A 57,415-nucleotide genomic window follows, 5' to 3' on the forward strand; every position below is an offset into this window, starting at 1 on the left:
CCCGCTCGTCGTCGGTCATGCCCGCCGGGTTTCCAGGACATCGCACGTCATGTGGTCCGGCGGGCAGCCGGGAAAACCGGGCCCACCGTGAGCGGCGCGGTGCCGGTCAGACGTCACCTCGGACAGCTACGGCCTGTCCGACGGGGCCGTCCGACGGGCGGTCCGGGGGGCGTGCCAGCGGGTTCGGCAGGGGCAGGTAGCGGGCAGCGGCGCCGTCGGCGCCGGTCCAGCGCAGCAGCAGATTGGTCTTGCCGGGCAGGGTCGGTGCGGTGAGCAGGGCGGTGGCCTCGGGGATGGGGTGGCGGGCGAGTTCCCGGCGTACGGCGGGCCAGGGGTCGAGGTGGGGGTGGCGTTCGGTGAGGGCGGCGGCGATCTCGGCGAGGTGGTTGACGAACAGGCAGTACTGGAGGCGTTCCCAGCCGGCCGCGCGGGAGACGTCGGGGAGCAGTTTGACGCCTTCGGCGTCGCGGAACAGGGCCTGCACGGGGGTGCCGCCGGCGTCGACGGCGATCAGGGTGTTCTGGAGGTGGGCCTCCACGACGACGCCGTGGTCGGCGAACGCCGTCAGCGCCGGGGGCACGACCTGGCGCAGGTAGGCGGCCCACCAGGCCTCCGGGTCGGCGGTGCGGTCGAGAGGGCTGTCGGTGAAGCCCTCCGCCAGAGCGGCGGCGAGCAGCGGGGTCGCGCCGGGCAGGAGGTGCTCGCGCAGCCCGTCCCGGACGACCACGGCGAGTTCCTCGTAGGCGAAGGCCGCGGTGCGGTACCCGCGGTCGCTCAGCCAGGCGGCGGGGCCGGGCGAGGCGGCCAGGGCGGTGGCCGCGGCGGCGTCGGTACGGCGCAGTCGCCGCAGGTCGTGGCGCCACAGCCGGCGGATGTCGTTGGTGATGCGCACGTCGAGGCTGAACTTCAGGAACAGGTCGCGTTCGGGCGCGTACACGGTGCGGACGGCGGCGGTGGGCCAGGCCGGGAAGCCGGTGGTGCCCAGCCGGATCAGCCGGCCGTCGGCGAAGGCGGGCGCGAGGGCGGCGTCCGCGAGGTCGAGCTGCCAGGGGTGGGCGGGCAGCGGCCGGTAACCGGGCGGGGCGGTGCCGAGGGTGTCGAGGGCGGAGGTGTCGCCGTCGTCCACGACGCAGTCCGCGCGCACCCCGAGCAGCACCAGCGGGAAGCGGGCGTGCGCCTCGGGGGCGTACGGCAGCCAGAGCGCCGCCGGGGCACCGCCACGCGCCTTCGGGGCCGGGTGGTGCGGGTGGCCGGTGACGAGGGACTGCTCGGAGCGCAGATACGGGTCGTCGGGCGGGGTGGTCTCGGCCCGGGCGGCCAGCAGCGCGGCGAGGGCGTCCCGGCTGTCGATCATCTCGGCGGGCAGTTCGTGGTTGCTGACGCCGGTGTGCCTACGCAGTTCGTCGGCGACGAGTTTCACCAGCTCGGAGTGGCCGAGACGGTGCCACCGCCCCGCCCCGTACACCTCGGGGCCGTCGGGCCGGTGCCCGGCACGCACCCGCAGCAGCCGGCCGGTGCCGGGCAGCCGGTACACCGGACGCCCGCCGGGCACCGGCACGCGCCGGGCGACCTCGCGCAGCAGGCAGTTCAGCAGGGGTGTGGTGGCGCAGGCGTCCGCGCGGCCCGCGACCTCGGCACGAAGCGCGGCCCCGCCGGGACGGAGCCCAGCGATGCCGGGGTGCGGTTCACCTCCGCCGGGAGGGAACGCGGCCGCCTCGGGATGAGGACCGGTGGTGCCGGGATGCGGTTCAGCCCCCTGGGGACGGAACTCGGCCCTCTCGGGACGGAGCCCAGCGATGCCGGGATGCGGTTCGGCCCCGCCGGGACGGAGCCCAGCGATGCCAGCGATGCCGGGATGCGGTTCGCCTCCGTCGGGAGGGAACGCGGCCGCCTCGGGACGGGGCGCGGTGGTGTCGGGATGCGGTCCGGTCCCGTGGGGGCGGGGGGCGGTCCCGTCGGGGCGGAGTCCGGGCTGGTCGGCGCGGTGCGGGGTGCCGTCGCCGGTGGCTTCGGCGGCGGACGGGGGCATGAGGTCCACGCGTTCCACTGTTCCCTACGGTCGGTTGGAGGGCGAAGAAGATCAGTATGTCTGGCATCGTCCCGCTGTGCCGCCCCGCACGACCTACCCGTACCCGAGGAGTCCGCCCGTGCACCGTCCCTCCCCCGTCGAGGCCGAGGTCGGCCGTGAACTGGCCGAAGTGCGTCCCGGCCTGGTCCCCCGGTACACGGCCGCCCTGCCGGGGGCCCGCGCGGCCGTGCTCACCCGGTTGTGGCGGGCCCTCGCCCACGAGCCGCTGCCCTGGATCGCGGCACGTGAGCCGGCCCGCGAGGCCCTCGTGCTGCGGCTCACCGACGGGCGGCGTCTGGAGGGCCCGGCCGCCGACCCGTTCGCGACGTCCGCGTACGTCACCGCCGTCCACCTCGACGGCACGCCGTACGACGATCCTGCCGCGCTGATGGGGGAGCTGGCCGTGCCGCACTCGGCCGGGTTCGCCGCCGAACTCGGCCACAGCGTCGCCTCACTGGCACTGTCACGGGCCGGGCAGAACGGCCCCGCACACGAGCGGCCGGGGACGGACCGCCACGTGGACGCCCCGCCGCGGGCGGACCGTGGCCCCGTGGACCCGGCGCAAGAGCCGCGGTGGGCATCGTGGCCGGGGACGGACTGGGAGTGGGAACAGCGGGTGGTGGACGGGCACCCCTTCCATCCCGGCTGCCGTTCCCGGCCCGGCTTCTCGGTGGCCGAGCAGCTCGCGCTGGCGCCCGAGCACCGGCCGGTCGTGAGCCTGGTCCTGGTGCCGGTGCGGGAGGCCGAGGGCCTGGTGACGGGGGTGTGGCCGGAGTCGATGCGGGACGGGGGGCGGGTGCTGATCCCGGTGCATCCGTGGCAGGCGGCGCACGTGCTGAAAGGGCCCTGCGAACAGCCCACGGCCGACCGGTCGCGGGCCGGGGGGCTGCTGACCGTGCAGCGGCCGGCCGACGACCCGTCGGCCGTACGGCGACTGGACGCGCACCCGCTGATGGCGCTGCGCACGCTCGCCCTGCCGGGCGGGCCGCACGTCAAGACGGCGCTGAGCGCGCGGCTGACGTCGTCGGTGCGGGACATCTCGGTGGCGTCGGTGGCCGCGTCCGCCGTCGTGTCGGACTTCGCGGAGGCGCTGGCATCGCGCACGGACGGCCTGCTGCACGTCACCCGCACCCTGGGCGCGGCCACCGCCCACTCCCCGGATCTGGCCGCCGTACTGCGCGAGTCGCCGAGCCGGTACGCCGGGCCGGGCGAGCGCGTGGTCCCCGTGGCCGCCCTGCCGACGACCGGGCTGCCCGACTCCCCGGCCTGGCTCGCGGCCTTCGCCCGGCTCGCCCTCACGGTCGGTCTGCGGCTGCTGGAACTGGGCGTGGCCCTGGAGGCGCACGGCCAGAACCTGCTGGTCGTGCTGTCGCCGACGGGCGATCCGGTGCGGCTGGTCTACCGCGACCTGGCCGACATCCGCGTCAGCCCGGCCCGCCTCGCCCGGCACGGTGCGGCGGTGCCCGCTCTGCCGGAGCTGCCCGCGCGGATGGTGACGGACGATCCGGTGGCGCTGCGCCGCAAGGTGTTCGGTTCGCTGGTCGCGGGCGCCCTGGCCGGCACGGCGGGCTCGGGTCCGGTCCTGCGTGCCGCGCTGGAGGCGGCCGTAGGGGATCTGCCGCGCACCCCGGACCTCGCCGCGCTGCTCGGCGAGCCGCTGCCCACGAAGGCGCTGACGCTGATGCGGCTGTCCCCGGGGACGCCCGGCGATCAGTGGGCGGAGCTGCCCAACCCCCTGGGCTTTGCCACCCCTTGACGCACTGTTTTGGATCGCGACCCCGGCGGTCAATAGGATCCGCCGATGATCAGACGAACACGGCTGGCGGCAGGGATGTGCGCCCTGCTCGCCGCACTGGCGGCCGGGACGGCGTTCCCGGCCGGGGCCGCCGCCGGTGAGCCCACCGGCGAGGACGCACCCAAGGTCGATCTCGTGCTGGACGTCAGCGGATCCATGCGGACCCGCGACATCGACGGCGGCACACGGATGGCCGCGGCGAAGCAGGCCTTCAACGAGGTGCTCGACGCGACCCCCGAGGAGGTTCAGCTGGGCATCCGCACCCTCGGCGCGGACTACGCGGGCGACAACCGCAGGACCGGCTGCAAGGACACCGCGCAGCTCTACCCGGTCGGCCCGCTGGACCGCACGGAGGCGAAGACGGCGGTGGCGACCCTCGCCCCGACCGGCTGGACGCCGATCGGCCCGGCCCTGCTGAAGGCGGGGGACGACCTCGACGGCGGCAACGGCTCCAAGCGCATCGTGCTGATCAGCGACGGCGAGGACACCTGCGCCCCGCTCGACCCGTGCGAGGTGGCCCGCGAGATCGCCGCCAAGGGCATCGGGCTGACCATCGACACGCTGGGCCTGGTTCCGAACACCGAGATGCGCCGGCAGCTCAGCTGCATCGCGGAGGCGACCGGCGGCACGTACACGTCGGTGGAGCACACCGACGAACTCACCGACAAGGTCAACCAGTTGGTAGACCGGGCGGCCGATCCGGTGGTGACGCCGGTCGCCACCGAGGGCGCGGACACCTGCCCGAAGGCACCGGTGCTGAAGTCCGGTCTGTACACGGACCGCGAGGAGTTCGGGCAGCAGCGCTGGTACCGCGTGGACGTGCTGCCGGGTCAGGAGCTGCGCGCCTCGGTGAGCGTCGCCGCCGACCGTGCCGTACGCCCCGATTACGGCCTGCTGCTGCGGGCGGTCACCGTGAAGGGCCGGGAGATCGTGCGCGGCGAGGCCACGGGCAACGGCCGCACCGACGTGCTCTCCACGGGCCTGCGCCACCCGAAGCCCGAGACCGAGGACTCCGACAGCGACGAGCCGGCCGCCGAGACGGTGTGCCTGGTGGTCACGAACTCCTTCTCGGCGGCGTCGGGCGTGCGGGCCGCGCCGGGCCTGCCGGTGGAGCTGACGGTCGACGTCGTGGACGGTCCTGGCGACGCGGACGACGTGGCGTCGTTCGGCCTCGGCCGCGGCTGGTGGCTGCTCGGCGCTCTCGTCCTGGCCGGGTTCCTGGCGGGCCTGGTCTGGGGCTGGCTGTCCCGTTGGCGGATCGCGGTCTGGAGGACCAACTGATGCGCATCACAAGGCACTCGGGCACGAGATACTCCGGCGCCCCGGGCGCGAGGTGTGCGGGCGCCGCCCTGCTGCTCCTCGGCCTGGCCGCGGCCCCGGCGGCGGCCGACTCCTCCCCCTCACCGGGCGCGTCCTCGGACGACGCGGCACCGTCCTCCGCGGGCACGTCGTTCCGTACCGCGACGGAGATCGAGCAGGGGCAGCGGGCCACCGCGGACGGCGCGGCCGGCGACTACCTGTACTGGTCGTTCCCGGCGGACGCCGGACAGCGCCCCACCGTCCGCGCCACGGTCCGCCTGCCGGACGAACACGCGGCGCAGACCTGGCAGATCGACGTGTACGACGGACTGCGGCGCCGCCAGGCCTGCCAGTACGGGGCGCAGAAGCGCACCGCGGGGGCGGGCACGGCGTCGGTGGAGCTGGCGTGCGTGCTGCGCACGGTGCGCGCCTGGTCGGAGCCGTGGGCCAACGACCCGCTGCCGGGCACGTACTACATCCGGCTCACGACGGTCGGCCTGTCGACGTCCGACCTGGGGTTGCCGGTCGACGCCGAGGTGCGGGTCGACTCCAAGGACGTGGGCGGTTCGGCGGCCGTGGACGGCCGGCTGGCGAAGCCTCTGGTGCCGGGCGTGGCGCTCCGGGCGGAGGAGTCCGGCGACGAGGACGCGGCCGTTCTCGCCGGACTGGAGCCCGAGGACGGCTGGACGTCGGGCTGGTGGTCGGACCGCTGGGTGTGGACGGGCATCGGCGGCCTGCTGGCCGCGCTCGCGGGCATCGGCGGCTACACGCTGACCCGCGGCCCGGGCCGCCCGCCCCGGGTACCGCCGGGCGCCTGAACCAGCGGGGCAAGCAGGCAGGGGAAGGGTCCGTCCTCAGGGCGGGCCCTTCCCCCGTTCCGGGGCGGCCGGGGCGCTGATCTGCGGGTCGATGCCGCCCGGCGAGGTGTTCCCCCGTTCCGGGGCAGCACCTTTCCCCCGGTCCCGGACGCATGTCGTCGCCGACGACGCCGTCGCCCTCGCCGTCGCAGAGCCGTCACCCCTCCCGCAACGCCTTCGCCAGCGCGCCCTCCCCCGTCACCTCGATACGCCCGTCGCGCACCGCGTCCACGACGCTCGACTCACCGCGCGCGACAGCCGTACACGTCCCGGTGTCCATCACGAGCCGGGCGTCGGGCTCACGCGGGGCGGCCCCGTCGCCGTACACGGCGCTGTCCCCGTCGACGGCGCCGGCCGCGTACGCCGCGTCGTCCCCGGCGCCCACGTCCAGGTGGAAGACCCCTTCGTCCAGCCGCACTTCGACCAGGCCCCGGCCCTCCCCCCGCAGTTGTCCCAGCCCCTCCAGCTGCCGCAGCAGGGGCAGCGCGAACCAGTGGGCGCGTACGGCGTCGGTCGGCCGCCGCTCCCCGAGGCCGGTCTGTCCCCACTGCCCCAGCGCCTGGAGGACCGGCAGCAAGGCACGCCCCCGTCCGGTCAGTTCGTACACGGAGGCCACGCCGGGCGGCGGCAGCCTGCGCCGGGTGGTCAGCCCGTCCCGCTCCATGTCCTTCAGCCGGGAGGCGAGCACGTCGGTGCTGACGCCGGGCAGGTCGGCGTGCAGGTCGGTGTAGCGCCGCGGGCCGGCGAGGAGTTCGCGGACGATCAGCAGGGTCCAGCGGTCGCCGACGGCGTCGAGGGCGCGGGCGGCGGAGCAGTACTGGTCGTAGCTTCTGCGGGGTGGCATGCGACGCAGTCTAGACATGTCGTTGGACTTTCCAAGCCGACACTTGGTAAAACCAAGCAACCACAGTTGGCGGAGAGGCGGCGGCGCATGGAGTTCCGGCAGTCGAGCAAGCTCAGCGAGGTCTGTTACGAGATCCGCGGCCCGGTGATCGAGCACGCCAACGCACTGGAGGAGGCGGGCCACAGCGTGCTGCGCCTCAACACGGGAAACCCGGCCCTGTTCGGTTTCGAGGCCCCGGACGAGATCCTCCAGGACATGATCCGCATGCTGCCGCGGGCACACGGCTACACGGACTCGCGCGGTGTCCTCTCGGCCCGCCGGGCGGTGGCCCAGCGCTGCCAGACGTTCGGCCTGGAGGTGGACGTGGACGACGTCTTCCTCGGCAACGGCGTCTCCGAGCTGGTCTCCATGGCCGTACAGGCATTGCTGGAGGACGGCGACGAGATCCTCATCCCGGCCCCGGACTTCCCGCTGTGGACGGCGGTCACGACACTCGCGGGCGGCAAGGCCGTCCACTACCTCTGCGACGAACAGGCCGACTGGTACCCGGACCTGGACGACATGGCGTCGAAGATCACGGACCGGACGAAGGCCGTCGTGATCATCAACCCGAACAACCCGACGGGCGCGGTGTACCCGAAGGAGGTCCTGGAGGGCATCCTCGACCTCGCCCGCCGCCACGGCCTGATGGTCTTCGCCGACGAGATCTACGACCAGATCCTCTACGACGACGCCGTGCACCAGTCGACGGCGGCGCTCGCGCCCGACCTGGTCGTCCTCACCTTCTGCGGCTTGTCCAAGACCTACCGGGTGGCCGGGTTCCGGTCCGGCTGGCTGACGGTCACCGGCCCGAAGCAGCACGCGAAGGACTACCTGGAGGGCCTGACCATGCTGGCCTCCATGCGGCTGTGCGCCAACGCGCCCGCCCAGTACGCCATCCAGGCCGCGCTCGGCGGACGCCAGTCGATCCGCGAGCTGACCGCGCCCGGCGGCAGGCTGCGCGAGCAGCGGGACGTGGCCTGGGAGAGGCTCAACGACATCCCCGGCGTGTCGTGTGTCAAGCCGAAGGGCGCGCTGTACGCGTTCCCGCGCATCGACCCCGCGGTGCACCCGATCCACGACGACGAGAAGTTCGTCCTCGACCTGCTGCTCCAGGAGAAGATCCAGGTGGTGCAGGGCACCGGCTTCAACTGGCCCTCCCCCGACCACTTCCGCATCCTCACGCTCCCCCACGCGGACGACCTGGAGACGGCGATCGGACGGATCGGGCGCTTCCTGAGCGGGTACCGGCAGTAGCCGGGCGGGACCGCCGGTCCGGAGCGCCCACGGGGGCGTTGTCGTACCCCCGTCGTACGCTGGCGAGGCAGGCGAAGGAGCAGGAGCCGTGCCGGGAAGGAGGCCGCCGTGGTGCGACCGCCCACCGCCGCCCAGCGGCGCGTGATCGAGGGCGCCGATCCGGTCACCGGGCGGCTGAAAGGGAGCGAAGCGCAGCTTGCCGCGCTGGTGAAGCGAGGGCTGGCCTTCCGTCACGCCCGGCCTCCCCACAACCACTTCCTGACGCCGGCCGGGCACCGGGTGCGGGACGCCGGCGTACAGGCCGGCATAGAGCAGGACGCGCCTCCGTCCGGAACACCTGGGGCTCCTGGGGCTCCTGGGGCTCCCGGAGTCCCCGAAATACCCGGGCCGGCCGGCAGCGGCCCTTTCGTGGCCCGGGCCGGCGGGGAGGAGGGCACCCCGACGGGAGGGGCCGCACGGCGGCGCGAGGTGCGGAGTGCCTGGCAGGGGCTGCTGGAGCTGCGGCGGATGACCAACACCGACGGGGCCACCGAGCGGCCCTGCGGATGGGAGCGGGCGAACCTGGTGCGGGCCGCGGCGCTCGCGCTGGAGGCGGCGGGGCACCGGCCCGCCGGACCGGACGGCGACGGCTACCGGGTACGGGCGACCCCGCAGCCCGACTCCGTGGCGGTGCACGGGCCCGACGGCACGACACTCCGGGACTGCGCCGCGACCCTGGAGCGGGCCGGGTGGCAGGCCGGGGAGTACACCGAGCCGCGCAGCCGGGTGCGCTATCTGCTGGCCTCTCCGCGACGGGTGTGAGGCGGTGCGAGGATCGGCCGTGCCGAACGCCTCATGACGCGTCCCGTGGGGTACGACAGGCCGGGGACCGCCTGAGGGCGGCCACGACGAGACGCGGCGAAGGGAAGGGGAAACCGTGAGCGAGCCGCTCTCCGTTCCGGTGACCGTCCGCGGGTGCGAGTCGGACACCCGGGGCACCTCGGCCACGGTGGTGGACTCCATAACCACCGTGCCCCACAAAGAAACTGAGATCTACTCAGCTTTCACTTTCTGAAAGTTGTCGCCGCGCGATCCCCAATTCTCCTGGCCATCTCCCCCCTCAGTGGTCTGGACCACGAGAGAGGTCTGGAGACTCTTTACACACCGGGGCCCGCGTGCGTAACTGATGACGCGCGCACGTCAAGCAGCATCATCTGCCCTGGTGGCAGCGATCGACGTCACCTCCTTCCCCTCTCCCCACCGTGCCAGGAGGAAGCCATGTTCCCGCTCAGCCGTACTCCCTTCCGCAGACGGACGGCCACGGCGGTCGCCGTGCTGGGTGCAGCCCTCGCCCTGACGGCCACCACCGCGGTCGGAGCCGACGCCGCGCCCAAGCCCGGCAAGGACCGCGTCAACATCCAGCCGGGCGACGCCTACATGGGCGTGGGACAGCGCATCCACGAGGGCAAGCCGGCCGACGACCCGTCGATGGGCATCATGGCCCCGACCGACGGCGTCCAGGGCATCGACGTCTCGAACTGGCAGGGCGCCATCAACTGGGGCTCGGTGCGCAACGCCGGCATCCAGTTCGCCTGGATCAAGGCGACCGAGGGCACATCCTTCAAGGACGCCCAGTTCAACACGAACTATGTGAACGCCTACAACGCGGGCGTCATCCGCGGCGCGTACCACTTCGCGCGCCCCGACATCTCCAGCGGTGCCACCCAGGCGAACTACTTCGCCTCCAGCGGAGGCGCCTGGTCGCGCGACAACCTGACACTGCCGGGCGCGCTGGACATCGAGCACAACCCCTACGGGGCGATGTGCTACGGCCTGTCCACGACGTCCATGCGGAACTGGATCGCCGACTTCTACAACACGTACAAAGCGCGCACCTCGCGCGACGCGGTCATCTACACGACGGCGAGCTGGTGGAACACCTGCACCGGCAACTGGTCCGGCATGGGCAGCCTGAGCCCGCTGTGGGCCGCGCACTGGGGCGTCTCCTCCCCGACGATCCCGGCCGGCTTCCCCACCTGGACGGTGTGGCAGTACACCAGCACCGGCTCGGTCCCCGGCGTCTCGGGCAACACCGACCGGAACCAGTTCAACGGTTCCCGCGACCGGCTCCTGGCCCTCGCCAACAACACCTGACACACCGGCGCGTGACCCCCGCGCCCCCTCCCCAGCATGCGATCACGCGGTGGAGCCGGCGGCTGCCGGCTCCACCGCCCCCCTCCACCCTCCCCGCCTCCCCACCTCCCCCGAGGAGTGATCGTGAACGCCGAGAACGCATTACGTCGCCGGCTTCTGCTGGCCGCGACGGCCGGACTGGTCGCCGGCGCCGCTCTGCCGGGCACCGCCCACGCCGCGTCGGCCGGGAGCTCGGTCGTCGAGCCGGACATCGACTCCACCGCGACCTGGGGCGCCCGCGCGGCCTCGGGCACCATCAGCACCCTCCAGTACCGGCCGAGCAAGATCATCGTCCACCACACGGTGAGCCCCAACACCACCGACTACTCCCGGGCCCAGGCGCACTCCCACGCCCACTGGGTGCAGAACCTGCACATGGACAAGAACGGGTGGGTGGACACCGGCTACAACTTCCTGGTCAGCCGGGGCGGCTGGATCACCGAGGGACGGCACGGCAGCCTGCGCACCCTCACCGGCGGCACCACCTTCATCCTGGGCGCCCACACGTCGGGGCAGAACACCTCGGGCATCGGGATCGCCAACGAGGGTTCCTACCACGACGGCGCCACACCGCCCGCCGCCCAGTGGGACGTCCTGGTGACGCTCTGCGCGTACGCGTGCACCAAGTACGGCATCCCCGCCTCGCAGATCTACGGCCACATGGACTTCGGCGACACCCTGTGCCCCGGGGTGATCCACGAGATGCTGCCGCAGCTGCGCAGCCAGGTCGCGGCCCGCATGTGACGGTGGGCCCGCCGTCCGGCGGTACGCCCGACCCGTCGTCCGAGAGGCACGATGCCCGGCCCGGCGGATTCCGCCGGGCCGGGCATCGTCGCGCCGTGCGGTGAGGATGACGGTGACGGTTGACCGACCGTGCCGGGGCGCGCGTGTTGGCGCGCCCCGGCATCGGCCGCCGTGGGCCCCGTGGGGTCCACGGCCACCGGCCGGGAGCCGTCCCTCCCGGCCGGAGTCGTAGGACCGCTCAGCCCCGCGCGGCGATCCGCGCCAGCCGCTGGGCCGCGGCGCGGGTGTCGCGGGCGACGGCGTCCTCGTCGGCGGTCAGCAGCCGGCCGTTGTCGACGATCTGACGGCCGTCCACGAAGGAGGCGGTCACGGGGGCGGCGGCGCCGAAGACGAGCGCGGTCACCGGGTCGGCGATGGAGGCGTGGGCGAGCGTGTCCAGCTTCCACAGCACGAGGTCGGCGAGCTTGCCGGGCTCCAGGGAGCCGGTCTCGCCGGCCCGGCCGAGGACCTGCGCGCCGCCGTACGTGCCGAGCCGCAGTGCCTGACGGGCGTTCAGCGCGGCCTCGCGGTGGGCGCCGAGACGGTTGATCAGCAGGGCGTTGCGCAGTTCGGTGTGGAGTTCGCCGGACTCGTTCGAGGCGGTGCCGTCGACGCCGAGACCGACCGGGACGCCGGCCGCGAGCATGTCCGGGACCCGGGCGATGCCCGCGGCGAGCCGGGCGTTGGAGGACGGGCAGTGCGCGACGCCGGTCCTCGTACGGGCGAACGCGTCGATGTCGGAGTCGTTCATGTGGACGCAGTGCGCCATCCACACGTCCTCGCCGAGCCAGCCGGTGGACTCGAAGTAGTCGGTCGGGCCCATCCCGAACAGTTCGTGGCAGAACTTCTCCTCCTCCACGGTCTCCGAGCCGTGGGTGTGCAGCCGGACACCGAGGCGGCGCCCCAGTTCGGCGCCCTGCCGCAGCAGTTCGGTGGAGACGGAGAAGGGGGAGCAGGGGGCGACGGCGACCCGGGTCATCGCGTCGAAGGAGGAGTCGTGGTGCCGGCGGACGGTCTCCTCGGTGGCGGCGAGCGCGTCGTCGAGGGTCTCGACGGCGAAGTCCGGGGGCAGACCGCCGTCCTTCTCGCTGCGGTCCATGGAGCCGCGGGCGAGGGTGAAGCGGACGCCCGTGTCGCGGGCGGCACGGATGATCGTGCCGGACAGGTCGCCGGAGCCGTGCGGGAAGACGTAGTGGTGGTCCATGGCGGTGGTGACGCCGCCGCGGGCCATCATCGCGAGCGAGCCCCGGGCCGCCGCGTCGACCATCTCCTCGTCGATGCGGGCCCACACCGGGTACAGGGCGACGAGCCAGTCGAAGAGGTTGTGGTCGGTGGCCAGGCCGCGGGTGATCCACTGGTAGAAGTGGTGGTGGGTGTTGACCAGGCCGGGCGTCACGAGATGGCCGGAGGCGTCGATGCGGCGCACGACACCGTCCAGGCCGTCGGGCGCCGGGCCCGCGCCGAGCGACTCGATGCGGTTGCCGGCCAGCACGATGTGCCCGGAGGCGTACTCGGTGTCGTCGGCGTCGACCGTCGCGATCGCGCAGTTCTCGATGACGATGCGCTGGGCTGCTGCCATGGGTCGTCCTCCCGGGGGTCAGAGGTTGGTGAGGTCCGTGGGGATGCGGGCCTCGCAGCCGTCGCGCAGCACGGTCGCCTCGATCAGGCCGTAGGGCCGGTCGGCGGCGAAGTACACCGCTCCGTCGGGGGTGTCGTTCTCCAGCCCGAACGGCTCGAGGTCCACGAGGAAGTGGTGCTTGTTCGGCAGGGAGAAACGGACCTCGTCGATCTCGTCGCGGTGGTCGATGATGCGGGAACCCATCTCGTACAGCGTCTGCTGCAGCGACAGGGAGTAGGTCTCGGCGAAGGCCTGGAGCATGTGCCGCCTGGTCTGCTCGTACGACTCCTCCCAGTCGGGCATCTCCTGCTCGTCGCCGGTCCAGTCGAACCGCCAGCGGGCGGAGACCTGCGTGGCCAGGATGCGGTCGTACGCCTCCTTGAGCGTCGTGTACCTGTCCTTGACGAAGCCCCAGAACTCGGAGTTGGTCGAGTTCATGACGACGAGGTCCTTCAGACCGGAGACGACCTCCCAGCTCTCTCCGTCGTAGGTGATCTGCGTCAGCCGGGTCTCCTGGCCCTTGCGCACGAAGGAGTGCCCGGCCCCGTCGCCGCCCCCGGGCCCCGCGTGGGCGCCGGAGGTCGCGATGCGCTCCCAGGTGTACTCCTCGATACGGATCCGGGTGCGGTGGATCGGCTCCTGCGAGGTGACGAAGTGCCGGGCGAGGTGGATGCCGAACTGCTCGGCGGACTCGATGCCGTACTCCTTGGCGAACGCGTACACCGTGTTCTTGGTGGTGTCGGTCGGCAGGACGTTGGCGTTGGAGCCGGACGTGTGGACCTCTTCCATGTCGCCGGACAGCGCGACGGAGACGTTCAGGTCCTTGATGTGGTGGGTGGCGCCGTCGCGCGTGATCCTGACGACCCGGTTCTCGGCCTTGCCGTACTGGTTCTGCCCCAGCATCACGGGGCGGCCGGGGGTGCCGGAGGGGTCGGGGCGGCCGGGGCGGGTATTGACGGTCATCTAGCTAGCTCCCTCGGTAAACGGAGTAGCCGAACGGGTTGAGCAGCAGCGGTACGTGGTAGTGCTCGCCCGGCACGACGGCGAACGTGATCGCCACCTCCGGGAAGAACGCTCCGGTGCCGCTGTCCCGACTCGCGGGGGCGTTCTGCTGCGCATCGGCTTGATGGGTCGCGGGGTCCTGCTGGTCCGCCGGCCGGTGCCGCTGGTTCGCCGGCGTTTCGAAGTACGCCTCGACGGCGAAGTCGAGCCGTACGTGGGTGGTCCCCTCCGGCGGGGCCGGGAGGTCCTTGCACCGGCCGTCCGCGTCGGTCGCCGATCCGCCGAGCGTCCGCCAGTCCGCGTCGCGCCCGGCGCGGGCGGACAGCCGTACGGCGACGCCCTCGGCGGGGCGGCCCACGCTGGTGTCCAGGATGTGCGTGGACACGGAGGCCGTGGTGCTGGTGCTCATGCTCGGGCTTCCCCTTCGACGAGTCGGGCCAGGCGGATGCGGTTGATCTTTCCCAGTTCGACGCGGACGATGTCCCGCTCCCGCTCGGGCGGGTTGCCGATCCGCTCCCTGAGCGCGTCGCGCATCTGCTCGCCGGTCCGGCCGGTGGCGCAGATCAGGAAGACGTGACCGAACGTGTCCTGGTAGGCGAGGTTGAGTTCGAGCATCTCCGCCTTGAGGGCGTCGGAGGCGCCCGCCATGCCGCGCTGCTCCCGGGCCGAGGTGGGGTCACCCGGCCTGGGGCGTCCGATCGGCGGGTGCCCGGCCATCGCCTCGGCCAGGCCGTCCGCGCCGAGGGCGGCCGTGGCGGCGTCACTCGCGGCGTAGAGGTCCTGGGCGGTGGCGTAGGGGCGGGCGGCGAGGAGCCGGTCGGCCCATGCCGTCGCGGCACACACCTCTCGGAGCGCGGAGCGGGCCGCGTGCTCTTCGAGGGTGTTGAACCGGGCCAGGCCCGGCGGCGTCGAACTGGTCGTCACGGGAGCCTCCGTCGCCATGTGCTGAGCGGGCGTGCCGACAGCTAACGCCCTCCGGAACCCGGCGTCAACACTTTGTTGAAAAATTGGCCCGCACCCGCCTCCCGGACGGGGGCCGCCCCGTCCGGCCGACGGAAGCGGGCCGCCGCCCGGACGCCGGGCGACGGCCCGGCAGGGTCGCGGCACCGCGCCCGGCCAGGCCCCTCACCCACGGCCGTCCGGGCTTCACCCTCGCGGCCGGTCAGGCAACTTCTCGCGGCCGGCCGGGTGTCTTTCACATGTCTTCCACCCGGCCGGTCGGGCGCCTCTCTCGCGGCCAGTAAGGCCTGGTCCACGCGCCAGGTCGGGCGCCTCTCTCGCGGCCGGTGGGGCCTCGTCCACGCGGCCGGTCGGGCGTCTCTCTCGCAGCCGGTGGGGCCTCTTCCTCGCGGCCGGTCAGGCGTCCTTCTCGCGGTTGAGGTAGTTGTAGACGGTGAAGCGGCTCACCCCGAGCGCGTTCGCGACGGTCTCCACGCCGTGGCGCACGGTGAACGCGCCGCGCGCCTCCAGGGTCCGTACGACCTCCTGCTTGGCCTTGCGGTCCAGGTCGGCGAGCGGCCTGCCCTTGCGGCGTTCCAGGGCGGCCAGGATGTGGTCGAGGGAATCGGCGAGCTGCGGCAGGCGTACGGCCACCACCTGCGCGCCCTCCCAGGACAGCACGACGTCGTCGGGACCTGCCTCGTCGGGCGGGATCAGCACACCGCCCATGGCGTCGACCAGCGGTTTCACGGCCGCGATGAAGGGCGCGTCGCCGGCGGCGGTCACCGGTCGCCCTCCACGGCCACGTCGGCCTCCTCGATCACGCTGACCTGGAGCGAGATCCGGGTGGCACCGGCCGCCAGGGTCCTGCGGAGCAGTTCGCCGACGGCGTCCAGCACGGGTTCCGAGCCGCCCTCGGCCGTGTTGCCGAACGGGCCCACGTCCACGGCGTCCAGTTCCGCCGCCGCCACGACCTCGCGGGCCACCAGCGCGTGCGCGGGCGCCTCGTCCAGGTCGAAGGGCTCGGTCGTGAACTCGACTTTCAGTCGCACTGCGCCCCCATGGGTTCTCCTCCGGCCGGCGTGCCGCCGGGTGCGCGGCCGGGCCCCGGCGTCGGCCGCCCCGGCCGCCTGGAGAGACCTTAACGGACCCCTCCGGCGCGGCGCCCTTGCCCACAGGGCCTTGACAGCCCTCCCCCTCCCCGGGCAGCCTTCCGTTAAGCAGAAACATATTTCCACCATACGGAATTAACGCCGCGGCGTCACCGTCCCCGGAACCGTCTCCAGAAAGGAGCGCGGCACCTCATGTCAGGCTTTGCGTGGGCCACGGCCGCAGATCATCGCTTCACCGTCAACCTGTCGATCCTCTTCACGGAACTCCCGCTGCCCGAGCGCCCGGCGGCAGCCGCCGCGGCCGGTTTCTCCGCGGTCGAGCTGTGGTGGCCCTGGCCCGGCTCCCCCACCCCTCCGCGTTCCGAACTGGACGCGCTGAGGAAGGCGATCGAGGACGCCCCGGTCCGCCTCACGGGGCTGAACTTCTACGCCGGCCGGCTGCCCGGCCCGGACCGGGGCGCCCTGTCGGTCCCGGGTGAGGAGTCGGAGCGGTTCCGCGCCAACATCGACGTGGCCGCCGGCTTCGCGCAGTCATTGGGGTGCGCCGCGCTCAACGCGCTGTACGGCAACCGCGTCGAGGGAGTGGACCCCGCCGAGCAGGACGCGCTGGCGCTGGAGAACCTGATGCTCGCGGCGCGGGCAGCCGACCGGATCGGCGCGACCCTGCTGATCGAGGCGCTGAACCGGACGGAGTCGCCCCACTACCCGCTGGTGTCGGCGCCGTCCGCCGTCGGCGTGGCCGACAGTGTCAACGAGGCCACGGGGCTGGGCAACGCCAGGTTCCTGATGGACCTGTACCACCTGTCGGTGAACGGCGAGGACCTGCCCCAGGTGATCGAGCGGTACGCGGCGAGGACGGGCCACGTCCAGATCGCCGACGACCCCGGCCGCGGCGCCCCCGGCACGGGCGCGCTGCCGCTCGCGGACCTCCTCGGCCGCCTCCGCGACGCCGGTTACGACGGCCCGGTCGGCCTGGAGTACAAGCCCGGTGACCGCCCCAGCGCCGAGTCCTTCGACTGGCTGCCCCGCGAGGCCCGCGCCGCCCACTGACCACTTCGCACGAGAGGCACTCCCTCATGAGCACGCTCCCCGACATCGCCTGGATCGGCCTCGGCATCATGGGCTCACCCATGTCCGAGAACCTGATCAGAGCGGGTTACGACGTCACCGGCCACACCCTGGAGAAGGAGAAGCTGGACCGGCTGGCCGCCGCGGGCGGCAGGGCCGCCGCCTCGATCGCCGAGGCCGTACGGGACGCCGACATGATCATCACGATGGTGCCCGCCTCCCCGCAGGTCGAGGCCGTGGCGTACGGCCCCGACGGCATCCTGGAGAACGCCCGGCCCGGCGCGCTGCTGGTCGACATGTCGTCGATCACGCCGCAGACCTCGGTCGACCTGGCGAGGAACGCCGGAAAGAAGGGCATCCGCGTACTGGACGCCCCGGTCTCCGGCGGTGAGGCCGGTGCGGTCGAGGCCGCGCTGTCCATCATGGTCGGCGGCGAGGCGGCCGACTTCGAGCGGGCGATGCCCGTCTTCGAGGCCCTCGGCCGGACGATCGTGCTGTGCGGTCCGCACGGCTCCGGCCAGACGGTGAAGGCCGCCAACCAGCTGGTCGTCGCCGTGAACATCCAGGCGTGCGCCGAGGCCGTGGTCTTCCTGGAGAAGTCCGGCGTGGACCTGGCGGCCGCGCTCGACGTCCTGGGCGGCGGCCTCGCCGGCTCCACCGTGCTGACGCGGAAGAGGGACACCTTCCTCCACCGCGACTTCCGGCCGGGATTCCGTGTCGACCTGCACCACAAGGACATGGGCATCGTCACGGACGCCGCCCGCGACGTCGGCGCGGCCCTGCCCGTCGGCGCCGTGGTCGCCCAGCTGGTCGCGTCGCTGCGCGCGCAGGGCGACGGCGGCCTGGACCACTCGGCCCTGCTGCGGGCCGTGGAACGCCTCTCCGGCACCCGGGTCTGACCCCTCCCGGCCCTGTCTTCCCCCTCTCCTCCCCAGACTCCGGGCGGCGTCGCCGTCGACACCTGTCCCGTCGCGCCCAAGCGGCGGCGCCGCCCGGACCGGCCGGTGCCCGAGCAGAAACGGAAGCCACTGCTCGCGCACGTCACCGGCCCCGAGGACCGCGTGAGGTGCCCGGCCTCCGAAGCCGGGCACCTCACGCGTGGACCCGCCGTGCCCGCGACCCGGATGAGGGTGGCCGACCGGCACGGCGGGCAGGGCGCGGACCGCGGCGGTGTGCGAGCCAGTGCGGTGGTGGAGGTCCGGGGGGCTGCTTCCCGACCTGAGGGAAGCAGCCCCCCGGACCGTCGCACCCGCCGCGGTCCCGCCCCGGCCGGCCACGATCCCGGCCGATCCCGACGCCGGTCTCCCCCCTCCTCGCCCTCTCCCCCGTGACTCGTCCGACGGCACGAAAAGGCGGCCCCCTCCCTTCCGGGACGGGGCCGCCCCCAGTGGCACACAGGGCACCCGGGACGCGCGGCGGGGCCGGTCAGACCTGCAACGCCCTGATCGCGGTCGGGGCGTGCCCCGGCTCCGTGGCGAGCTCCTCGAACTCCACGACGTCGCCGATGTCGTTGGTGGCCGACATGGAGATGTTGGTGACGCGCTCAAGGATCGCCTCCACGACGACCGGGACGCGGTACTGGGCGGCGAGCTTCTTGGCCCGCTCGAGGGCGGCGCCGAGTTCGGCCGGGTCGGTCACGCGGATCGCCCTGCATCCCAGCCCTTCGGCGACCATGACGTGGTCGACGCCGTACACGCCCAGCTCGGGAGTGTTGATGTTCTCGAACTCCAGGCTGACCTGGAAGTCGATCGCGAAGGCCCGCTGCGCCTGGCGGATCAGGCCGAGGTAGGCGTTGTTGACCAGGACGTGCACGTACGGGATGCGGTGCTGGGCACCGACCGCGAGTTCCTCGATCATGAACTGGAAGTCGTAGTCGCCGGACAGGGCCACGACCTGGGCCTCGGGGTCGGCCTTGGCCACCCCCAGCGCCGCCGGGACGGTCCAGCCGAGCGGGCCCGCCTGGCCGCAGTTGATCCAGTGGCGCGGCCGGTGGACGTGCAGCAGTTGCGCCCCGGCGATCTGGGAGAGGCCGATGGTGGAGACGTACCGGGTTTCGGGGCCGAAGGCCTTGTTCATCTCCTCGTACACGCGCTGCGGCTTGATCGGGATGTCGTCGAAGTGCGTACGGCGCTGCAGCCCGGCCCTCTTCCGCTGCGCGGCGGCGGCCCAGTCGGAGCGGTCGGGCAGCCGGCCCGCCGCCTTCAGTTCCCGGGCCACTGCCACGAACAGCTCCAGGGCGGCCCCGGCGTCGGAGGCGATGCCGTAGTCGGGAGGGAAGATCCTGCCGATCTGGGTGGGCTCGATGTCGACGTGGACGAAGGTCCGGCCGGCGGTATAGACGTCCAGCCTGCCGGTGTGGCGGTTGGCCCAGCGGTTGCCGATGCCGAGGACGAAGTCGGACTCCAGGAAGGTCGCGTTGCCGTAGCGGTGCGAGGTCTGGAGCCCGACCATGCCGGCGTTCAGTTCGTGGTCGTCGGGCAGGACGCCCCAGCCCATGAGGGTGGGGACGACGGGCGTCCCGGTCAATTCGGCGAATTCGACGAGGAGTTCCGCGGCGTCGGCGTTGATGATGCCGCCGCCCGCCACGATCAGCGGGCGCTCGGAGGCGTTCAGCATCCCGAGCGCCTTCTCGATCTGGGCGCGGGTGGCGGCCGGCTTGTAGACGGGCAGCGGCTCGTACGTGTCGGGGTCGAACTCGATCTCGGTGAGCTGCACGTCGATCGGCAGGTCGACGAGGACCGGGCCGGGCCGGCCGGAGCGCATCAGGTGGAAGGCCTGCTGGAAGACGCCCGGGACCTGCGCGGCCTCCAGGACGGTGACGGCCGACTTGGTCACCGGCCTGGCGATGGAGGCGATGTCGACGGCCTGGAAGTCCTCCTTGTGGATCACGGAGGTCGGGGCCTGGCCCGTGATGCACAGAATCGGGACGGAGTCGCCGGTCGCGGAGTACAGGCCGGTGATCATGTCGGTGCCGGCCGGTCCCGAGGTGCCGACGCAGACGCCGATGTTGCCGGGGCGGGTGCGGGTGTAGCCCTCGGCCATGTGGGAGGCGCCCTCGACGTGCCGGGCGAGGGTGTGCGTGATGCCCCCCGCGGCCTTGAGCGCCGCGTAGAAGGGGTTGATCGCCGCGCCCGGGACACCGAACGCGTCGGTGATCCCCTCGCGCTTGAGGATCTCAACTGCCGCGCGGGCAGCGGTCATACGAGCCATCGGGTACTCCTGCTTCGGCTGTCGGATACGCACTCCCGTCGCGCCCCGCGATGAGCACTTCCGCCTAGCGGAAAACATTTTCTACTATCTGAAAGAAAGGTAAGCGGGCATGCGAAAGCCGTCAAGGGACGCGCCCGGAGGCACGCCCTCGACGGCTCTCACCCGAGCGGCTCGGCGGTCAGCCCGCGTACCGCTCCCGCAGCTCCACCTTGCGCACCTTCCCGGACACGGTCATCGGGAAGGCGTCGAGGAGGTGCAGACGACTCGGGATCTTGTAGTGGGCGAGCTGTCCGTCGCAGTGGGCCCGCAGCTCGTCCAGACTCGGCGGGTCGGCCGGGTCCCGCGGGATGACGCAGGCCAGGACCTCCTCGCCGTACCGCTCGTGCGGCACGCCCACCACCTGGACGTCCTGGATCTTCGGGTGTCCGTAGAGGAACTCCTCGATCTCGCGCGGGTAGATGTTCTCCCCGCCCCGGATGATCATGTCCTTGATGCGGCCGACGATCTCGACGTAACCGTCCTCGCGCATCACGGCCAGGTCACCCGTGTGCATCCAGCGGCCGGGGTCGATCGACTCGGCGGTCTTCCCCGGCTCGTTCCAGTAGCCGAGCATCACGCTGTAGCCCCGGGTGCACAGCTCGCCCGCCGTGCCGCGCGGCAGGGTCGCGCCCGTCGCCGGGTCGACGACCTTGACCTCGATGTGCGGCAGGACCCGGCCGACCGTGCCGGTGCGGTGCTCGAGGTCGTCGTCCATGCGGGTCTGGAGCGACACCGGCGAGGTCTCCGTCATGCCGTAGCAGATGGAGACCTCCTCCATGTGCATCTCGGCGACCACCCGCTTCATCACCTCCACCGGGCAGGGCGAGCCCGCCATGATGCCGGTGCGCAGCGAGGTGAGGTCGTAGCTCGCGAAGTCGGGGAGGGTGAGCTCGGCGATGAACATGGTGGGGACGCCGTAGAGGGAGGTGCAGCGTTCCCGTTCCACGGCCTCCAGGGTGGCCCTCGGTTCGAAGGACGGTGCCGGGATGACGATGCAGGCGCCGTGCGAGGTGGCCGCCAGGTTGCCCATGACCATGCCGAAGCAGTGGTAGAAGGGCACGGGTACGCACACCCGGTCCTGCTCGGAGTAGCCGATGGTGCGGCCCACCCAGTAGCCGTTGTTGAGGATGTTGTGGTGGGAGAGCGTGGCGCCTTTCGGGAAGCCGGTGGTGCCCGAGGTGTACTGGATGTTGATCGGGTCGTCGCAGCTCAACCCGGCCTGCGCCGCGACGAGTCGCTCCTGCGGTACGCGGGCGGCGGCCGCCGTCAGCGCGTCCCAGGTGCGGTCGCCGATGTAGACGACCGTGCGCAGGTCGGGGCAGGCGCCGCGCACCTGTTCGATCAGGGCCCGGTAGTCGCTGCTCTTGTGGGACTGCGACGCGATCAGCAGGGAGATCCCGGACTGCCCGAGGACGTACTGCAGCTCGTGCGCCCGGTAGGCCGGGTTGATGTTGACCAGGATCGCGCCGATGCGGGCGGTGGCGTACTGCACGAGCACCCACTCGGGGCAGTTGACCGCCCAGATGCCCACCCGGTCGCCCTTGGCGATGCCCTCGGCGAGCAGCCCGCGCGCCACCTCGTCCACGGCCGCGCCGAACGCGGAGTACGTCCAGCGCCGCCCCGACACCACGTCCACTAGGGCCTCGCGGCCGGGGAACGCGGCGACGGCACGGTCCAGGCCGGCGCCGATGGTGTCGCCGAGGAGCGGCACCTCGCTCGTGCCGTGGGTGTAGGACAGGTCGTCGGTCACCGGAAGTCCTCCTCGCGGTACTCGTTGTCGGAGCCGGCGGCCGTGGCCTCGCGCAGCTCGATGCGGCGGATCTTCCCCGACACCGTCTTGGGCAGCTCGCCGAACTCCAGCCGGCGGACGCGCTTGTAGGGCGCGAGGGCCCGGCGGGAGTGCTCGAACAGCACCTTCGCGGTGTCCGGTCCGGGCTGCCAGCCCTCCGCGAGTACGACGTACGCCTTCGGGACGGCGAGCCGCAGCGCGTCCGGGGCCGGTACGACGGCGGCCTCGGCGACCGCCTCGTGCTCGAGCAGGGCGCTCTCCAGCTCGAACGGGGAGATCTTGTAGTCGGACGCCTTGAACACGTCGTCGGCGCGGCCCACGTACGTGAGGTGGCCGTCGGCGTCGCGGGAGCCGATGTCGCCGGTGCGGTAGTAGCCGCCCGCCATGGCCTCGGCGGTCTTCCCGGGGTCGCCGTGGTAGCCGGCCATCAGGCCGACCGGCCGCTCGGAGAGGTCGAGGGCGATCTCCCCCTCGGTGGCGCCGGGCTCGCCGGTGGCCGGGTCGAGGAGTTCGACGCGGTAGCCGGGGCTGGGGCGGCCCATGGAGCCGGTCTTGAGGGCCTGCCCCGGGCTGTTGGCGACCTGCACGGCGGTCTCGGTCTGCCCGAAGCCGTCCCGGACGGTGACGCCCCAGGCCCGCCGGACCCGTTCGATGACCTCCGGGTTGAGGGGTTCACCGGCGGCCACGGCCTCGCGGGGCCTGTTCCGCAGCTGGCCGAGGTCGGCCTGGATGAGCATGCGCCACACCGTCGGCGGGGCGCAGAAGGTGGTGACGCCGGCGCGGTCCATCTCCGACATCAGCCGGGCCGCGTCGAACCGCGTGTAGTTGTGGATGAAGACGGTCGCCTCCGCGTTCCACGGCGCGAACAGGTTCGACCATGCGTGCTTGGCCCAGCCGGGCGAGGAGATGTTCAGGTGCACGTCACCGGGCTTGAGGCCGATCCAGTACATGGTGGCCAGATGGCCGATCGGGTACGAGGTGTGGGTGTGCTCGACCAGCTTGGGGCGGGCGGTGGTGCCGGAGGTGAAGTACAGCATCAGCGGGTCGTCGGCCGCGGTGGGCCCGTCCGGGGTGAACCCGCCGGGTGCGGCACGGGCGTCCTCGTACGCCAGCCAGCCGGGTGCGGCGGCCGCTCCGACGGCGATACGGGTGTAGTCGCCGGGCACGTCGTCGAACTTGGCGGTGTCGGCGTCCCGGACGACGACATGGGCGATCCGGCCGCGGTCCACGCGGTCGCGCAGGTCGGCGGGGCCGAGCAGCGGGGTCGCCGGGATGACGACGGCGCGCAGCTTCATCGCGGCGAGGGCCGTCTCCCACAGTTCGAGCTGGTTGCCGAGCATCACCAGCACCCGGTCCCCGGCGCGCACGCCGTGCCCGCGCAGCCAGTTCGCGACGCGGTCGGAGCGGGCGGACAACTCGGCGAAGGACAGCTTCGCCTCGGCGCCGTCCTCCTCGACGATGTGCAGGGCGGTCCGGTCGTTGCCGGCGGCGATGACGTCGAACCAGTCCAGCGCCCAGTTGAAGTGCGCGGGCCGGGGCCAGGTGAAGCCGTCGTGGGCCGCGGCCCAGTCCTCGCGGTGCTCCAGCAGGAAGTCCCGTGCCCCGCGGAAGGCGTCCGTCGCCGTCGTCATGTGTCATCCTCTCTGGCCGGCCCGGCCCCGGCGCCGGCCCTGCGGCTCGTTCACGCGCGCGGTGCCGGACCTTGCCGGGCGGCTCTCTGCCATCGTGTAATCCGTGATGCAGGTCTCACTACCCCCGAACGGGGGTGTCCGGACGGCGACCCGCCGGGAGCGGGGTCCGGGCGCTCGCGCCGCACACCGGCACAGGAAGGGCGAGGACGTGGCAGCGGACCCCATGGCAGTGACCGCGGTGGAGATCCGCGGCGCGCTGACACGGCTGCGGCGCACGACCGGGCTGCCGGTCGCGTTCGGCGGCCTGCTGGACACCGGGCAGCGGCAGGTGCGGATCAGTGAGCTGAGCGGCACCGCCACGCAGGCGCTGCGCGCGCTCGCGGTGACCTCGGGCAACGGCCTGGGCGGGAAGGCGGTGGCGCTGTCCCGGCCGTGCGCGGTGACGGACTACGCCGGCTCCCGGCAGATCAGCCACGAGTACGACGCGCCCGTCGCCGCGGAGGGCCTGCGCTCGGTGCTGGCGGTGCCCGTGGTGGTACGGCGCCGGGTGCGCGGCGTGCTCTACGGGGCGCTGCGCACCGCCGAGCCGCTGGGCGACCGGGCGCTGAGCGCGGCCCTGGCCGCGGCGCGGGACGTGGAACAGGCGCTGGTCGTGCGGGAGCAGGCGCTCACCGTGCGGGACGAGGCGGCGGCGCTGCTGGCCTCGGCCCACGCCGAGACCGGCCCCGGCCCGCGGCAGGCGGCCGGCGGGGCGGCCTGGGAGCGGGTGCGGGAGGCGCACGCGGCGCTGCGCGCGCTGGCCCCGCGGATCACCGATCCGGCGTTGCGCGAGGAGCTGCTCGGCGCGTGCGGGCTGCTGGCGGCGGGCCCCGCAGAGCCGGGCCGCCGGGTCCCGCTCGCGCCGCGTGAGGTGGACGTGCTGGCCTGCGTCGCCTCCGGCGTCACCAACGCGGTGGCCGCCGAGCGGCTGGGCCTGAGCCCCGAGACGGTCAAGGGCTATCTGCGGTCGGCGATGCGCAGGCTCGGCACGCGCACGCGGGGCGAGGCCGTCGTGGCGGCCCGCCGGGCGGGCTGGCTCCCCTAGCGGGTGTCCGGCACCTGTTCGTGGCGGCCCGGCGCTGGGCACGCACGCTCGCCGCGTCGCCGACCCGCTCGGGTGACTCCGCCACGAGGGCGCTCCGGCGCCTCGCGGTCGCACGCGCCGGACACCGCTCCCTCACCCGCGCCCGGGTGCCGGACGCCCCCCGGGCCGGGCAGCGGCCAAGGCGTGCCGGGAGGGCGGCCGCGCGGATCGTCCCGGCGCCGCAACGCCGAACGACAGGACCTGGTGCAATTCACTGTGCGGCGTCCCGAAATTCCCGTACCTTGCCCGCTGTTATTTCCCTCACGACCTCGGGAGACCGAAAGGGAAAGAGCTGTTGCCTAATATTGGCCAGGACGCGCCACAGGGAGGGGAGCGGTGACCGTGCGACGGGACTTCAAGGAGCCTGCCAGAAACCGCTCCGAGCAGGTCATCGGCCAGGAGGAGATCCTCGCCGCGGCCCGTGAGCAGCTCGGCCGGGGTGGCAGCGTCCTCCTGCACGGCCCGGCGGGAATAGGCAAGTCGACCGCATTGCGGACACTGGCCGGGGAATATGCCGCCACCGCCCACACCGTGTTGCGCTGCTCGGCGACCGAGTCCGAATCCCATCTGCCGTTCCTGGCGCTGGCCGACCTGTTCGGGCTGGTCCTCGACCGGGTCGCGGGCAGCCTGCCCGCCGCCCAGCGCACCGCCCTGGAGTCCGCCCTGACCGGCCGGGGCGAGTCCACCCTCCAGCGGGACGGCCTCGCGCTGCGCCTCGCTGTGCTGTCCGCGCTGCGCGCGCTGGCCGCCGACGGGCCCGTCCTTGTCGTCGCCGACGACCTCCAGTGGCTGGATCCGGCCAGTGCGGAACTCCTCGGCTTCGCCGCCCGCCGCCTCGGCGACACCCCCGTACAGCTGCTGTACGCGGTGCGCACCGACGGCGAGGAGTACGACCGTCATCTGCGGGCCACCCCGCCCGACACGCTCGCGCTGCGGCTCGGCCCGCTCTCCCGCGGTCAGGTGTCGTCGCTGCTCGACCACCGCGGCTACCGCGGTTTGCCCCGTTCCACGGTGCGGGACATCCACCGCACCAGCGGCGGCAACCCGCTGTTCGCGCTCGAACTGGGCCGGGCCCTCGCCGAGAACCCCACCTCCCCTCGGCCGGGCGAGCCGCTGCCCGTGCCGACGTCGCTGCGCGCCCTGGTGCTCAGCCGGCTGCGGATGCTGTCCGCGGAGGCCCGCCGCACGCTGCTGGTGGCCAGCGCGGGCGCCCGGCCCACGCTGGCGCTGCTGCACGCGGCCGGCCGGGACGGCGCCGAGGCCGAGACCGCGCAGGCCGCCGAGCTGGGCCTGCTCGCCACCGAGCCGGAGGGCCCCGCCGTACGGTTCGCGCATCCGCTGATCTCCGCCGCGCTGTACGCGGACGCGCCCGCGCAGGAGCGGCGGGCCGTGCACGCCGCGCTGTCCACGGCCGCCTCCGACCCCATCGAACGGGCCCGGCACCTGGCGCTCGCCACCACCGGCACCGATCCGGACGTGGCCGCCCGGCTCGGTGAGGCCGCCGCGCTGGCCCGGGACCGCGGTGCCCCGTCGGTGGCCGCCTCGCTGGGCCTGCTCGCCGCCCGGCACACGCCCGCCGACGGTGCGCCCGCGCCCGACGAGCGGCGGCTGCAGGCCGCGGAGGACGCCATCACCGCCGGTGAGGTCGACCTCGCCCGGCACATCGCCCGCGACGTGCTGACCCGGGCCACCGTGCCCGCCGACCGGGTGCGGGCCTGGATGGTGGTCGTGGAGGCCGCCGGGCAGGCCCTCGGCGACGTCGACGCGGTGTTCCCGCAGGCGCTCGCCGACGCCGGCGACGACCCGCGGCTGCTCGCCCAGGTCCACTACCAGCTGGCCTGGCGAGGCCTCGTCGTGGAGGGCGACTTCGAGGAGGGCCGGCGGGAGGCCGCGCACGCCGCGGAGCTCGCCGCGCGGGCCGGCGACCGGCGCACCGAGCTGATGGCGCTGTCCTTCCAGTCGCAGACCGAGACCCTGATGGGTCATCCGGACGCGCCCGTCACCATCAAACGCGCCCTGATGGAACCGCAGGACCCGCAGGTGGCGTGCCATCACAACGGCGCCGGCTCGGCGCGCTTCCGCTGGCTCATCATGAGCGACCAGCTGACCGAGGCCCGCACCACCGTGACCGCCCTGCTGCGCGAGGCGCGGCGGCGCGGCATGGTCGAGAGCGAGGTGCACTACGTGCGCATGCTCGCCGAGACCGAGTTGCGCGCCGGCCACTGCGGCCGGGCCCTCGACCTGGCCCGCGAAAGTCTGCGGCTGGCCCGGGACTGCGGCATCGGCGAGGTGCCCTCCGCGCTGCTCACCTCCCTGTCGGAGGCCTCCGGCGGCGACGTGGACCGTGCCATGGCGCTGGCCCGGGAGGCGGTCGAGCAGGCCGAGGGGGACGGCGACCAGATGTACGTCTCGCGCGCCCTGGCCGCCCTCGGGTACGCGCAGCTGGTGGCCGGGGACACGGCGGGCACGGTCCGTTCGCTGCGCCGGGTGCGGGAGCTGGAGCACGGCCTCGGCATCACCGACCCGGCCCGCGGCCGCTGGCAGGCCGACCTCGCCGAGGCGCTGGTGCGCGTCGGCGAACCCGACGAGGCGCAGGAACTCGTCGACGTCACCCGCGAGCAGGCGGTGCGGCTGTCCCGCGACAGTGTGGTGGCCACCCTGGACCGCGCCGAGGCCCTGATCCGGGCGGCACGCGGCGACCACGACGCGGCCGTCGCCCAGTTGACCGCGGCGCGGGACTGGCTGGCCCGGCTGGGTTCCGGCCTCGAGGAGGCGCGGGCCGCGTTCTCGCTGGCGGCGCTGCGCGCCCCCGTGCCCGGCGGCCCCGCGTCCTACGACGAGGCGGCCCGGCTCATGCGCCGCTGCCGCGCCCTGCCCTGGCTGAGACAGGTCGACGCGGCGGCAGCGGTGAGCCCCGCCGCGCCGCAGCCCGCGCCGGCCGTCGGGGCGGACGGCCTGGAGGGCCTCGCCTCGATGGAGCGTCAGGTCGCCTCCCTGGTCATGGAGGGCGCGACCAACCGGGAGATCGCCGCGCGCCTGTTCATCAGCGTCAAAACCGTCGAAGCCACCCTGACCCGGGTCTACCGCAAGCTGGGGATCCGGTCGCGGGTGGACATCGTCCGACTGGCGGCGGGCCGCCGCTCCGGCTGAGGTGCCGCACGGCGCGGCGCTCTGCCGCTCCGCCGAGGATGCCACGCGCCCACCCGCGGACGACCGAGGGTTTTCCCTGCCCCAACTCCCTTAGGGGCTTCCCTCATTGGGGTCCCGCGGCCCTGCTCCTAGCGTGAAGTCGTGCCGCTCGCCCGGGCATAACGGGAGTCGTACCCGAGGCTCCTGTGCAACCCCCCACACCCGTGCGACCCCCCACCGGCCTCACCTGAGGAGACCTCATGTTCGGGCTCAACCGCGCAAGACGTGCCGCCGCCGCCATAGCCGCGACCGCCGCCGCGACCTTCGCCACCGCCCTGCTCGTCGCCCCCGGCGCCTCGGCCGCCCCGCAGCCCATCGTGGGCGGGACGACGACCACGACGTCGTCGTACCCCTTCATGATGCAGATCACGGACTCCGGCCAGAACCAGTTCTGCGGCGGCACCCTGGTCTCCCCCACCAAGGTCGTCACGGCCGCGCACTGCATGGTCGGCGAGACCACCAGCAGCGTCCGCGTGGTCGGCGGCCGCACGTACCTGAACGGCACCAACGGCACCGTCGCCCGCGTCAGCAGGATCTGGATCAACCCGGGCTACACCGACGCCACCAACGGCGACGACGTGGCCGTCCTGACGCTGTCGACGTCGATGCCGTACGCCACGGCCGGGTACGTCTCCTCCGGCCAGACCTCGGTGTACGCGGCCGGCACCACGGCCCGCATCCTCGGCTGGGGCACCACCTCTTCCGGCGGCAGCTCCTCCAACCAGCTGCGCACCGCGACCGTGCCGATCACGTCGGACTCCACCTGCGCCGGTGCCTACGGCAGCGACTTCGTCCAGAGCGACATGGTGTGCGCCGGATACTCCTCCGGCGGCGTGGACACCTGCCAGGGCGACAGCGGCGGGCCCCTGCTCGTCGGGGGCGTCCTGGCCGGGATCACCTCCTGGGGCGAGGGCTGCGCCGAGGCCGGTTTCCCGGGCGTGTACACCCGGCTGACGACCTTCTCCAACCTGGTGACGCAGCAGGTCAACTCGTAGGCGTCCCAGAGTCTCCTGAGTAATCCTCAGGTCAGACCAGGGGGCGTTGCGGGCCTCCACGAGCGGCCCGCAACGCCCCCTATCCATGTGATCGGCCCGGTGACGGGCACCCCGTGGGGCCGGTCGTCGTGCGGCGGCCCGCACCCGCTTCGCCCGCTCCGGCCGCGCGTGTCGCCGATCAACCGCGCGGGCCGCCGCACGACGACCGGCCCGGGCGGGTCGGCACGGTGACCGGCCGCGGGAAGTGAGCGCGGCGCCTGCCGGACACGGGGCTCACGGAGTCCTTGCGCGCCGGGGACGCCCCCGTTCCCTACGATCGTCCCGTGGTCACCTTCCTCGTCGAACGCACCGCTCCCCTTCCACCCGCCGAGGCCTGGCGGCGGATCACCGAGTGGCCCCGGCACGGGGACGTGGTCCCGCTGACGCGGGTCACCGTGCTCACGCCGCCGCCCACCGCCGTGGGCACGGTCTTCGTGGCCCGTACGGGCGTCGGGCCGCTGGCGTTCGCCGACCCCATGGAGGTCACGGTCTGGCGCCCGCCGCACGGCGGCGAGCCGGGCCTGTGCCGGCTGGAGAAGCGGGGCCGGCTGGTCAGGGGCTGGGCGGAGCTGGAGGTGCGTCCCGCACCCGGCGGCACGGCCCGGGTGCTCTGGCGGGAGGAACTCGGCGTCCGCTTCCTGCCGCCCCTGTTCGACGGCGTCCTGCACGCCTCGGCCCGCAGGGTCTTCGGCCGCGCGGCGCACCGCCTCCTCACCATGCCGTGAACGTGCCGTGAGCCCCGCGCCGGGCAGGTGCCCCCGAGGCCCCGTCAGGCCACCGGACCGACACGCCCCGCCGGACCCGCCGGACCCGGCGCACCGTCGTGGTGGATGGGCGTGTGTGCCCCCGTCAGGGACACCCCGCTGCCCCCGCGGCGGCTCGCGACGATCTCCGCAGCGATCGACAGCGCCGTCTCCTCGGGGGTGCGGGCGCCGAGGTCCAGGCCGATGGGCGACCTCAGGCGGGCCAGCTCCCCGTCCGTGAGGCCCACCTCGCGCAGCCGCCGGTCGCGGTCCAGGTGGGTGCGGCGGGACCCCATCGCGCCGACGTAGGCGACCGGCATCCGCAGCGCGAGCTTCAGCAGCGGTACGTCGAACTTGGCGTCGTGGGTCAGCACGCACAGCACGGTGCGCGCGTCGACCCGCGTGCGCTGGAGGTACTCGTGCGGCCACTCGACGACGATCTCGTCGGCCTCCGGGAAACGCGCCCGCGTCGCGAACACCGGCCGCGCGTCGCACACCGTGACGTGATGGCCGAGGAACTTCCCGACGCGGACCAGCGCCGACGCGAAGTCGATCGCGCCGAAGACGATCATCCGGGGCGGCGGTACGGACGACTCCACCAGCACCGTGACCGGCCGCCCGCACCGCGACCCCTCCTCACCGATCTCCAGGGTGCCGGTGCGGCCCGAGTCCAGGAAGGCGCCCGCCTCCGCGGCCGCCGTGCGGTCCAGCTCCGGCTCGCCGCCGAAGCCGCCCTCGCGGGAGCCGTCGGGACGTACCAGGAGCGCCCGGCCCATCAGTGGCGCGGGGCCCGACACGATCCGGGCCAGGGCCGCCGTCCCCCCTCCGGCGGCGGTCGCGAGGGCGGCCGCCACCGCCGGCCGGGCGGGGTCGTCCGCCCGGACCGGGGTGACCAGGACGTCGATGACGCCGCCGCAGGTCAGTCCGACGGCGAAGGCGTCGTCGTCGCTGTAGCCGAAGCTCTCCAGGACGCTCTCTCCGTCGTCCAGGGCCTGCCGGCACAGCTCGTACACCGCGCCTTCCACGCACCCGCCGGAGACCGACCCGATCGCCGTGCCGTCGGCGTCCACCGCGAGCGCGGCACCGGGCCGGCGGGGCGCGCTGCCGCCGACGGCCACCACGGTGGCGACGGCGAAGTCACGGCCCTGCTCGACCCACCGGTTCAGCTCCTCGGCGATGTCCAGCATCTGTCGGTCTCCTTCAGCGGTTGCGGGGCGGGCTCCCGGCAGGACGCCACTGTGCCGTCACGGCCTAGTGGACGCCCAGCCAGGCCTCGATCGGACGGAGGGCGAAGTACACCAGGAACACGGCCGTCAGGACCCACAGGAAGGGGCCCGTCTCGCGCACCTTGCCCTGGGCGGTCTTGATGGCGACGTAGGAGATCACTCCGGCGGCGACACCGGTGGTGATGGTGTACGTGAACGGCATGAGCACGACCGTCAGGAACACCGGAATGGCGGTGGCCCGGTCGGCCCAGTCGACGTGCCGGGCGTTCATCAGCATCATCGCGCCGATGACGACGAGCGCGGCGGACGCGACCTCCTGCGGGACGAGCGCCGTCAGCGGTGTGAAGAACAGGCAGGCCGCGAAGAACAGGCCGGTGACGACCGAGGCGAGCCCGGTGCGCGCGCCCTCGCCGACACCGGTCGCCGACTCGATGAACACGGTCTGTCCCGAGCCGCCGGACACGCCGCCGATCGCGCCGCCCGCCCCGTCGATGAACAGCGCCCTGGACAGGCCCGGCATGCGGCCCCTGCCGTCGGCGAGTTCCGCCTCGGTGCCGACGCCGATGATGGTGGCCATCGCGTCGAAGAACCCGGCGAGCACGAGCGTGAACACGATCATGCCGACGGTCATCGCGCCGACCTCGCCCCAGCCTCCGAACTCCACGTCGCCGAACAGCGAGAAGTCGGGCACGGACAGCGCGCCGCCGTGCAGCTCGGGCGGGCCGGCCGCCCACTGCTCGGGATGCACGACCCCGGCGGCGTTCAGCACGGCCGCGACGACCGTGCCGGCGACGAGGCCGACGAGGATGGCGCCGGGGACGTTCCGCGCCTGGAGCACGAAGATCAGCAGCAGGGTGCCGGCGAACAGCAGGACCGGCCAGCCGGCCAGCTCACCGGCGGGGCCGAGGGTGACCGGGGTGGCCTCGCCCTGGTGGACGAAGCCGGACTTGTAGAAGCCGATGAGGGCGATGAACAGGCCGATGCCCATGGTGATGGCGTGCTTCAGCGCAAGCGGGATCGCGTTCATGATCATCTCGCGCAGGCCGGTGACGACCAGCAGCATGATGACGACGCCGTACATCACGCACATGCCCATGGCCTGTGGCCAGGTCATCGCGGGCGCGACCTGCGAGGCGAGCACTCCGGAGACGGAGAGACCGGCGGCGAGGGCGAGCGGCACCCTGCCGACGAACCCCATCAGCAGCGTGCTGAGGGCCGCCGCGAACGCGGTGGCGGTGATCAGGGCCCGCTGTCCGAGCGTGTTCCCGGCGGCGTCCTCGCCGGACAGGATCACGGGGTTCAGCAGGAGGATGTACGCCATCGCCATGAAGGTGGTGACGCCGCCGCGCACCTCGCGCGCGACCGTGGAGCCGCGCCGGGTGATGTGGAAGTACCGGTCGAGCCGGGACCGGCCGGCCGGGACGCGGCTGCCGTCACCCGCGTCGTCGGCGACAGCCTTCGGTTCCAGGGACTGCTGGGGCATGTGGGTCATGTGGGCCTGCTCCCAAGGTTCACAGGGACACCCGCTCCTCGCGCTCACGCGGTCACGGGATTTGGGAAGGTGTTCCGGCCGCACGACCCGGGGGACGGCCCGAGACGAACGAACTTTCCGTACAGCGGTTTTTCCGTACTCCGGGCGGCGCGGAAGCGTGTGACGTTCCGTGCGCCGCCCGGAGGGTCCCTCAGGCGGTTCCGGTCAGATGCTCCGGCCGGACCGGGGTCCTGTTCAGCTCCAGGCCCGTCGCCTCGCGGATCGCCGCGAGGACCGCCGGGGTGGACGACAGGGTGGGCGCCTCCCCGACGCCGCGCAGCCCGTACGGCGCGTGGTCGTCGGCGAGTTCGAGCACGTCGACGGGGATGGTCGGCGTGTCGAGGATGGTGGGGATGAGGTAGTCCGTGAAGGAGGGGTTCTTGACCTTCGCGGTCTTCGGGTCGACGACGATCTCCTCCATGACCGCCACGCCCAGACCCTGGGTCGTGCCGCCCTGGATCTGCCCGATGACGGACAGCGGGTTGAGGGCCTTGCCGACGTCCTGCGCGCAGGCCAGCTCGATGACCTTGACCAGTCCGAGCTCGGTGTCGACCTCCACGACGGCGCGGTGCGCGGCGAAGGAGTACTGGACGTGCCCGTTGCCCTGCCCGGTGCGCAGGTCGAACGCCTCGGTCGGCCGGTGCCGCCACTCCTCCTCGACCTCGACGGCCTCGCTCTCCAGGACGTCGACGAGGTGGGCGAGGACCTCACCGCCGTCGGTGACGACCTTGCCGCCCTCCAGCAGCAGTTCGGCCGTCGCCCAGGCGGGGTGGTGGGAGCCGAACTTGCGGCGCCCGATCTCCAGCACCTTCTCCCGCACCAGCTCGCACGCGTGCTTGATGGCTCCGCCGGTGACGTACGTCTGACGGGACGCGGAGGTCGAACCGGCCGAGCCCACCTGGGTGTCCGCCGGATGGATGGTGACCTGCGTGACGCCCAGCTCGGTGCGGGCGATCTGCGCGTGGACGGTGACGCCGCCCTGCCCGACCTCCGCCATCGCGGTGTGCACGGTCGCGACGGGTTCCCCGCCGACGACCTCCATGCGCACCCGGGCGGTGGAGTAGTCGTCGAAGCCCTCGGAGAAGCCGACGTTCTTGATGCCGACCGCGTAGCCGACCCCGCGGACGACGCCCTCGCCGTGCGTGGTGTTGGACAGGCCGCCGGGCAGCTGCCGTACGTCGGCGCCCTCGCTGGACTCCCACTGGCGCTCGGGCGGCATCGGCATCGCCTTGACGCGGCGCAGCAGTTCGGCGACCGGGGCGGGCGAGTCGACGCGCTGCCCGGTCGGCATGACCGTGCCCTGCTCCATGGCGTTGAGCCGCCGGAACTCCACCGGGTCCATGCCGAGCTTCTTCGCCAGTTTGTCCATCTGCGCCTCGTAGGCGAAGCACGCCTGGACCGCGCCGAAGCCGCGCATGGCGCCGCAGGGCGGGTTGTTGGTGTAAAGGGCGATGGTCTCGATGTCGACGTCGTCCACGGCGTACGGGCCGACGGACAGGGAGGCGGCGTTGCCGACGACGGCCGGGGAGGCGGAGGCGTACGCGCCGCCGTCCAGCACGATCCGGCACTTCAGGTGGGTGAGCCTGCCGTCCTTGGTCGCGCCGTGCTCGTAGTACAGCTTGGCGGGGTGGCGGTGGACGTGCCCGAAGAAGGACTCGAACCGGTTGTAGACGATCTTGACGGGTTTGCCGGTCCGCAGGGCGAGCAGGCAGGCGTGGATCTGCATGGACAGGTCCTCGCGCCCGCCGAAGGCGCCGCCGACGCCGGACAGCGTCATCCGGACCTTGTCCTCGGGCAGGCCGAGCACGGGCGCCATCTGGCGCAGGTCGGAGTGCAGCCACTGGGTGGCGATGTAGAGGTGGACGCCGCCGTCCTCCTCGGGCACGGCGAGGCCGGACTCGGGGCCGAGGAAGGCCTGGTCCTGCATGCCGAACGTGTACTCGCCCTCCACGATGACGTCCGCCCGCCCGCGGGCCTCGGTGACGTCGCCGCGCACGATGGGCTGGCGGTGGACGATGTTGGGGTGCGGGACGTGCCCGATGTGGTGGTCGTCGCGGTCCTCGTGGACGAGGATCGCGTCCGGCGCGGTCGCGGAGGCCTCGTCGGTGACGAGGGGCAGCTCGCGGTACTCCACCTTGATCTTGGCGGCGGCGCGGCGGGCCGTCTCCGGGTGGTCGGCGGCGACGATGGCGACGGGCTCGCCGTGGTGGCGGACCTTGCCGTGCGCGAGGACCGGGGTGTCGCGGATCTCCAGGCCGTAGTGCTTCACGTCGGCCGGCAGGTCGTCGTACGTCATGACGGCGTACACGCCCGGCAGGGCCAGCGCCTCGCTCGTGTCGAGGGAGACGATCTCGGCGTGCGCGACGGTGGAGCGCAGGATCTGGCCCCAGAGCATGTCCTCGTGCCACATGTCGGACGCGTACGCGAACTCGCCGGTGACCTTGAGGATGCCGTCGGGGCGGAGCGTGGACTCGCCGATGCCGCCCCTGGTCTGCGAACCCTGGGTGATCTTGGTGGGGGTGCCGTTCGGGGAGGACATGATCAGACCGCCTCTCCCTGCCGGGCGGCCGCCAGCCGGACCGCGTCCATGATCTTCTCGTAGCCGGTGCAGCGGCACAGGTTGCCCGACAGCGCCTCGCGGATGTCCGCGTCGCTCGGGTTCGGGTTGCGCTCCAGCATCTCGTCGGCGGCGACCAGCAGGCCGGGCGTGCAGAAGCCGCACTGGACGGCGCCGGCGTCGACGAACGCCTGCTGCACGGGGGACAGTTCGGTGCCCTCGCCGGTCTGCGAGTCCTGGCCGGTGGCGGACCAGGCACTGGCCTCGTCCAGGGAGGTGCCGCGGGCTCCCGTCCCGCATCCCTCGGCGCGCTGCCTGGCGTGGTCGGCGAGCCCTTCGACGGTGACGACCTCGCGGCCCTCGGCCTGGCCGGCGGCGACGAGACACGCGCACACCGGGACGCCGTCGAGTCGGACGGTGCACGAACCGCATTCGCCCTGCTCGCAGGCGTTCTTCGAACCGGGCAGGCCGAGCCGCTCGCGCAGCACGTACAGCAGGGACTCGCCCTCCCACACGTCGTCGGCCTCCTGCGGCCGTCCGTTGACAGTGAAGTTGACGCGCATTACGCAGCTCCCTCCGAGCGGGCGGCGGTGCCGCGGTACGACTCCCAGGTCCAGGTCAGCGTGCGGCGGGCCATGACGCCGACGGCGTGGCGGCGGTAGCTCGCGGTGCCCCGGACGTCGTCGATCGGGTTGCAGGCGCCCGCGCACAGGTCGGCGAACTGCTTGGCGACCGACGGGGTGATGATCTTCCCGTTGTCCCAGAAGCCGCCCTCCTCGAGTGCCGCGTTCAGGAACTCCTCCGCGGCGGTGGCCCGCACGGGCGTGGGCGCGGCCGACCCGATCCCGGTCCGGACCGTACGGCTCTCCGGGTGCAGGGCGATGCCGAAGGCGCACACGGCGATGACCATGGCGTTGCGCGTCCCGACCTTGGAGAACTGCTGCGGGCCGTCCGCCTTCCTGATGTGGACGGCGCGGATCAGCTCGTCGGGGGCGAGCGCGTTGCGCTTCACACCCGTGTAGAAGTCGTCGATGGGGATGCGGCGCGAGCCGCGCACCGACTCGGCCTCGACCTCGGCGCCGGCCGCGAGGAGGGCGGGGTGGGCGTCGCCGGCCGGGGAGGCGGTGCCGAGGTTGCCGCCGACGCCGCCGCGGTTGCGGATCTGCGGTGAGGCGACGGTGTGCGAGGCGAGCGCGAGACCCTGCAGCTCGGCGCGCAGATGATCCATGATCTTCGCGTACGGGACGGACGCGCCGAGCCGGACGTCCTCCTCGCCCACCTCCCACTCGTAGAGGTCGCCGATGCGGTTGAGGTCCAGGAGGTACTCGGGACGTCGGTGGTCGAAGTTGATCTCGACCATCACGTCGGTGCCACCCGCAATCGGCACAGCGGTGGGGTGCTCGGCCTTCGCGGCGAGCGCCTCCTCCCAGCTGGCGGGACGAAGGAAGTCCATTGACCGGCTCTCTTCCAGATCTTGTGGGTCGTTCAGGGGCGAGCCGTCCGGGTGCGGCGGGCACAGCTCGTTCCTGTGCTGTTGACGCCAGGTGGTCTCAGTACACAGTGCCTGCTCCACCGGGGTCAGTCACGGAAACCATGAAGGAGTTGGCTGGCCAGGCCGGGCATCTTGTAGATTCATATGAACGGAGGCCCTCGGACACCTCCTCGTTCTCCTGTGGAATCGCGAGAAAACCCCGCGTGACCTGGGACACGCGCCGGCGGACGGCCAGCACGGCACACCCGCCGCCGAAGGGGCCCGCACCCGAACCCATCCCCCGCACACCCCGAGACAAAGAACGGCGGCGACGAGAATGCGGCTGCGCGCACTGCTGGACACCGACGCGCTGGGCCTGACGCTGCTCGGCGGCGAGGACGAGCTGGACCGCGCCGTACGGGGTGTGATGACCACCGACCTGCGCGACCCCAGCCGCTACCTGTCGGGCGGTGAACTGGTGCTCACGGGCCTCGCCTGGCGCCGCGACGCCGCCGACTCCGAGCCCTTCGTACGCCTCCTGGTGCAGGCCGGGGTGGCGGCACTGGCGGCCGGCGAGGCGGAGCTGAGCGCCGTACCGGACGACCTGATCGAGGCCTGCGCCCGGCACCGCCTGCCCCTGTTCGCGGTGCACGAGTCCGTTGCGTTCGCGACGATCACCGAGCACGTCGTCCGTCAGGTGTCCGGCGAGCGCGCCGGGGACCTCGCGGCGGTCGTGGACCGGCACCGGCGGATGATGACCTCGGGCCCGGCCGGCGGCGGCCCGGACGTCGTCCTCGACCTGCTCGGCTCCGACCTCGACCTGCGGGCCTGGGTGCTCTCCCCCGCCGGACGGCTCGTCGCCGGCCCGAAGGTGGCCGGCCCGGCACTGCCCGCCGACGTGTGCGCCGCTCTCACCGCCGAGCACCTGTCGGCCACCCGCACCGGCCGGCGCGCCCCGCACCGCGTGCTGCTGTCGGGCGCCACCTACTCGCTGTTCCCGGTCCGCACGGGCGCCCCGCAGGCGGACGGGGAGGTGCGCGAGACGGTCCTGTCCGACTGGTTCCTCGCCGTGGAGGCGGACGCGGGCGACTGGCCGGAGGAGCGCCTCGACCTTGTGCACGGAGTCACACAGCTGATCGCGGTCGAGCGGGACCGCCGGGACGCGGCCCGCACCGTCCGCCGCCGCCTGGCGCAGGAGGTGCTGGAGCTGGTGCAGTCGAGCGCGCCGCCGGCCGAGATCGCGGCGCGCCTCAGGGTCGCCGCGCCGGTCCTGCTGCCCGGGCTCGGCGCGGCCCCGCACTGGCAGGTCGTCGTGGCCGGCGTCGACTGGCAGGACAGCGGCATCCACCCGGGCAGGGCGGCCCAGACGCTGCTGGAGGAGATCCTCGTCGACCCCCTGTCGACGGGTGCGGAACCCTCCGACCGCGTCGCGGTGGCCCACACGGGCGAGGAGGCGGTGGCCCTGGTCCCGCTCCCGGCCGTCTCCGCCGAGCACGACGGCTCGGAGACCGGGATCGTCGCCGACACGCTGCTGGAGTCCGTACGGGACCCGCTCTCCGCCGGTCTCGGCGACGACGGCCGCGTCACGCTGGGCGTCAGCGCGCCCGTGCACTCGGCGGAGGGCCTGCGCGGCGCCCTGGAGGAGGCCCGGCACGCCCGGCGCGTCGCCGCGGCCCGGCCCGGCCGGGTCTGCGCCGCGGGCCACCAGGAACTCGCGTCCCACGTCCTTCTCCTGCCGTTCGTCCCCGACGACGTACGCCGCGCCTTCACCGCCCGCCTCCTCGACCCGCTGCGGGAGTACGACTCGCGCCACCGCGCGGAGCTGATCCCCACCCTGGAGGCGTTCCTGGACTGCGACGGCTCCTGGACCCGCTGCGCGGCCCGGTTGCACCTGCACGTCAACACGCTGCGCTACCGGGTCGGAAGAATCGAGCAGTTGACGGGCCGTGACCTGGCACGCCTGGAGGACAAACTGGATTTCTTCCTGGCGTTGCGCATGAGCTGAGGCCCCCCGGAGCGGGCCGGGAGGCACACGAGCGACCACGACTGTCCCACAACTTTGTGAATTCTTTCACCCGCCCTCTTGGCCGGGCCCCGGCATTCGTGCTGAGATTCCGCCACCACTCACAGCTCAATGGCGTGCCGGGGAGGGCAACGTGGCGCATACCGCCATGTCTGGTTACGGAACGACCGCTGGTGACGATCCACTCCAGACCGCGGTATGGCGGCTGCGCTCACGCGCATGCTGGGCCGACGCCGCAGCCCTGCTGACACCGGACACCGCGGGATCCTCCCTGCAGCGGGCCGCGCTGCTGGTGGAACGGTGCCTGTACACCGAGCAGGGCTGGGAGGAGGCGGAGGACGCGCTGCGCACCGCCGAGGCCGTCGCCCACACCGACGAGGAGCGCGGGGCCGCCGCTTGTGAACGGGGGCAACTTGCGTACGCCTCCACGCTCCACACCGTGCGGGACCGCGCCGACGAGGCCCGGGCGGCGCTGGGCAGGGCGGCTGCCCTGCTTCCGCCGGGTTCCGCCGGACGGGCCCTGCTGGACTTCCGCCGGGGACTGCTGGCGGAGAACCTGACCCGCTCCCCGCAGGCCGCGCGCGCCGCGTACCGCAGGGCCCACGCGGGCGCGACGGCGCACTCCGACCCCCTCCTGCTGTCCTTCACGTGGCGGCACCTGGCCGGGCTCGCCCTGCGGGAAGGGGAGCTGGCGGAGGCCAGGCACGGGTTCGCCGAGTCCCTGCGCATCCGCGAGGAACTGGGCTATCTGGTCGGTACGGCCCCGGCGCTGGCATCCCTCGCGGACACCGAGACGGAACCCGAGGCGACCCGCCTGCGCGAGGAGGCCCGCCGACTGCACCGCCTCCTGGGCGGCGTGCCGACCTGGCTGGCACGGCAGTTGGCCGTCACGGCGCCGGACGCGGGGGCGGCGTAAGGCGGGGCGGCACAACGGGGCGTGGCGTAAGGCGGGGCGGCACAACGCGGGCGTGGCGTAAGGCGGGGGCGGCAGGCGGGCGTGGCGCAAGGCGGGGCGCCGCTCGCGTTCGGGCGGGGCCTCGCCCGACCGGCGCCGACAAGGACGCAGGCGCCGGTCCGACCCCGCCGGACCGGCCCGACCCACCCGGCCGCACAGGCACGGACGGCGGCGGTCCACGCCGGGTCGAGCGGCCCGCCGAGGTCGCGCGCCGTCCCCGCGCGGTGTGCGAAGCCGTCCTGCCCCGCGCGGAGCGTCACGCTCCGGCGAAGTGTTCCCGTACCAGTGACTGGACCACGTCGAAGTCCCGCGCGGTCAGCGCGTCCAGGAGCGTCATGTGCTGGGACGCGTCCGCGACCAGGTCCGCCCGGCCGCGGGTCACGGGACCGCTCGGCACCGGCCACTGGGAACGCCGGTGCAGGTCCTCCGCGATCTGCACCAGCTGGCCGTTCCCGGCGAGCGACAGCACCGCCCGGTGGAAGGCACGGTCCGACTCCGCGTACGTCGCCGCGCAGCCCGAGGACGCGGCCCGTACCGTCGACTCCGCCAGTGGCCGCAGTTCCGTCCACCGCTCCACGGGCACGGTCCGCGCCAGACGCATCATCACCGGCACCTCTATCAGCGCCCGCACCTCGGCGAGCTCCGCCAGCTCCCGCGCTCCCCGCTCGACCACCCGGAAGCCGCGGTTCGGCACCACCTCGACGGCGCCCTCCAGCGCCAGCCGCTGCATCGCCTCCCGCACCGGCGTCGCCGACACCCCGAACTGCTCGCCGAGCGCCGGTGCCGAGTACACCTCGCCCGGTACCAGCTCCCCCGACACCAGCGCGGTGCGCAACGCGTCGAGGATCTGCCCCCGCACGGAGAAGCGCCGCACGCGCGTCCTCGGCCCCTCCGCGCCCTCGCGCCCGCCCGGCCCGGTGGCCCCGGGCCCGTCGGCCCCGCGGACGCACCACCCCGCCGCCCGGTCCACGTCCCCGGCGCTCGGCTGGGCGGGCACCCGCAGCACGACAGGCACCCCCGCCGGCACGCCGGAGGCGTCGGCAGAGTCCTGCGCACCCTGCGTCACGGGTCCTCCTGCGGGCATGTCGGCACTTGGGGTCATTGCGGCGGGGATGTGACCCGCTCGGGGAGCACCATAGGGCCACACGCCGTCAGTTCCCACCCCCGCGACACCCACCAAGGTGAGCCTTACCTTCCCAACGGCCGAGTGCCTCGCGGATCGGTGGCCTCTGCATGCCCGCGCCCCCTTCGCCCCTCGCGGACGCGTACACCCGCCTGACCAGGGCGTTCCCGGCGCTCGTGGTCACGGAGCAGGACGCCGGGGTGCGGGACGCCGGCCTTCCCCGTGGAGGCGGGTGGCTCCGCGCCGCCGACCTCGCGGCCGATCCCGGCGCCCTCGACGCCTTCCTGGCCCACGACGACGCGCAGGTCCGGCGCGCCCACGGCCGGCCCGCACGCCCCGACGTGGTGGCCGGTTCCGGGCTGCACCGCTACGCCTGACCCGCCTGCCTGCCTGCTGATCACCGTGCCGTGGTTCCTGAGCCGTCGCGTCCCCCGCTACCCCGTGACGCACGTCTCGTACGACCGCACGGCCCCCGGCCTGCCCCTGGGCCGCACGGCGGTGCTGCCGGCGGACTTCGCCTGCCTGCCGGGCGACCCGGCCGCCGCGCTGCCCGGCGCGCGCGTGGCCGCCGGTGAGGAGGCGCCGCGCGCGGAGGTGCGCGGCGCGGTCGCGGAGCATCTCGAGCACGTGCGTCACCTCCCCGCGGATTTGCGACGCCGACCGCGTCACCGGACTCCTGTCGGCGACGCCCGCCTGAACCGCCGCGTGGCACGTCGGAAGCGCGTCACCGGCCCGCTATGATCACGGCCACTCCACGCCTCTCTCACCAGCCGCGGCAATTTTTCATGGAACCACCCGTCCGGGTAGTCTTATTCGAACTCAACTCCCGCCCCTCAAGCGGCAGTTCGAGCAGATCGCTGCCCTGGGCAACCCCTTCCCCTTCCTTGGCGGCCTCTTGCCCCGAAACCCCCTGAGGGCCAGTGGGTTTGGGCCACCATGGCGGGCGTTACACGCCCTATCCCAATGCGAGGGACCCCACAGATGAGATTGACCGACATATCGCTGAACTGGCTGCTTCCGGGCGCCGTGCTGCTCCTGGGCATGCTGGCGGCGGTGGCGGTGCTCGCGCACGGAAAGCGCGCCTCGGGGAAGGACACGAGCGCGGACGACTCGTGGGAGCGCAGCGAGGAGCGCCGCCGCCGCAAGGAGGCCCTCTACGGCACGGCTTCCTACGTCCTTCTGTTCTGCTGTGCGGCGGTGGCCGCGGCGCTCTCCTTCCACGGACTGGTCGGCTTCGGCCGGCAGAACCTGAACCTGACCGGCGGCTGGGAGTACCTGGTCCCGTTCGGCCTGGACGGCGCGGCGATGTTCTGCTCGGTGCTCGCGGTGCGCGAGGCCAGCCACGGTGACGCGGCGCTCGGCTCCCGGATACTGGTGTGGACGTTCGCGGGCGCCGCTGCCTGGTTCAACTGGGTGCACGCCCCCCGGGGCATGGGCCACGACGGCGCCCCGCAGTTCTTCTCCGGCATGTCCCTGTCCGCGGCCGTGCTGTTCGACCGCGCCCTGAAGCAGACCCGCCGGGCCGCGCTGCGCGAGCAGGGCCTGGTGCCGCGTCCGCTGCCGCAGATCCGCGTGGTCCGCTGGCTGCGGGCGCCCCGTGAGACGTACCGCGCCTGGTCGCTGATGCTCCTGGAGGGCGTGCGCAGCCTGGACGAGGCCGTCGAGGAGGTCCGCGACGACCAGCGCCGCAAGGAGAAGGAGCGCATGCGGCGCCGGGAGGCGAACCGCATGGAGCGCGCGCAGCTGCGGGCGATCAGCCGGGGCCACCGCGGCCTCCCGGGCCGCGGCGGGCGCCGGGGCGAGGTGGAGGTGCAGGTGGAGCGCGACTCCGACCGTGTGTCCGCGGAGCCTGCCATATCGGCTTCGCCGGAACAGTTGCCCGTTCGTTCCCGTCCCTCCCTGGAGCCCGTACGCAGCGGCTCTGACCACCTGACCGTCGACCTCACCGCGGAGGACGACACCATGGCCCTGCCGCGACTGGACTCCCTGGAGCAGAAGCTCAAGGACCTGGAGCAGCAGTTCGGCTGAGGCCGCACGGGCTGACGGCCGGCCGCCCGGATCCTGCGCGGTCCCGGGCGGTGACGGCAACACGGGGTGGGGCGCGGCCTGTTCGGGCCGCGCCCCACCCCGTTGGCCGTGCTCGGGCGGACGTCGGGCCGGGGCCCGTCCGGGCCCGTCCGGCGGGGGGTGACATGGAGTCCGGGCAGCGCGTCGGGCGGCGGGTCAGGCCGCGCCCGCGCCGAGTTCGAACCAGACGGACTTGCCCACGCCGTGCGGGCGTATTCCCCAGGAGTCCGCGAGGGACTGCACGAGGAGCAGGCCCCGGCCGTTGGTCCGGTGCGTACCGTCGTCGGCGTGCGGTACGCGCGGGCCGGGTCGGCCGGCCACGAAGTCCCTGACCTCCACGCGCAGTCCGCCGGGCCGGACGGTCGCGGTCAGGACCGCGTCGTCGTCGGTGTGGACGAGCGCGTTGGTGACGAGTTCACTGGTGAGCAGCTCCGCTATCTCCGATCGTCCGGGAAGCCCCCACTGGCGCAACAGCTCGCGCAGCGCCCTGCGGGCCTCGGGTACGGCTCGCAGGTCGGCGCGCCCGAGTCTGCGTCTGAGTTGAGGGGCCGTGGCGCGCTCCGCGTCGCCGTCGGCCGTCTGCTCCATGGTCTGGGCGGAGGACACACCGGCTGCTGCCGGGCATCCCCCTCGTGACTGCCTTTTCATGATCCCCCGCGCGACGATGGCCGGATCCTCCCGCTCGAACATGTACACGGGGATGATTGCCCGATCGGGCACGGGACAGTCATCCGGAATGCTGAACCCCGCAAGGCATCGACTCGACTCCGTGCGTCATTCGGGGGTCGGGGCGCGACGGCGTACGCCCCGTGGTGTAGGCGGAGTCGGGCGCGGGGTGCCGTCACGCCTCCCACACGGCGGCGGCCGTACGGTCGTCGGCGTAGCCCTTGACCCGGACCTGCGTGTCGGTGAGGAACCCGGCGAGGCCGGGCGGGGCCGGGGCGGACCACCGCTCGGCCATGTGGGCGGCCAGCTCGGGTTCGCCGCGCAGCGGTTCGGCGAGGCCCGCCGTGCACATCAGGAGCGTGTCGCCCGGGCGGGCCACGGAGGCGCGGAAGCGGAAGGGCTCGCGCGCGGGCGCGGGGGCGGGTTCGTAGGGGCTGGGCGGGGTGGGGATGCCCAGGTCCATGGTGAGGTGGTCGCCCCGGGGAGTCACGGGGCTTCCGGGCGTCCCGGCGGGCGGAGAGCCGAAGCCGGCGGCGGGTCCGGTGTCGGTGGCGGCGGGTTCGAGGTCCTGCCACCGTCCGTCCCGCAGCCGGAACAGTCCGCCCTCGCCGACGCCGAAGAACACCCGGGTACGGCACTCGGGTGCCGCCGGCAGCAGCAGGCAGCGCAGGCCGGACGCGCAGGCGCCGGCGTCGGTGCCCTGCTCGGCGGCGGCGCGCAGCCTGCCGAGGCTGCGGTCGGTCAGCCGGTGCAGGCCGGACTTCAGGTCGTCGCGCCGGCCCTCCCGCACGTCCTGTGCGAGCCGGGCGTGGTTGTCCCCGACGGCCCGGCCGATCGCGTGGCAGAGCTCCGCGGCGGCGCGGTGCGCGCCCGGCGTGCCGCGCACGCCGGTGGCCGTCGCGACCAGCACCAGCGCCTGTTCGCCGGTGCCGAACCGGGCGGTGAGCAGGAAGTCCCGGCGCGGCTCGCCCCGGAACCGTGCGGAGTCCCCGCGCACGGACACGGCGCGCAGCGTGCAGGTGCCGTACCTCGCGCCGTCCAGCACGGTGTCCGGGACCAGGTCGGCCAGGGCGCCCGGGTCGGCGGGCGGCAGCGCGGCCGGGTCGGCGTCGTAGGCGGGCGGTCCGGCTCCGACGTGGTCCGGGCCGGAGCGGGCGGCCGGCACGGACAGCCGGCCGGACGGGCGCGGCGGTGCCGAGCCCGGCGGCGGCTCGGGCGACGTCGGCTCCGCGACGGGGCGGACGGTACGGGTGGTGGCGGCCGCGCGGCCCACGGACGTCCCGTTACCGGGTCCCCGGCCCCCGGGCGTCCGGTCCCCGGGCGGCCGCGTGGAGGTCCCGGCTCCCGCTCGCGTGCCCGTCGCCCGCTCGGACGCCGCCTCGCCGGAGGCTACCGTGCCGGCCGCCGACGCGAAACGGTCGTCCAGTGAGTCGGGTGCGGGCGCGGGGCCCGTGTCGTCGGTGGAGGAGTCGTACAACTCCTGCCACCAGTCGTCCTCGTGACCGGTGGGATGTCGCCCCTGCTGGCTCATGCCCCCGATTCTCCACCGCGCGGGCCGCGGAAAAACCCGTCGGGAAAAAATCACGCCAGGGCATGCGGAATGAGGTACCGGGCGGCCCCACCCCCCACGGGAGGGCCGCCCGGCACCTCCGGCACAAGGCCTGTGGTGGTGAAGGGACTCACCTTGGCAGAGTGGCGGGCGGTACGGCGATGATGTGCCGAGGCGGGTTTACGCCGTGGCCGGTTTCCGCCATGGGCGGCACCGCGTGTCCGTTTTTCGGGGAGTTCGGGGATTCGGGGAGGGCGACCGCGCATGCTGAGTGTGCTGGGGCTGGACGAGACGCACGAGTCGGCGTACCGGGCGCTGGTGACCCTGGGCGCCGCCGACGTGCCCGACCTGGCGCGCCGGCTCACGCTCGGCGAGCACGACACGGACCGGGTGCTGCGCCGGCTGGAGCGGCACGGGCTCGCCGCGCAGTCGTCGGCGCGGCCGGGGCGCTGGGTCGTGGCCCCGCCGGCGGTGGCGCTGGGCGCTCTGCTGTCCCAGCGCCGGCACGAACTGGAGAGGGCGGAGCTGGCGGCGACGCTGCTCGCCGAGGAGTACCGGGCGGCGGCGGCCGAGCCCGCGGTGCACGACCTGGTCGAGGTGGTGATCGGCGCGGCGGCGGTCGCGCAGCGGTTCGTGCAGATCCGGCTGGGGGCGAGCGAGGAGGTCCGCGCGCTGGTCACCGGCGGTCCGGTGGCCGGTGCCGTCACCGGCGTGGAGAGCGACCCGCAGGAGCGGGCCGGCGGGCGCGGGGTGCGCCACCGGGCGGTCGTCGAGCGGGCCGTGCTGGATCTGCCCGACGGCGTCGCGGAACTGACCGCCGCGCTCGGCCGGGAGGAACAGGTGCGGGTCGTGGAGCGGGTGCCGACCAGACTGGTGATCGCCGACCGGGCCCTCGCCCTGGTGCCGCTCACCTCGCACGCCGCGGAGCCCGCCGCACTGGTGGTGCACGCCAGCGGGCTGCTGGAACTGCTCTCCGGGCTGTTCGAGTCGGTGTGGCGGGACGGGCTGCCGCTGCGGCTCGGCGCGGCCGGCGTCACGGAGGACCGGCCGGACGGTCCCGACGGCACGGACCTGGAGATCCTGTCGCTGCTGCTGGCCGGGCTGACGGACGCGAGCGTGGCCAAACAGCTCGATCTGGGGCTGCGCACGGTGCAGCGCCGGGTGAAGCACCTGATGGAACTCGCGGGCGTGACGACCCGCCTCCAGCTGGGCTGGCACGCGTACGAGCGGGGGTGGGTGTCCCGGGAGCGGGAGGCCTGAGAACGCCGCCGGCGGCACGGGGCCGCCGCTCTGCGGGGCTCGTCCGGGTCCGGCAGTCTGGAGGGATGGGAGTGTGGGGCCTGCTGCTGGTCGGGCTGGTCCTCGGGCTCGGACTGTACGGCGTACTGGTGCCCGGGGTGCCGGGTTCGTGGCTGGTGTGGGCGGCCGTCCTGTGGTGGGCGCTGCAGGACCCTCGGGCGGTCTCCTGGTGGGTGCTGGTCGGCGCGACGGCGTTGCTCTGCCTGTTCCAGGTGATCCGCTGGACGCAGCCGCCGCGCCGGCTGCGCGCGGGCGGTGTCACGCACCGTACGGCGCTGTACGCGGGTGCCGGCGCGGTCCTCGGGTTCCTGCTGGTGCCGGTGGTCGGCGCGATCCCGGGCTTCGTCGGCGGCGTCTACCTGTCCGAGCGACTGCGCCTGGGCCGGCACGCCGAGGCCCGGGTGGCGCTGCGCACGGCGATGCGTTCGGGCGGCTGGAGCGTGCTGGCGGAGCTGTTCGTCTGCCTGCTGATCACGGCGGCCTGGCTGGGCGCGGTGCTGTGGGGCTGACCGGCGTGCGACCCGGCACGTCCCGTGCGACACGTCAGGACGTTGTGACACCTGAGGTCTCGTGCGCCTCAGGCTCCTTGTGACACGTCAGGACGGTGCGACAGCTCAGGCCTCGTGCAACTCGGGCCTCATGTGACACGTCGGGCTGTGCGACATCTCGGGCCTGGTGCGAGCGTCCGACTCGGGTGACGCGTCAGGGCCGTACGGCGGTGAGCGCGCCCTCGTGCGTGAGGAGCCGCACCTTGCGGTCCAGGCCGCCCGCGTAGCCGGTGAGGGAGCCGTCGGTGCCGATCACGCGGTGGCAGGGGCGGACGATCAGCAGCGGGTTGGCGCCGATCGCGCCGCCGACGGCCCGTACGGCCATCCGGGACGCCCCGACCCGGGCGGCGATCGCGCCGTACGTGGTGGTCGCCCCGTACGGCACGGAGTCCAGGGCGGCCCACACCCGCTCACGGAACTCGGTGCCCGCGGTGCGCAGCGGCAGGGTGAATTCCTTCAGCTCGCCGGCGAAGTACGCGGCGAGCTGCCGCTCGGCCTCGCGGAACGGACCCGGGTCGTCGCGCCAGCCGTCCTGGACGGTCCGGCCCGCCTTCTGGCCGGGCACGGACAGCGAGGTCAGCGCACCGTCCGCGTCGGCGGTGAGCAGCAGCTGGCCCAGGGGGCTGTCGAGCCGGGTCCAGTGGACGGCGACGTCGGCGGCGCTCGCTCTGGTCACCGGTCCGCTGACCGGGCCGGTCATCCGGTGGGCCGTGGGGCCAGTCGTCTGCCGGAGCGTCGGGTCCGTCGTGGGACGGGTCATCGGGTCGGTCATCACCACTCCAACTCCCCTGCGGCGCGCAGGTGGTGCAGGGCGTAGCTGCGCCAGGGGCGCCAGCTTTCGGGGGCGTCCACGCCGGGCGGCGCGACGTCGGGGTCGCCGAGGGCACGGCTGCGGACGACGGCCACGGTACGGGCGTCGAGGCCGGGCAGTGCGCGCAGGGCGGCGTGGGCGGCATCGCGGTCGGCGCCCGGGTCGAGCCGCAGGGTGCCGTCGGCGAGGGCGGCGGCGAGTGTGCCGAGCGGGGTGTCCGGCTCGGCCTCGGCGAGGACGGCCGGCTCGGGGAAGAGGTGGGTGAGGCTGCCGCAGGGGGCGTCCAGGGCCTTGCCGTACCGCTGGACGAGGCGTGCGGCCTCGTCCGTACCCGTCAGGGCGCGCACGGCGAGCTCCTCCGGGTCGGCGGCACCCGGTGCGCGCAGCCCCGGGCGGGCCGCGACCAGCGGGGCGAGGCGGGGGTCGGCACCGAGGCGCTCGTCGACGGCGTACGGGTCGGCGTCGAGGTCGAGGAGTCTGCGCAGCCGCTGCACGGCCGTGGTCAGGTCGCGCGGGTCGGCGAGGTGCAGCCGGGCGTCGAGCCAGCCGCCGGGGTGGGTGCCGCGGGTGCTCCGCGCGGTGCCGGGCCGCTCCCCGACGGCGACGGTGCCGGTGCCGTGGGGGAGCCGCAGGGTGCGCCGGTAGGTGCGGGCGCCCGCGGGACCCGTGACCTCCTCGACGCCGGCGACGGCCTCACGGGCCAGCACGTCGAAGACGTGGCCCGCCGCGTAGGGGCCGCGGTGGGCGAGCCGCAGCGGGATGCCCGCGGACGGGGTGGCCGGTCGGGCCGCGCCCGGTGGGCCGGCGGCGCGCAGCTCGCCGGGGGTCCGCGCGTACACGGCTCGGATCGTGTCGTTGAACTGACGCACGCTGGCGAAGCCCGACGCGAACGCGATCCCGGTGATCGAGAGGTCGGTGGTCTGCAGGAGCACACGCGCGGTGTGGGCGCGCCGGGCGCGGGCGAGGGCGACGGGGCCCGCGCCGAGTTCGGCGGTGAGCTGGCGCTGGACCTGCCGGGCGCTGTAGCCGAGCCGGGCGGCGAGTCCGGCGACGCCCTCCCGGTCCACGACTCCGTCGCCGATGAGCCGCATGGCCCGGCCGACGACGTCCGCGCGGACGTTCCAGTCGGCCGAGCCGGGCACGGCGTCGGGCCGGCACCGCCGGCAGGCCCGGAATCCGGAGCCCTGCGCGGCGGCGGCCGTGGTGAAGAACCGTACGTTGTGCCGCTTGGGCGTGATCGCCGGGCAGCTGGGGCGGCAGTAGACGCCGGTGGTCCGGACGGCGAAGAAGAACGCCCCGTCGAACCGGGCGTCCCGGCTCCGTACGGCCTCGAACCGGGCGTCCTCGTCCATCACGCCCCCGGCCGTCACCGTCACGCCTTCTTTCACCTTCGCGCCTGCGTCCTTCACGCCTCCAGTCTCCGTCGGCCGGGGACGTGCGGCTGGCGGAAATCGGACACGGCGTTGACGAGGACAGGCGGAGGACGGACCGGGGGCAGGCCAGGGACGGACCGGGGACGGACCGGGGGCCGGTTCCCCGGGCCGGTCCGTCTCCGGCCGGGGACGATCCTTACCTCGCGCGCCCCCTCTTCAGCTCACCGGCCGCGCGCCCCATCGCGCCCTTGCGCTTCCAGTCCTTGCGGATCTCCGCCCTGAGACGGGCGTCCGTCTTGGCGACGATGTACTGGTTCTCGCGCAGCAGCTTGCGATAGCTCTCCAGACGGCGTTCCGGGAGGTCGCCGGAGTCGATGGCGGCGCGGACGGCGCAGCCCGGTTCGCTCTCGTGGGCGCAGTCGTGGAAGCGGCAGTCCCCGGCCAGTTCCTCGATCTCGGCGAAGACCTGCCCGACGCCGGTGCCGGCGTCCCACAGGCCGACGCCGCGCAGCCCCGGCGTGTCGATGAGGACGCCGCCGCCGGGCAGGACGAGGAGGTTGCGGACGGTCGTGGTGTGCCGGCCCTTGCCGTCCATGTCACGGGTGGCCTGTACGTCCATGACGTCCTCGCCGAGCAGCGCGTTGGTGAGGGTGGACTTGCCGGCGCCGGACTGACCGAGCAGTACGGCCGTACCGCCCGAGACGACGGCGGCGAGCACGTCGAGCCCGTCCCCGTCGCGCGCGCTGACGGGCAGCACGGGCACGCCGGGCGCGCTGGTCTCGACGTCCTGGACGAGATGCGCCCGGGTCGCCGCATCGGGCACCAGGTCCGCCTTGCTGAGGACGACCACCGGCTGCGCCCCGGACTCCCAGGCGAGCGCGAGGAACCGTTCGATGCGGCCCAGGTCGAGTTCGACGGCGAGGGAGACCGCGACGATGGCGTGGTCGACGTTCGCGGCGAGGATCTGCCCCTCGGACCGCTTGGAGGAGGTGGACCGTACGAAGGCGGTACGGCGCGGGAGGCAGGCGCGTACGTAGCGCGGGGTGCCGCCGGGTTCGACGGCGACCCAGTCGCCGGTGCAGACGACCCGCAGCGGGTCGTGCGGGGTGACGAACGCGGTGTCGGCCCGCAGGATGCCGCCCGCGGTGGCGACGTCGCACTGCCCGCGGTCGACCCGGACGACCCGGCCGGGCAGCAGCCCGTCGGTCTCGTACGGGGCGAACGCCTCGGCCCAGGCGGCGTCCCAGCCGTAGTGGGCGAGCGGGGACGGGGAGATGCCGGATGCGGATGAGCTGGAGCTCAAGGGGGGTGGCCCTTCGAGGAGGGGTGGCCCCGGCACACGCGCGTCGGCGCGGACGATGTGAAGGTCAGCCGGTGGCCACGGAGGTGGACTTGACGACGAACTGGATGCGGGCAGCGCCCTTCGCAAAGACAGCCATCGGTCACACCTCCTCTTACTGCGCTCGATACCGCACGGGGCCGGCAGCGGCGGCCGTGGGCCGGCCGCTGCTCGATTCGCCCTCACTTTAGACGCGGGCCCACACGCGTGCCAACGCGTTTTCCGCGGCGGGTTTTCCCGCGCCACACCGTTCCGCCGCACGCTCGCGGGCGGCGGGCCGCGGAACGCCGTCGGGGCGGCCCCGGCCCTCCCGGGCCGGGGCCGCCCCGTGACAGGCGGCTCTCTCGGTCACTTGATGCCGAGGAGCTGTTCCAGCGGGTCGATGGCGAAGTAGACGAAGAACAGCAGCGCGGTGCCCCACAGCAGCCAGTGCACCTCGCGGGCCTTGCCCAGGCACGCCTTGATGACGACGTACGCGAGGAAGCCGGCGCCGATGCCGTTGGTGATGGAGTACGTGAACGGCATGACGACGATCGTCAGGAAGGCCGGGACGGCGAGCTCGTAGCGGTCCCAGTCGATGTGCTTGACCTGAGTCATCATCAGGAAGCCGACCGCGATGAGGGCGGGCGAGGCGGCCTGCAGCGGCACGATGGTCAGCACGGGCGTGAAGAACAGCGCCGCGGCGAACAGACCGCCGGTGATGAGGTTGGCGAAACCGGTGCGCGCGCCTTCACCGACACCCGCGGCGGACTCGATGTACGTCGTGGCGGACGACGCGGAGGCGGCGCCGCCGGCGACGGCCGCCGTACTGTCGATGAGCAGGACGCGACCGAGGCCGGGGACCTGGCCGCGCTCGTCGAGGAGGCCGGCCTCGGCGGTGACACCGACGATGGTGCCCATCGTGTCGAAGAAGTCGGACAGGATGAGCGTGAAGACGAGCAGGACGCCGGTCAGGACGCTGACCTCACCGAACGCGCCGAGCAGATCGAATTCACCGAGGAGCCCGAAGTCGGGGCTGGCGACGGGCTTGTCGGGCAGCGCGGGCGTGGTCAGACCCCACGACTTGATGTCGGCAAGCTCATTGATGACCAGGGAGAGGACGGTCATCAGCACGATGCTGATGAGAATGGCGCCCTTGACCTTGCGGGCCAGGAGGACGAGCGTCACCAATACGCCGAGGCAGAACACCAGCATGGGCCAGCCGGTCAGCGCACCGGTGCCGAGCTGCACCGGAACAGTGGTGTTCGCGGCATCCGGGATTCGCGTGACGAATCCGGCATCCACAAAACCGATGAACGCGATGAAAAGGCCGATGCCGACACTGATGGCCTGCTTGAGCGGCTGCGGAATGGCGTGCATGACCGCCTCACGCAAACCGGTCAGCACCAGGACGCAGATCAGCAGGCCTTCCAGCACGATGAGGCCCATCGCGTCGTCCCACGCCATCAGCGGGGCGATCTGGAATCCGACGACGGCGTTCAGGCCGAGACCGGCGGCGAGGGCGAGGGGCAGATTGCCCCCCACTCCCATGATCAGGGTCATCACCGCGGCCACCAGGGCGGTGGCGGTGGCCAGCTGAGCAGAGTCCAGGTGGTTGCCGTACTTGTCCTCGGCACTGCTCAGGATGATCGGGTTGAGTACGAGGATGTACGCCATCGTGAAGAACGTGGCGAATCCACCGCGTATCTCACGGCCGTACGTCGAACCACGTTCAGTGATGCGGAAGAAGTGGTCGAGCGCACCGCCGCTGTTTCCCGTGGGCGGGGCCGCGACGGGGCCTGTCGTGCTGGTCTTCATGACTGCTGTCTCCTGGACCTGCAAGTGTGCGGAAAGCCTGACGGTGCCGCCGAGAGAGTGTGGCAGTCGGTTGTGCGAACACACGTGGGGACACCTTGGTGGCGGATCATACGCACGCAAGGCGTGAACTCAATTCCCCCGGGGCATCCGTTCTTCGAGTTCCCGGTGTCACTTCTGCCGGTTCCTGCACGATTGTCGGCAGCCTATGCTGTCAAAACAGGATCCGATCGGTGAGAGGGATGGAGTTCGCGGCGAATCAACTCCATACTCTCGCAACGTGCATTCACCACTCCCCTTCAACGCGCGCGCCGCCCGCATCCTGCGCGAGAAACTCGGGATGGCACCCGGCCACGTCGCCTACGGCATGCGCGCCTCGTACGGTCTCGCCCACATCACGCCCGATCACATCACCGCATGGGAACGCGGTGCCGCGGTACCCACGGCGAGCGAGCTGACCGCGCTGGCCGGTGCCCTGTGGTGTGCCCCGCGCGAACTCATGGGCGCTCCGCGCACGTTGCGTGAGCACCGTCTCGCCCGCGGATTCGCCGTCGAGGACGTCGCCCGCGCCACCGGGCTCTCTCTCGACGCCTACCGGCAGATGGAGGAGGACGGCCGGTGGAGCGGGACCAAGAACCAGGCCGCCGCGCTCGGCGACCTCCTCCAGCTGCCCCCGCGCGACTTCGTCGCGATCACCGGCCTGGAGGGCGATCTCACCCATCTGCTCACCGAGGCCGTCTCCACGCGATGGCAGGCCCACATCCGTGCCATTGCCAAACTCGTCGCCCTGGACAAGCGTGATCTGCAGGAACCCCTGCGCGCCATGCACCAGGAGTACCAGACCCTGTTGGCCGCCACGCTGAGCTGGGCCGGCAACGCCACCGCCTCGAGCGAGGCGGGCAAGCAGTTCCTCGACGACATCGTGGACAACTTCTGGTCGCGGATCCCGGAGTAGCGCGGCAGGGGCAGCGCAGCAGCGAGGTGCCGGCGTACGGCATCGGGGCCGTGACCACCGTCCCCGGCGGTGGCTCCGGTGCCAGAGGCGGCGTCCCGAACGTATGCTCGGACACGTCCGCACCCGTACCGCTCAGGAGTGTCCATGGCTCTCGACGTCGCCGCGATCCGCGCCCGGGTCCCCGCCCTGCGATCGGGCTCGGCCCGCTTCGACGCGCCCGGCGGCACCCAGACCCCGCAGCCGGTCGTCGACGCGATCGCCGAGGTCCTCACCCGCCCGCTGGCCAACCGCGGCCGGCTGACCGAGGGCGAGCGGAACGCGGACGGCATCGTGCTGGACGCCCGCCGCGCCCTGGCCGACCTGCTCGCGGCCGACCCGCGGGCCGTCGTGTTCGGCCGCAGCGCCACCCAGCTCGGCTACGACCTGGCGCGCACCCTCGCCAAGGACTGGGGTCCGGGCGACGAGGTGGTCGTCACCCGGCTCGACCACGACTCCAACATCCGGCCGTGGGTCCAGGCCGCAGCGGCGGCCGGCGCCACCGTCCGGTGGGCGGACTTCGACCCGGTGAGCGGTGAGCTGCGCCCCGAGCATCTCGCGGCCGTGCTGTCGGACCGCACCCGGCTGGTCGCGGTGACCGCGGCGTCCAACCTCATCGGCACCCTCCCCGACGTGCCGGCGCTCGCCGCGCTGGCGCACGAGGCGGGCGCGCTGTTCCATGTGGACGCCGTGCACTACGCCTCGCACATCTGCGTCGACCTGGCCGGGCTCGGCGCGGACACGCTGGTCTGCTCGCCGTACAAGTTCCTCGGCCCGCACCTGGGCGTGCTGACCGGCCGCCTCGAACTGCTGGAGTCCCTGCGGCCGGACAAGCTGCTGCCGTCCGCCGACACCGTCCCGGAGCGCTTCGAACTGGGCACCCTGCCCTATGAGTTGCTGGCCGGGGCACGTGCCGCCGTGGACTTCCTCGCCGGGCTCGCGCCGGACACCGACGGGGCCGGGGGTGACCGGCGGGCGCGGCTGCGGGCGTCCTTCGCGGCGCTGGAGGAGCACGAGAACGCCCTGCGGGTGCGCATCGAGCGGGGCTTGGCCGACCTGGGCGGCATCACGGTGTACTCGCGGGCCGCGCGGCGCACGCCCACCCTGCTGTTCACGGTGGCGGGCCGGCGCCCCGCCGAGGTCGCGCGGCACCTGGCCGAGCAGCGGGTGGACGCCCCGGCGGGATCGTTCTACGCGGTGGAGGCGTCCCGCCGGCTCGGGCTGGGCGACGAGGGCGGGGTGCGGGTCGGACTCGCGCCGTACAGCTGCGCCGAGGACATCGACCGGCTGCTGACGGCGCTCGGCTCCCTGCCCCGCTGAACGGGTGGGGACCTGACGATCTCGCAGCCGTACCCGTTCAGCGCGATGTCGGACGGCGGGGCGTTCCGGCCGCTCCAGGAGGCGAGGAAGCCGAAGGTGAGGCTGCCTCCCGCCCGGACGTCACCGTTGTAGCCGGCGGCGTGCGCCGTGACACGGTCGCTTTTCCGCGTGTACGTCGCGTCCCACATCCGGGTGACGCGCTGGCCGTCGGGAAACGTCCAGGCGACGCGCCAGCCGTCCAGGGCGGCCCCGCTGGTGACGGTGACCTTGGCCTGGAAGCCGTCGGGCCACTGTTTGACGAGGTCGTAGCGGGCCTGGCAGGAGGGCGGCCGGGTGGTGTCGGGGGCGGGGGCGCTGCGGCCGCGGGCCGTGGCGGACGGGATCGTCCGGGGTGCCCGGCCCGGGTGGTCCTTCCGGCCGGGGCGTGGCGTGGTCTTGCGGGAGGGCCGCTGGGTCGGCGATCCGGTGGCGCCGGGGGCGGACGGCCCGGCGTCGGGCTCGGTGGGCTTCGGGCCGGCGACGGGCGCGCGGGCGGCGGTGTCGTGGGTCCCGCTGGTGCCGGCGGTGCCGGTGGGCCGGCCGTGCGGCAGCAGGGAGACGGCGAGCGTCAGCAGCGACAGCAGGCCCACGGCGAGGAGCAGCCCGCCCCGCGCGACGGGCTCCTTGTGCGTGCCGTCACCTGGTCCGGCGGGTCCGGGTGGCACCGGGCCGGGCCGCCCGGTGCCGAGCCGGGCGGCGGCGGCCCGTTTGCGGCGTTCCAGGTAGGCGGGGCCGCCCCAGCCGAGGACGCCCGAGGCGAGCGCGCCGGGCAGCGCGGCGCCCTGCCGCAGGCACGCGGCGGCCTCGGCGCACCGGGCGCAGCCGGCGAGGTGACGTATCAGGTCGTCGGGGGTGTCCTGGCCGGGTGTGCGGGTGACGGTGTCCAGCAGCCGGGCGTAGCTGCGGCAGCGGGAGTCGATCGGGGTGTCGAGGTGGCCCCGGCGGCAGCGGTCCCGGAACAGGCCGCGGACCTGGGCGAGTTCACCGGCCGCTGCGGACGGGGCGATGCCGATGCGGCGGGCGGCGGTTGGCAGCGCCAGCGCCTCCACGTCGACGAGCCACAGTAACTCCGCCTCCGGCTCCTGCAGGTCTCGCAGGGCCCGGAGCGCGAGGGGGCGGCGCGGCGGGGGTGCCGTCCAGCGGCCCGCCTCCTCGGAGTTCAGCCACTGCCGCAGTCCGGGGGCGAGCCGGTCGCCGCGCCCGTCCGCCTCCCAGGACGCGGCTGTGGCACGTACGGCGGTCAGCAGCAGGGGGATGCGGGGCAGCCTGCGGGAGCGGCGGGCCCGGGTGGCGGGCAGGGCGGCGCGGGCCTCGCGCATGCCGCGGGCGAACGCCTCGGCGGCCAGATCGGGGGCGGCGTCGGTGCCCGTCGTGCACAGGTCGGCGTAGGCGAGCACGGCGTCCCAGCACTCGGAGAACACGGCGGCCTCGGTCGCGTCCCGCGGGACGGACAGGTCGGGCATGGGTCTCCTGCGTTCACAAGCGAGGCCAACTCATCTCACGTGGGGTGGAGTTGTGCGAAACCTCGCGGCAGGGTACGAAGCCTTGCACGCCGTCCGCCGCCCTGACAAGCGGCGCGGGGCAGCGCGGCGGCCGGATCGTCCACGGCCGCCGCGCGCCCCCGCGGTCACGCCTCGACGGGTGTCTCCGCGGACAGGCTGTCCATGAAGGAGCTCACGGAGAACACCGCGCGGCCGGGGCCGGGCGGGCCGTATCCGGGCGGGGAGGACAGGCCGAAGTCGTCCATGGTGGCGCGGTAGGCCTCCAGCAGCCGGATGTGGTACTCCAGCGGCGCGCCCTGCGGGTTGGCCCTGCCGAGCGGCGTGGTCGGCTCCGGGCACCAGGTGGTGAAGCGGGGCGTGATGCCGTGCGACATGAAGAAGCGCAGGCCCTCGGTGGTGGAGGCGATGGCCTCGTCGACGCTGGTGAAGCCGGACGGCTCGGCCATCTCGACGCCGGCCACGAAGTTCGGGATGACGTTGCGCGCGCCGAACACGTCCGCCGAGTCGAGGATGCGGCGGTGCCACTCGTCACGGCCGACGTAGCGCTCCTTGCCGGGGCAGTACAGCTCGAACAGGCGGCGGTCCCACACCTCGAAGTTGGGGTGGTAGATCTGCACGCCGTAGTCCTTGAAGCGCTGCACGTCCGGCTTCGGCAGGGCCTGCGCGACGACCTTGCCGATCCAGCGGCCGGGGAAGCGCTCCTCGATGGCCCTGGCGTAGTGGCCGTAGAAGTCGGCCTCGTCGCGGCGGGCGACCTTCGAGGTGATGGCTCCCCCGGTGAGCGTGTACGCGGTGGACGCCTTCGCCGTGTCGTACCGGTCGATGATCTCCAGGGCCTCCAGCACCTCGTCGACGTCCTTGACGGCCGTGTAGGGGCGGCCGGCCGCCTTGTGCTGGCGCCAGTTGTGGTTGATGTCGCAGTACTGGCACTCCTCCTTGGCGCCGAAGTACTGGCAGACCCGGTAGACGGTCAGGTAGATCAGGTAGCCCCACTGGATGGTGGGGGCGACCTCCATGACGGACTTCCCGTTGGACAGGGTGTGCCGGTAGTACTCCGGCATCGGCGGCACGCCCACGTCGGCGATGCGCCGGCCGTCCAGGTAGAGGCCGAGCATGCCGTCGTCGTCCGGGGCGACGCGGTACGGCGACGACGGGTTCACGCGCACCGAGACCACGGTGCGGCGCAGGTCGTAGGGGCCCCCGGTGAGGATGATCTCCTCGGGCGGGCGCCTGAGGGCCGCCTCGCCCAGCTCGGGCAGCGTGCCGTGGTCGAAGGAGAAGATGAAGTACGACTTCGGCTTGACCTCCCCGCCCTCGTTGTCACTGAGCGCCGAGGGATCGAAGGCGACTCCTCCCCGGAGCAGGTCCTCCTTGAAGACGGCTTCGCGCGGGACGTGCGGGAAGCGCTCCATCAGATCCTCGACCAGCGCGGTACGGCTGCCCATCGACGTGTCTCCTCCCGGTTCGGACGTACGACTCCTCACGGTATGCCCAGCGCCGCGCGCGGGCCGCGCCGGGTCCCCGGCGACTCGCGGCGAGGGGCGCGCCGGGCGGGAAAGCGCTCTCCGCGGGAGGACCGGCCTGGGGCGGGGAGGTCCGCGGCGGGGAGGTAGGTTCCGG

Annotated in this window: 45 protein-coding genes and 2 pseudogenes (1 of these 47 cut by a window edge); 21 read left to right on the plus strand and 26 right to left on the minus strand. The window is 73.5% G+C overall.

All coding sequences use genetic code 11. From position 1 onward, the window contains the following. Together ABZ354_RS00975 and ABZ354_RS00980 are read right to left on the minus strand one after the other, a co-directional pair. Positions 1–19, minus strand: partial view of a hypothetical protein gene (locus tag ABZ354_RS00975; RefSeq protein WP_358651550.1) — the 5' end (the start) only. Its footprint begins 293 nt before the window's first position; 19 of the gene's 312 nt are visible here — the first part of the coding sequence; the start codon lies at positions 17–19; the stop codon falls past the left edge of the window. A gap of 87 nt (positions 20–106) precedes the next feature. Beyond that, complete coding sequence (locus tag ABZ354_RS00980) at positions 107–2,029, minus strand: IucA/IucC family protein (RefSeq protein ID WP_358652209.1); 1,923 nt, start codon at positions 2,027–2,029, stop codon at positions 107–109. 118 nt (positions 2,030–2,147) lie between these two features. Between ABZ354_RS00980 and ABZ354_RS00985 the strand changes: the two genes are divergently transcribed. Genes ABZ354_RS00985 through ABZ354_RS00995 form a run of 3 tightly spaced genes read left to right on the plus strand, consistent with a single transcriptional unit; the run spans position 2,148 to position 5,980 of the window. Beyond that, entirely contained in the window at positions 2,148–3,824 is a 1,677-nt protein-coding gene (locus ABZ354_RS00985; protein WP_358651552.1) for an IucA/IucC family protein, read from the plus strand. Between the two features lie 45 nt (positions 3,825–3,869). Then, positions 3,870–5,144 (plus strand): VWA domain-containing protein, encoded by a 1,275-nt coding sequence (locus ABZ354_RS00990; RefSeq protein WP_358651554.1) that lies wholly within the window; start codon positions 3,870–3,872, stop codon positions 5,142–5,144. Then, on the plus strand, positions 5,144–5,980 hold the full coding sequence (locus ABZ354_RS00995; RefSeq protein ID WP_358651556.1) for a hypothetical protein: 837 nt from the start codon (positions 5,144–5,146) through the stop codon (positions 5,978–5,980). The genes ABZ354_RS00990 and ABZ354_RS00995 overlap by 1 nt, the downstream gene beginning before the upstream one ends. A gap of 196 nt (positions 5,981–6,176) precedes the next feature. On the opposite strand, the gene ABZ354_RS01000 is transcribed toward ABZ354_RS00995, so the two are convergent. Next, positions 6,177–6,863 (minus strand): helix-turn-helix domain-containing protein, encoded by a 687-nt coding sequence (locus ABZ354_RS01000; RefSeq protein ID WP_358651558.1) that lies wholly within the window; start codon positions 6,861–6,863, stop codon positions 6,177–6,179. Between the two features lie 87 nt (positions 6,864–6,950). On the opposite strand from ABZ354_RS01000, the gene ABZ354_RS01005 reads away from it, so the two are divergent. The 4 genes from ABZ354_RS01005 (at position 6,951) to ABZ354_RS01020 (ending at position 11,075) form a co-directional block, all read left to right on the plus strand. Then, positions 6,951–8,159 carry a pyridoxal phosphate-dependent aminotransferase gene (locus ABZ354_RS01005; RefSeq protein WP_358651560.1) on the plus strand — a complete coding sequence of 403 codons (1,209 nt, stop codon included), beginning with the start codon at positions 6,951–6,953 and terminating at the stop codon, positions 8,157–8,159. Positions 8,160–8,267: 108 nt separating this feature from the next. Then, positions 8,268–8,960 (plus strand): hypothetical protein, encoded by a 693-nt coding sequence (locus ABZ354_RS01010; protein WP_358651562.1) that lies wholly within the window; start codon positions 8,268–8,270, stop codon positions 8,958–8,960. A 456-nt stretch (positions 8,961–9,416) separates the two neighbouring features. Continuing rightward, entirely contained in the window at positions 9,417–10,292 is an 876-nt protein-coding gene (locus tag ABZ354_RS01015) for a lysozyme (RefSeq protein ID WP_358651564.1), read from the plus strand. Between the two features lie 123 nt (positions 10,293–10,415). Continuing rightward, entirely contained in the window at positions 10,416–11,075 is a 660-nt protein-coding gene (locus ABZ354_RS01020) for a peptidoglycan recognition family protein (protein ID WP_358651566.1), read from the plus strand. 238 nt (positions 11,076–11,313) lie between these two features. Here ABZ354_RS01020 and ABZ354_RS01025 read toward each other — a convergent pair whose 3' ends face one another. From ABZ354_RS01025 to ABZ354_RS01050, 6 genes are all read right to left on the minus strand, one after another. Continuing rightward, positions 11,314–12,693 carry an 8-oxoguanine deaminase gene (locus ABZ354_RS01025; RefSeq protein ID WP_358651568.1) on the minus strand — a complete coding sequence of 460 codons (1,380 nt, stop codon included), beginning with the start codon at positions 12,691–12,693 and terminating at the stop codon, positions 11,314–11,316. Between the two features lie 18 nt (positions 12,694–12,711). Further along, a complete protein-coding gene (gene pucL / locus ABZ354_RS01030) occupies positions 12,712–13,695 on the minus strand; it encodes a factor-independent urate hydroxylase (protein ID WP_358651570.1) in 984 nt (327 codons plus the stop codon). 4 nt (positions 13,696–13,699) lie between these two features. Next, positions 13,700–14,143 carry a hydroxyisourate hydrolase gene (locus ABZ354_RS01035; protein WP_358651572.1) on the minus strand — a complete coding sequence of 148 codons (444 nt, stop codon included), beginning with the start codon at positions 14,141–14,143 and terminating at the stop codon, positions 13,700–13,702. Continuing rightward, positions 14,140–14,658 (minus strand): 2-oxo-4-hydroxy-4-carboxy-5-ureidoimidazoline decarboxylase, encoded by a 519-nt coding sequence (gene uraD, locus ABZ354_RS01040; RefSeq protein ID WP_358651574.1) that lies wholly within the window; start codon positions 14,656–14,658, stop codon positions 14,140–14,142. Before uraD ends, ABZ354_RS01035 begins: the two co-directional genes overlap by 4 nt. Before the next feature lie 432 nt (positions 14,659–15,090). After that, a complete protein-coding gene (locus ABZ354_RS01045; RefSeq protein WP_358651576.1) occupies positions 15,091–15,459 on the minus strand; it encodes a helix-turn-helix domain-containing protein in 369 nt (122 codons plus the stop codon). Beyond that, complete coding sequence (locus tag ABZ354_RS01050) at positions 15,456–15,725, minus strand: hypothetical protein (RefSeq protein ID WP_358651578.1); 270 nt, start codon at positions 15,723–15,725, stop codon at positions 15,456–15,458. Before ABZ354_RS01050 ends, ABZ354_RS01045 begins: the two co-directional genes overlap by 4 nt. Before the next feature lie 252 nt (positions 15,726–15,977). Here ABZ354_RS01050 and ABZ354_RS01055 point away from each other — a divergent pair, with 252 nt between their 5' ends. Both ABZ354_RS01055 and ABZ354_RS01060 read left to right on the plus strand, forming a co-directional pair. After that, positions 15,978–16,835 (plus strand): TIM barrel protein, encoded by an 858-nt coding sequence (locus ABZ354_RS01055; RefSeq protein ID WP_358651580.1) that lies wholly within the window; start codon positions 15,978–15,980, stop codon positions 16,833–16,835. 26 nt (positions 16,836–16,861) lie between these two features. Next, positions 16,862–17,752 carry a 2-hydroxy-3-oxopropionate reductase gene (locus tag ABZ354_RS01060; RefSeq protein ID WP_358651582.1) on the plus strand — a complete coding sequence of 297 codons (891 nt, stop codon included), beginning with the start codon at positions 16,862–16,864 and terminating at the stop codon, positions 17,750–17,752. 526 nt (positions 17,753–18,278) lie between these two features. Here ABZ354_RS01060 and gcl read toward each other — a convergent pair. From gcl to ABZ354_RS01075, 3 genes are all read right to left on the minus strand, one after another. Beyond that, a complete protein-coding gene (gene gcl, locus ABZ354_RS01065) occupies positions 18,279–20,063 on the minus strand; it encodes a glyoxylate carboligase (RefSeq protein WP_358651584.1) in 1,785 nt (594 codons plus the stop codon). Positions 20,064–20,241: 178 nt separating this feature from the next. Then, positions 20,242–21,852 carry an AMP-binding protein gene (locus ABZ354_RS01070; protein ID WP_358651586.1) on the minus strand — a complete coding sequence of 537 codons (1,611 nt, stop codon included), beginning with the start codon at positions 21,850–21,852 and terminating at the stop codon, positions 20,242–20,244. Beyond that, the gene (locus ABZ354_RS01075; protein ID WP_358651588.1) at positions 21,849–23,522 is read right to left on the minus strand and encodes an AMP-binding protein; all 1,674 of its coding nucleotides are present in this window, start codon (positions 23,520–23,522) and stop codon (positions 21,849–21,851) included. The genes ABZ354_RS01070 and ABZ354_RS01075 overlap by 4 nt, the downstream gene beginning before the upstream one ends. Positions 23,523–23,745: 223 nt before the next feature. Here ABZ354_RS01075 and ABZ354_RS01080 point away from each other — a divergent pair, with 223 nt between their 5' ends. From ABZ354_RS01080 to ABZ354_RS01095, 4 genes are all read left to right on the plus strand, one after another. Continuing rightward, entirely contained in the window at positions 23,746–24,606 is an 861-nt protein-coding gene (locus ABZ354_RS01080; RefSeq protein WP_358652211.1) for a LuxR C-terminal-related transcriptional regulator, read from the plus strand. A gap of 375 nt (positions 24,607–24,981) precedes the next feature. Next, the gene (locus tag ABZ354_RS01085) at positions 24,982–27,795 is read left to right on the plus strand and encodes an AAA family ATPase (protein WP_358651590.1); all 2,814 of its coding nucleotides are present in this window, start codon (positions 24,982–24,984) and stop codon (positions 27,793–27,795) included. A 239-nt stretch (positions 27,796–28,034) separates the two neighbouring features. Then, positions 28,035–28,829: a serine protease gene (locus ABZ354_RS01090; protein WP_358651592.1), complete on the plus strand. Its 795-nt coding sequence runs from the start codon at positions 28,035–28,037 to the stop codon at positions 28,827–28,829. Between the two features lie 323 nt (positions 28,830–29,152). After that, positions 29,153–29,593: an SRPBCC family protein gene (locus ABZ354_RS01095; protein WP_358651594.1), complete on the plus strand. Its 441-nt coding sequence runs from the start codon at positions 29,153–29,155 to the stop codon at positions 29,591–29,593. 44 nt (positions 29,594–29,637) lie between these two features. Here the strand turns inward: ABZ354_RS01095 and ABZ354_RS01100 are convergent, their stop codons facing one another. From ABZ354_RS01100 to ABZ354_RS01120, 5 genes are all read right to left on the minus strand, one after another. Further along, entirely contained in the window at positions 29,638–30,798 is a 1,161-nt protein-coding gene (locus tag ABZ354_RS01100) for an XdhC/CoxI family protein (protein WP_358651596.1), read from the minus strand. Positions 30,799–30,862: 64 nt separating this feature from the next. Next, positions 30,863–32,320: an NCS2 family permease gene (locus ABZ354_RS01105; RefSeq protein ID WP_358652213.1), complete on the minus strand. Its 1,458-nt coding sequence runs from the start codon at positions 32,318–32,320 to the stop codon at positions 30,863–30,865. Positions 32,321–32,519: 199 nt separating this feature from the next. After that, positions 32,520–34,907 carry a molybdopterin cofactor-binding domain-containing protein gene (locus tag ABZ354_RS01110; protein ID WP_358651598.1) on the minus strand — a complete coding sequence of 796 codons (2,388 nt, stop codon included), beginning with the start codon at positions 34,905–34,907 and terminating at the stop codon, positions 32,520–32,522. A gap of 2 nt (positions 34,908–34,909) precedes the next feature. Next, positions 34,910–35,488: a (2Fe-2S)-binding protein gene (locus tag ABZ354_RS01115; protein ID WP_358651600.1), complete on the minus strand. Its 579-nt coding sequence runs from the start codon at positions 35,486–35,488 to the stop codon at positions 34,910–34,912. Then, positions 35,488–36,378, minus strand: coding sequence for an FAD binding domain-containing protein (locus ABZ354_RS01120; RefSeq protein WP_358651602.1), 891 nt, complete (start codon positions 36,376–36,378; stop codon positions 35,488–35,490). Before ABZ354_RS01120 ends, ABZ354_RS01115 begins: the two co-directional genes overlap by 1 nt. Positions 36,379–36,733: 355 nt before the next feature. On the opposite strand from ABZ354_RS01120, the gene ABZ354_RS01125 reads away from it, so the two are divergent. Continuing rightward, the gene (locus ABZ354_RS01125) at positions 36,734–38,401 is read left to right on the plus strand and encodes a PucR family transcriptional regulator ligand-binding domain-containing protein (protein ID WP_358651604.1); all 1,668 of its coding nucleotides are present in this window, start codon (positions 36,734–36,736) and stop codon (positions 38,399–38,401) included. A gap of 151 nt (positions 38,402–38,552) precedes the next feature. Continuing rightward, positions 38,553–39,335 carry a hypothetical protein gene (locus ABZ354_RS01130; protein ID WP_358651606.1) on the plus strand — a complete coding sequence of 261 codons (783 nt, stop codon included), beginning with the start codon at positions 38,553–38,555 and terminating at the stop codon, positions 39,333–39,335. A 295-nt stretch (positions 39,336–39,630) separates the two neighbouring features. Here the strand turns inward: ABZ354_RS01130 and ABZ354_RS01135 are convergent, their stop codons facing one another. Continuing rightward, positions 39,631–40,440 (minus strand): GntR family transcriptional regulator, encoded by an 810-nt coding sequence (locus ABZ354_RS01135; protein ID WP_358651608.1) that lies wholly within the window; start codon positions 40,438–40,440, stop codon positions 39,631–39,633. 167 nt (positions 40,441–40,607) lie between these two features. Here ABZ354_RS01135 and ABZ354_RS01140 point away from each other — a divergent pair. Further along, positions 40,608–41,127, plus strand: a pseudogene (locus tag ABZ354_RS01140) (iron-sulfur protein); the annotation flags it as partial. Positions 41,128–41,478: 351 nt separating this feature from the next. Continuing rightward, positions 41,479–42,525: a DUF2637 domain-containing protein gene (locus tag ABZ354_RS01145; protein ID WP_358651610.1), complete on the plus strand. Its 1,047-nt coding sequence runs from the start codon at positions 41,479–41,481 to the stop codon at positions 42,523–42,525. Between the two features lie 195 nt (positions 42,526–42,720). Here ABZ354_RS01145 and ABZ354_RS01150 read toward each other — a convergent pair whose 3' ends face one another. Then, a complete protein-coding gene (locus ABZ354_RS01150; protein WP_358652215.1) occupies positions 42,721–43,152 on the minus strand; it encodes an ATP-binding protein in 432 nt (143 codons plus the stop codon). Between the two features lie 253 nt (positions 43,153–43,405). Then, positions 43,406–44,761 (minus strand): protein phosphatase 2C domain-containing protein, encoded by a 1,356-nt coding sequence (locus ABZ354_RS01155; RefSeq protein ID WP_358651612.1) that lies wholly within the window; start codon positions 44,759–44,761, stop codon positions 43,406–43,408. A 282-nt stretch (positions 44,762–45,043) separates the two neighbouring features. Here ABZ354_RS01155 and ABZ354_RS01160 point away from each other — a divergent pair, with 282 nt between their 5' ends. Continuing rightward, the gene (locus tag ABZ354_RS01160) at positions 45,044–46,039 is read left to right on the plus strand and encodes a helix-turn-helix domain-containing protein (protein ID WP_358651614.1); all 996 of its coding nucleotides are present in this window, start codon (positions 45,044–45,046) and stop codon (positions 46,037–46,039) included. Between the two features lie 65 nt (positions 46,040–46,104). Continuing rightward, positions 46,105–46,587 carry a DUF456 domain-containing protein gene (locus ABZ354_RS01165; protein ID WP_358651615.1) on the plus strand — a complete coding sequence of 161 codons (483 nt, stop codon included), beginning with the start codon at positions 46,105–46,107 and terminating at the stop codon, positions 46,585–46,587. A 193-nt stretch (positions 46,588–46,780) separates the two neighbouring features. Here ABZ354_RS01165 and ABZ354_RS01170 read toward each other — a convergent pair whose 3' ends face one another. The 4 genes from ABZ354_RS01170 to ABZ354_RS01185 all read right to left on the minus strand — a co-directional run bounded on the left by ABZ354_RS01170 (position 46,781) and on the right by ABZ354_RS01185 (position 51,946). Beyond that, positions 46,781–47,326 carry a methylated-DNA--[protein]-cysteine S-methyltransferase gene (locus ABZ354_RS01170; protein WP_358652217.1) on the minus strand — a complete coding sequence of 182 codons (546 nt, stop codon included), beginning with the start codon at positions 47,324–47,326 and terminating at the stop codon, positions 46,781–46,783. Between the two features lie 71 nt (positions 47,327–47,397). Next, complete coding sequence (locus tag ABZ354_RS01175; RefSeq protein ID WP_358652219.1) at positions 47,398–48,789, minus strand: AlkA N-terminal domain-containing protein; 1,392 nt, start codon at positions 48,787–48,789, stop codon at positions 47,398–47,400. Between the two features lie 217 nt (positions 48,790–49,006). After that, positions 49,007–50,113, minus strand: a complete 1,107-nt coding sequence (rsgA, locus tag ABZ354_RS01180) for a ribosome small subunit-dependent GTPase A (RefSeq protein WP_358651617.1) — start codon at positions 50,111–50,113, stop codon at positions 49,007–49,009. Positions 50,114–50,497: 384 nt separating this feature from the next. Next, positions 50,498–51,946, minus strand: coding sequence for an NCS2 family permease (locus tag ABZ354_RS01185; RefSeq protein ID WP_358651619.1), 1,449 nt, complete (start codon positions 51,944–51,946; stop codon positions 50,498–50,500). A gap of 277 nt (positions 51,947–52,223) precedes the next feature. Here ABZ354_RS01185 and ABZ354_RS01190 point away from each other — a divergent pair, with 277 nt between their 5' ends. Both ABZ354_RS01190 and ABZ354_RS01195 read left to right on the plus strand, forming a co-directional pair. After that, positions 52,224–52,898, plus strand: a complete 675-nt coding sequence (locus tag ABZ354_RS01190) for a helix-turn-helix transcriptional regulator (protein WP_358651621.1) — start codon at positions 52,224–52,226, stop codon at positions 52,896–52,898. 144 nt (positions 52,899–53,042) lie between these two features. Beyond that, on the plus strand, positions 53,043–54,254 hold the full coding sequence (locus tag ABZ354_RS01195) for a cysteine desulfurase-like protein (protein WP_358651623.1): 1,212 nt from the start codon (positions 53,043–53,045) through the stop codon (positions 54,252–54,254). 35 nt (positions 54,255–54,289) lie between these two features. Here ABZ354_RS01195 and ABZ354_RS01200 read toward each other — a convergent pair. Both ABZ354_RS01200 and ABZ354_RS01205 read right to left on the minus strand, forming a co-directional pair. Next, positions 54,290–55,756 (minus strand): annotated as a pseudogene (locus ABZ354_RS01200) (cellulose binding domain-containing protein); the annotation flags it as partial. Positions 55,757–55,920: 164 nt separating this feature from the next. After that, complete coding sequence (locus ABZ354_RS01205) at positions 55,921–57,240, minus strand: radical SAM protein (RefSeq protein WP_358651625.1); 1,320 nt, start codon at positions 57,238–57,240, stop codon at positions 55,921–55,923. Positions 57,241–57,415 lie beyond the last annotated feature (175 nt).

This window comes from Streptomyces sp. NPDC005925, from assembly GCF_040638805.1.
Lineage (GTDB): Bacteria > Actinomycetota > Actinomycetes > Streptomycetales > Streptomycetaceae > Streptomyces.

What these genes read in the sequence shown, in the direction of transcription:
- ABZ354_RS00980 (WP_358652209.1), bottom strand. Translation starts at nt 2,029, where the DNA reads ATGCCCCCGTCCGCCGCCGAAGCCACCGGCGACGGCACCCCGCACCGC.
- ABZ354_RS00990 (WP_358651554.1), top strand. Translation starts at nt 3,870, where the DNA reads ATGATCAGACGAACACGGCTGGCGGCAGGGATGTGCGCCCTGCTCGCC.
- ABZ354_RS00995 (WP_358651556.1), top strand. Translation starts at nt 5,144, where the DNA reads ATGCGCATCACAAGGCACTCGGGCACGAGATACTCCGGCGCCCCGGGC.
- ABZ354_RS01000 (WP_358651558.1), bottom strand. Translation starts at nt 6,863, where the DNA reads ATGCCACCCCGCAGAAGCTACGACCAGTACTGCTCCGCCGCCCGCGCC.
- ABZ354_RS01005 (WP_358651560.1), top strand. Translation starts at nt 6,951, where the DNA reads ATGGAGTTCCGGCAGTCGAGCAAGCTCAGCGAGGTCTGTTACGAGATC.
- ABZ354_RS01015 (WP_358651564.1), top strand. Translation starts at nt 9,417, where the DNA reads ATGTTCCCGCTCAGCCGTACTCCCTTCCGCAGACGGACGGCCACGGCG.
- ABZ354_RS01025 (WP_358651568.1), bottom strand. Translation starts at nt 12,693, where the DNA reads ATGGCAGCAGCCCAGCGCATCGTCATCGAGAACTGCGCGATCGCGACG.
- pucL (WP_358651570.1), bottom strand. Translation starts at nt 13,695, where the DNA reads ATGACCGTCAATACCCGCCCCGGCCGCCCCGACCCCTCCGGCACCCCC.
- ABZ354_RS01035 (WP_358651572.1), bottom strand. Translation starts at nt 14,143, where the DNA reads ATGAGCACCAGCACCACGGCCTCCGTGTCCACGCACATCCTGGACACC.
- ABZ354_RS01055 (WP_358651580.1), top strand. Translation starts at nt 15,978, where the DNA reads ATGTCAGGCTTTGCGTGGGCCACGGCCGCAGATCATCGCTTCACCGTC.
- ABZ354_RS01060 (WP_358651582.1), top strand. Translation starts at nt 16,862, where the DNA reads ATGAGCACGCTCCCCGACATCGCCTGGATCGGCCTCGGCATCATGGGC.
- gcl (WP_358651584.1), bottom strand. Translation starts at nt 20,063, where the DNA reads ATGGCTCGTATGACCGCTGCCCGCGCGGCAGTTGAGATCCTCAAGCGC.
- ABZ354_RS01075 (WP_358651588.1), bottom strand. Translation starts at nt 23,522, where the DNA reads ATGACGACGGCGACGGACGCCTTCCGCGGGGCACGGGACTTCCTGCTG.
- ABZ354_RS01080 (WP_358652211.1), top strand. Translation starts at nt 23,746, where the DNA reads ATGGCAGTGACCGCGGTGGAGATCCGCGGCGCGCTGACACGGCTGCGG.
- ABZ354_RS01090 (WP_358651592.1), top strand. Translation starts at nt 28,035, where the DNA reads ATGTTCGGGCTCAACCGCGCAAGACGTGCCGCCGCCGCCATAGCCGCG.
- ABZ354_RS01100 (WP_358651596.1), bottom strand. Translation starts at nt 30,798, where the DNA reads ATGCTGGACATCGCCGAGGAGCTGAACCGGTGGGTCGAGCAGGGCCGT.
- ABZ354_RS01105 (WP_358652213.1), bottom strand. Translation starts at nt 32,320, where the DNA reads ATGCCCCAGCAGTCCCTGGAACCGAAGGCTGTCGCCGACGACGCGGGT.
- ABZ354_RS01110 (WP_358651598.1), bottom strand. Translation starts at nt 34,907, where the DNA reads ATGTCCTCCCCGAACGGCACCCCCACCAAGATCACCCAGGGTTCGCAG.
- ABZ354_RS01115 (WP_358651600.1), bottom strand. Translation starts at nt 35,488, where the DNA reads ATGCGCGTCAACTTCACTGTCAACGGACGGCCGCAGGAGGCCGACGAC.
- ABZ354_RS01120 (WP_358651602.1), bottom strand. Translation starts at nt 36,378, where the DNA reads ATGGACTTCCTTCGTCCCGCCAGCTGGGAGGAGGCGCTCGCCGCGAAG.
- ABZ354_RS01125 (WP_358651604.1), top strand. Translation starts at nt 36,734, where the DNA reads ATGCGGCTGCGCGCACTGCTGGACACCGACGCGCTGGGCCTGACGCTG.
- ABZ354_RS01145 (WP_358651610.1), top strand. Translation starts at nt 41,479, where the DNA reads ATGAGATTGACCGACATATCGCTGAACTGGCTGCTTCCGGGCGCCGTG.
- ABZ354_RS01150 (WP_358652215.1), bottom strand. Translation starts at nt 43,152, where the DNA reads ATGGAGCAGACGGCCGACGGCGACGCGGAGCGCGCCACGGCCCCTCAA.
- ABZ354_RS01155 (WP_358651612.1), bottom strand. Translation starts at nt 44,761, where the DNA reads ATGAGCCAGCAGGGGCGACATCCCACCGGTCACGAGGACGACTGGTGG.
- ABZ354_RS01160 (WP_358651614.1), top strand. Translation starts at nt 45,044, where the DNA reads ATGCTGAGTGTGCTGGGGCTGGACGAGACGCACGAGTCGGCGTACCGG.
- ABZ354_RS01165 (WP_358651615.1), top strand. Translation starts at nt 46,105, where the DNA reads ATGGGAGTGTGGGGCCTGCTGCTGGTCGGGCTGGTCCTCGGGCTCGGA.
- ABZ354_RS01170 (WP_358652217.1), bottom strand. Translation starts at nt 47,326, where the DNA reads ATGACCGGCCCGGTCAGCGGACCGGTGACCAGAGCGAGCGCCGCCGAC.
- ABZ354_RS01175 (WP_358652219.1), bottom strand. Translation starts at nt 48,789, where the DNA reads ATGGACGAGGACGCCCGGTTCGAGGCCGTACGGAGCCGGGACGCCCGG.
- ABZ354_RS01185 (WP_358651619.1), bottom strand. Translation starts at nt 51,946, where the DNA reads ATGAAGACCAGCACGACAGGCCCCGTCGCGGCCCCGCCCACGGGAAAC.
- ABZ354_RS01195 (WP_358651623.1), top strand. Translation starts at nt 53,043, where the DNA reads ATGGCTCTCGACGTCGCCGCGATCCGCGCCCGGGTCCCCGCCCTGCGA.
- ABZ354_RS01205 (WP_358651625.1), bottom strand. Translation starts at nt 57,240, where the DNA reads ATGGGCAGCCGTACCGCGCTGGTCGAGGATCTGATGGAGCGCTTCCCG.